At 36.0% G+C, this 57671-nt stretch carries 51 protein-coding genes and 2 other annotated features (1 of these 53 cut by a window edge); of the genes, 7 read left to right on the forward strand and 44 right to left on the reverse strand.

Annotation, left to right across the window (positions count from 1 at the left end):
* Window positions 1-69 carry the 5' portion of a hypothetical protein gene (locus HCJ50_RS03975; RefSeq protein WP_185347937.1) on the reverse strand. It extends 150 nt beyond the left edge of the window, so 69 of the gene's 219 nt are visible here — the first part of the coding sequence; it begins with the start codon at window positions 67-69; the stop codon falls past the left edge of the window.
* Window positions 62-1135 carry a M42 family metallopeptidase gene (locus tag HCJ50_RS03980; RefSeq protein ID WP_185347935.1) on the reverse strand — a complete coding sequence of 358 codons (1074 nt, stop codon included), beginning with the start codon at window positions 1133-1135 and terminating at the stop codon, window positions 62-64. The genes HCJ50_RS03975 and HCJ50_RS03980 overlap by 8 nt, the downstream gene beginning before the upstream one ends.
* A 210-nt stretch (window positions 1136-1345) precedes the next feature.
* On the opposite strand from HCJ50_RS03980, the gene HCJ50_RS03985 reads away from it, so the two are divergent.
* Window positions 1346-1657, forward strand: a complete 312-nt coding sequence (locus tag HCJ50_RS03985) for a PepSY domain-containing protein (RefSeq protein WP_185347934.1) — start codon at window positions 1346-1348, stop codon at window positions 1655-1657.
* Between the two features lie 61 nt (window positions 1658-1718).
* On the opposite strand, the gene HCJ50_RS03990 is transcribed toward HCJ50_RS03985, so the two are convergent.
* The 14 genes from HCJ50_RS03990 to HCJ50_RS04055 all read right to left on the reverse strand — a co-directional run bounded on the left by HCJ50_RS03990 (window position 1719) and on the right by HCJ50_RS04055 (window position 16037).
* The gene (locus HCJ50_RS03990) at window positions 1719-2027 is read right to left on the reverse strand and encodes a PTS lactose/cellobiose transporter subunit IIA (RefSeq protein ID WP_003748006.1); all 309 of its coding nucleotides are present in this window, start codon (window positions 2025-2027) and stop codon (window positions 1719-1721) included.
* A 6-nt stretch (window positions 2028-2033) separates the two neighbouring features.
* Window positions 2034-4304 (reverse strand): glycoside hydrolase family 3 C-terminal domain-containing protein, encoded by a 2271-nt coding sequence (locus HCJ50_RS03995; RefSeq protein ID WP_185347932.1) that lies wholly within the window; start codon window positions 4302-4304, stop codon window positions 2034-2036.
* Window positions 4305-4334: 30 nt separating this feature from the next.
* Window positions 4335-4637 (reverse strand): PTS sugar transporter subunit IIB, encoded by a 303-nt coding sequence (locus HCJ50_RS04000; RefSeq protein WP_185347930.1) that lies wholly within the window; start codon window positions 4635-4637, stop codon window positions 4335-4337.
* A 12-nt stretch (window positions 4638-4649) separates the two neighbouring features.
* A complete protein-coding gene (locus tag HCJ50_RS04005) occupies window positions 4650-5948 on the reverse strand; it encodes a PTS sugar transporter subunit IIC (protein ID WP_185347928.1) in 1299 nt (432 codons plus the stop codon).
* Window positions 5949-6105: 157 nt separating this feature from the next.
* A complete protein-coding gene (locus tag HCJ50_RS04010) occupies window positions 6106-8019 on the reverse strand; it encodes a BglG family transcription antiterminator (RefSeq protein ID WP_185347926.1) in 1914 nt (637 codons plus the stop codon).
* A 50-nt stretch (window positions 8020-8069) separates the two neighbouring features.
* Entirely contained in the window at window positions 8070-8318 is a 249-nt protein-coding gene (locus tag HCJ50_RS04015) for a metal-sensing transcriptional repressor (protein ID WP_185347924.1), read from the reverse strand.
* Window positions 8319-8451: 133 nt separating this feature from the next.
* Window positions 8452-9300 (reverse strand): YtnP family quorum-quenching lactonase, encoded by an 849-nt coding sequence (locus HCJ50_RS04020; protein ID WP_185347922.1) that lies wholly within the window; start codon window positions 9298-9300, stop codon window positions 8452-8454.
* Window positions 9301-9352: 52 nt separating this feature from the next.
* Entirely contained in the window at window positions 9353-10003 is a 651-nt protein-coding gene (trmB, locus tag HCJ50_RS04025) for a tRNA (guanosine(46)-N7)-methyltransferase TrmB (protein ID WP_185347920.1), read from the reverse strand.
* A gap of 6 nt (window positions 10004-10009) precedes the next feature.
* A complete protein-coding gene (locus tag HCJ50_RS04030; protein ID WP_185347918.1) occupies window positions 10010-10792 on the reverse strand; it encodes a phosphotransferase family protein in 783 nt (260 codons plus the stop codon).
* Window positions 10793-11024: 232 nt separating this feature from the next.
* Window positions 11025-12494, reverse strand: a complete 1470-nt coding sequence (gene mdrM, locus HCJ50_RS04035; protein WP_185347916.1) for a multidrug efflux MFS transporter MdrM — start codon at window positions 12492-12494, stop codon at window positions 11025-11027.
* On the reverse strand, window positions 12491-12931 hold the full coding sequence (locus tag HCJ50_RS04040; RefSeq protein ID WP_185347914.1) for a MarR family winged helix-turn-helix transcriptional regulator: 441 nt from the start codon (window positions 12929-12931) through the stop codon (window positions 12491-12493). Before HCJ50_RS04040 ends, mdrM begins: the two co-directional genes overlap by 4 nt.
* Before the next feature lie 226 nt (window positions 12932-13157).
* Window positions 13158-14027: a D-amino-acid transaminase gene (gene dat, locus HCJ50_RS04045; protein ID WP_185347905.1), complete on the reverse strand. Its 870-nt coding sequence runs from the start codon at window positions 14025-14027 to the stop codon at window positions 13158-13160.
* Window positions 14028-14139: 112 nt separating this feature from the next.
* Window positions 14140-15552 (reverse strand): dipeptidase PepV, encoded by a 1413-nt coding sequence (gene pepV, locus HCJ50_RS04050; protein WP_185395572.1) that lies wholly within the window; start codon window positions 15550-15552, stop codon window positions 14140-14142.
* Between the two features lie 71 nt (window positions 15553-15623).
* Window positions 15624-16037, reverse strand: coding sequence for an NUDIX hydrolase (locus tag HCJ50_RS04055; RefSeq protein ID WP_185395571.1), 414 nt, complete (start codon window positions 16035-16037; stop codon window positions 15624-15626).
* A gap of 104 nt (window positions 16038-16141) precedes the next feature.
* Between HCJ50_RS04055 and HCJ50_RS04060 the strand changes: the two genes are divergently transcribed.
* Window positions 16142-16972: an NAD(P)H-hydrate dehydratase gene (locus HCJ50_RS04060; RefSeq protein WP_185395570.1), complete on the forward strand. Its 831-nt coding sequence runs from the start codon at window positions 16142-16144 to the stop codon at window positions 16970-16972.
* Window positions 16973-17014: 42 nt separating this feature from the next.
* Here HCJ50_RS04060 and HCJ50_RS04065 read toward each other — a convergent pair whose 3' ends face one another.
* From HCJ50_RS04065 to trpE, 11 genes are all read right to left on the reverse strand, one after another.
* Window positions 17015-17671, reverse strand: coding sequence for a phosphatase PAP2 family protein (locus tag HCJ50_RS04065; protein WP_185395569.1), 657 nt, complete (start codon window positions 17669-17671; stop codon window positions 17015-17017).
* A gap of 9 nt (window positions 17672-17680) precedes the next feature.
* Window positions 17681-19294 carry a putative polysaccharide biosynthesis protein gene (locus HCJ50_RS04070; protein WP_185395568.1) on the reverse strand — a complete coding sequence of 538 codons (1614 nt, stop codon included), beginning with the start codon at window positions 19292-19294 and terminating at the stop codon, window positions 17681-17683.
* 110 nt (window positions 19295-19404) lie between these two features.
* Window positions 19405-21018: a putative polysaccharide biosynthesis protein gene (locus HCJ50_RS04075; protein WP_185395567.1), complete on the reverse strand. Its 1614-nt coding sequence runs from the start codon at window positions 21016-21018 to the stop codon at window positions 19405-19407.
* Window positions 21019-21096: 78 nt separating this feature from the next.
* A complete protein-coding gene (locus HCJ50_RS04080; protein ID WP_185347886.1) occupies window positions 21097-21534 on the reverse strand; it encodes a hypothetical protein in 438 nt (145 codons plus the stop codon).
* Between the two features lie 73 nt (window positions 21535-21607).
* On the reverse strand, window positions 21608-22381 hold the full coding sequence (gene trpA / locus HCJ50_RS04085) for a tryptophan synthase subunit alpha (RefSeq protein WP_185395566.1): 774 nt from the start codon (window positions 22379-22381) through the stop codon (window positions 21608-21610).
* On the reverse strand, window positions 22374-23576 hold the full coding sequence (gene trpB / locus HCJ50_RS04090; RefSeq protein ID WP_185395579.1) for a tryptophan synthase subunit beta: 1203 nt from the start codon (window positions 23574-23576) through the stop codon (window positions 22374-22376). Before trpB ends, trpA begins: the two co-directional genes overlap by 8 nt.
* Window positions 23576-24187 (reverse strand): phosphoribosylanthranilate isomerase, encoded by a 612-nt coding sequence (locus HCJ50_RS04095; protein WP_185395565.1) that lies wholly within the window; start codon window positions 24185-24187, stop codon window positions 23576-23578. The genes trpB and HCJ50_RS04095 overlap by 1 nt, the downstream gene beginning before the upstream one ends.
* The gene (trpC, locus tag HCJ50_RS04100; RefSeq protein ID WP_185395564.1) at window positions 24181-24942 is read right to left on the reverse strand and encodes an indole-3-glycerol phosphate synthase TrpC; all 762 of its coding nucleotides are present in this window, start codon (window positions 24940-24942) and stop codon (window positions 24181-24183) included. The genes HCJ50_RS04095 and trpC overlap by 7 nt, the downstream gene beginning before the upstream one ends.
* Window positions 24939-25958 carry an anthranilate phosphoribosyltransferase gene (gene trpD / locus HCJ50_RS04105; protein WP_185395563.1) on the reverse strand — a complete coding sequence of 340 codons (1020 nt, stop codon included), beginning with the start codon at window positions 25956-25958 and terminating at the stop codon, window positions 24939-24941. Before trpD ends, trpC begins: the two co-directional genes overlap by 4 nt.
* Window positions 25930-26535, reverse strand: coding sequence for an anthranilate synthase component II (locus HCJ50_RS04110; protein WP_185395562.1), 606 nt, complete (start codon window positions 26533-26535; stop codon window positions 25930-25932). Before HCJ50_RS04110 ends, trpD begins: the two co-directional genes overlap by 29 nt.
* On the reverse strand, window positions 26532-27896 hold the full coding sequence (gene trpE / locus HCJ50_RS04115; RefSeq protein WP_185395561.1) for an anthranilate synthase component I: 1365 nt from the start codon (window positions 27894-27896) through the stop codon (window positions 26532-26534). Before trpE ends, HCJ50_RS04110 begins: the two co-directional genes overlap by 4 nt.
* A gap of 64 nt (window positions 27897-27960) precedes the next feature.
* Window positions 27961-28187 (reverse strand) — a binding site (T-box leader).
* 47 nt (window positions 28188-28234) lie between these two features.
* Window positions 28235-28477 (reverse strand) — a binding site (T-box leader).
* Window positions 28478-28978: 501 nt separating this feature from the next.
* On the opposite strand from trpE, the gene lap reads away from it, so the two are divergent.
* The 4 genes from lap (at window position 28979) to HCJ50_RS04135 (ending at window position 34192) form a co-directional block, all read left to right on the forward strand.
* Window positions 28979-31579 (forward strand): adhesion-mediating acetaldehyde/alcohol dehydrogenase LAP, encoded by a 2601-nt coding sequence (lap, locus tag HCJ50_RS04120; RefSeq protein WP_185380613.1) that lies wholly within the window; start codon window positions 28979-28981, stop codon window positions 31577-31579.
* 124 nt (window positions 31580-31703) lie between these two features.
* The gene (locus tag HCJ50_RS04125; protein WP_038407445.1) at window positions 31704-32132 is read left to right on the forward strand and encodes a VOC family protein; all 429 of its coding nucleotides are present in this window, start codon (window positions 31704-31706) and stop codon (window positions 32130-32132) included.
* A gap of 81 nt (window positions 32133-32213) precedes the next feature.
* Window positions 32214-33134, forward strand: coding sequence for an ABC transporter ATP-binding protein (locus HCJ50_RS04130; protein WP_185395560.1), 921 nt, complete (start codon window positions 32214-32216; stop codon window positions 33132-33134).
* Window positions 33131-34192, forward strand: coding sequence for an ABC transporter permease (locus HCJ50_RS04135; protein WP_185347867.1), 1062 nt, complete (start codon window positions 33131-33133; stop codon window positions 34190-34192). Before HCJ50_RS04130 ends, HCJ50_RS04135 begins: the two co-directional genes overlap by 4 nt.
* Window positions 34193-34295: 103 nt before the next feature.
* On the opposite strand, the gene HCJ50_RS04140 is transcribed toward HCJ50_RS04135, so the two are convergent.
* The 9 genes from HCJ50_RS04140 to HCJ50_RS04180 all read right to left on the reverse strand — a co-directional run bounded on the left by HCJ50_RS04140 (window position 34296) and on the right by HCJ50_RS04180 (window position 47784).
* The gene (locus HCJ50_RS04140) at window positions 34296-35270 is read right to left on the reverse strand and encodes a S66 family peptidase (RefSeq protein WP_185395559.1); all 975 of its coding nucleotides are present in this window, start codon (window positions 35268-35270) and stop codon (window positions 34296-34298) included.
* The gene (locus HCJ50_RS04145) at window positions 35267-35848 is read right to left on the reverse strand and encodes a DNA-3-methyladenine glycosylase I (RefSeq protein WP_185395558.1); all 582 of its coding nucleotides are present in this window, start codon (window positions 35846-35848) and stop codon (window positions 35267-35269) included. The genes HCJ50_RS04140 and HCJ50_RS04145 overlap by 4 nt, the downstream gene beginning before the upstream one ends.
* A gap of 12 nt (window positions 35849-35860) precedes the next feature.
* A complete protein-coding gene (locus HCJ50_RS04150; protein ID WP_185347861.1) occupies window positions 35861-36094 on the reverse strand; it encodes a hypothetical protein in 234 nt (77 codons plus the stop codon).
* 96 nt (window positions 36095-36190) lie between these two features.
* The gene (acnA, locus tag HCJ50_RS04155) at window positions 36191-38893 is read right to left on the reverse strand and encodes an aconitate hydratase AcnA (RefSeq protein WP_185395557.1); all 2703 of its coding nucleotides are present in this window, start codon (window positions 38891-38893) and stop codon (window positions 36191-36193) included.
* Between the two features lie 156 nt (window positions 38894-39049).
* On the reverse strand, window positions 39050-39853 hold the full coding sequence (locus HCJ50_RS04160; protein ID WP_185395556.1) for an STAS domain-containing protein: 804 nt from the start codon (window positions 39851-39853) through the stop codon (window positions 39050-39052).
* 12 nt (window positions 39854-39865) lie between these two features.
* Window positions 39866-40288 (reverse strand): general stress protein, encoded by a 423-nt coding sequence (locus HCJ50_RS04165; protein ID WP_185347855.1) that lies wholly within the window; start codon window positions 40286-40288, stop codon window positions 39866-39868.
* On the reverse strand, window positions 40288-43506 hold the full coding sequence (locus tag HCJ50_RS04170) for a DEAD/DEAH box helicase (RefSeq protein WP_185395555.1): 3219 nt from the start codon (window positions 43504-43506) through the stop codon (window positions 40288-40290). The genes HCJ50_RS04165 and HCJ50_RS04170 overlap by 1 nt, the downstream gene beginning before the upstream one ends.
* Before the next feature lie 85 nt (window positions 43507-43591).
* Complete coding sequence (locus HCJ50_RS04175) at window positions 43592-46663, reverse strand: SbcC/MukB-like Walker B domain-containing protein (RefSeq protein WP_185395554.1); 3072 nt, start codon at window positions 46661-46663, stop codon at window positions 43592-43594.
* The gene (locus HCJ50_RS04180) at window positions 46660-47784 is read right to left on the reverse strand and encodes an exonuclease SbcCD subunit D (RefSeq protein ID WP_185395553.1); all 1125 of its coding nucleotides are present in this window, start codon (window positions 47782-47784) and stop codon (window positions 46660-46662) included. The genes HCJ50_RS04175 and HCJ50_RS04180 overlap by 4 nt, the downstream gene beginning before the upstream one ends.
* A gap of 115 nt (window positions 47785-47899) precedes the next feature.
* Here HCJ50_RS04180 and HCJ50_RS04185 point away from each other — a divergent pair, with 115 nt between their 5' ends.
* Entirely contained in the window at window positions 47900-48508 is a 609-nt protein-coding gene (locus tag HCJ50_RS04185) for a lysophospholipid acyltransferase family protein (RefSeq protein ID WP_185347848.1), read from the forward strand.
* Between the two features lie 48 nt (window positions 48509-48556).
* On the opposite strand, the gene HCJ50_RS04190 is transcribed toward HCJ50_RS04185, so the two are convergent.
* The 8 genes from HCJ50_RS04190 to HCJ50_RS04225 form a co-directional block, all read right to left on the reverse strand.
* A complete protein-coding gene (locus HCJ50_RS04190) occupies window positions 48557-49075 on the reverse strand; it encodes a hypothetical protein (RefSeq protein WP_185349591.1) in 519 nt (172 codons plus the stop codon).
* A gap of 172 nt (window positions 49076-49247) precedes the next feature.
* Window positions 49248-49736, reverse strand: coding sequence for a CcdC family protein (locus HCJ50_RS04195; protein WP_185395552.1), 489 nt, complete (start codon window positions 49734-49736; stop codon window positions 49248-49250).
* An 80-nt stretch (window positions 49737-49816) separates the two neighbouring features.
* Window positions 49817-51622, reverse strand: coding sequence for an ABC transporter ATP-binding protein (locus HCJ50_RS04200; RefSeq protein WP_185395551.1), 1806 nt, complete (start codon window positions 51620-51622; stop codon window positions 49817-49819).
* Window positions 51609-53375, reverse strand: coding sequence for an ABC transporter ATP-binding protein (locus tag HCJ50_RS04205; protein ID WP_185395550.1), 1767 nt, complete (start codon window positions 53373-53375; stop codon window positions 51609-51611). The genes HCJ50_RS04200 and HCJ50_RS04205 overlap by 14 nt, the downstream gene beginning before the upstream one ends.
* 591 nt (window positions 53376-53966) lie before the next feature.
* On the reverse strand, window positions 53967-54587 hold the full coding sequence (locus HCJ50_RS04210) for a cell surface protein (RefSeq protein ID WP_185395549.1): 621 nt from the start codon (window positions 54585-54587) through the stop codon (window positions 53967-53969).
* Window positions 54588-54606: 19 nt separating this feature from the next.
* Window positions 54607-55101, reverse strand: a complete 495-nt coding sequence (locus tag HCJ50_RS04215) for a matrixin family metalloprotease (protein ID WP_185395548.1) — start codon at window positions 55099-55101, stop codon at window positions 54607-54609.
* Window positions 55102-55868: 767 nt separating this feature from the next.
* Window positions 55869-56207 (reverse strand): arsenic metallochaperone ArsD family protein, encoded by a 339-nt coding sequence (locus HCJ50_RS04220; RefSeq protein WP_185395547.1) that lies wholly within the window; start codon window positions 56205-56207, stop codon window positions 55869-55871.
* Window positions 56204-56749, reverse strand: coding sequence for a hypothetical protein (locus tag HCJ50_RS04225; protein ID WP_185395546.1), 546 nt, complete (start codon window positions 56747-56749; stop codon window positions 56204-56206). The genes HCJ50_RS04220 and HCJ50_RS04225 overlap by 4 nt, the downstream gene beginning before the upstream one ends.
* Window positions 56750-57671 lie beyond the last annotated feature (922 nt).

Genomic DNA, 57671 nt, shown 5'->3' on the forward strand with positions numbered 1-57671 from the left:
AAAGACAAGGCTTGCTGTTACAAGGATAGCCCCCACTAAAAGCACTGGATTTTTTACAATTTTATGCATTGTTTTTGATAGTTTCAAAAGTCGTTTTATCTAATCCACGAATAAGGGTTGTAATCATTTCTTTCGCAGCTGCATAATCATCCACATGTAAAATGGAATTAGTAGAATGAATATATCGTGCTGGAACACCAATGACAGCGCTAGGAATACCACTTAACGATGTATGGACTTTCCCTGCATCCGTGCCACCTGGTGAAACAAAATATTGATATGGAATATGGTTTGTTTCTGCTGTATCTAATAAAAACTCACGCATACCGCGATGCATAATCATTGTCCGGTCAAAAATTCGCAATAAGAATCCTTGACCAATCTGGCCAAATTGCGATTTATTTCCAGTTGTATCATTAGCCGGGCTAGCATCCAGCGCAAAGAATAGGTCTGGTTGGATCATGTTAGCACTAACACCCGCACCTCGCAAACCTACTTCTTCTTGAACATTCGCTCCGGAAAATAATGTATTAGGTAATGATTCACCTTTTAGTTCTTTTAAAAGTTCAATGGCAAGACCAACACCATAACGATTATCCCAAGCTTTTGCTAAAATTTTCTTTGGATTAGCAAGTGGCGTAAATTCAGCAACAGGAACAATAAATTGCCCAGGTTTAATCCCGATTTTTTCGGCATCCGCTTTATCATCTGCACCAATATCAATCAATAAATTCTTCGGATCAGTAGGTTTGCTTCGTTCTGCTTCTGACAACAAATGTGGCGGAACAGAGGCTACCACTCCAATGACTGGACCATTCGGCGCCATCACCTGCACTCGTTGCGCTTGGAGAACTTGCGGATTCCAACCACCAATTGTTTGAAAACGAATCATTCCATTTTCTGTAATTTGCGTTACCATAAAACCAACTTCATCCATGTGCCCAGCAACTAGCACTCGCGGACCATCTGCTGCTCCATTACGTACACCAAATATACCGCCTAGTCCGTCTTGGATTATTTCGTCTGAAACAGGTGTAAGTTCTTTTCGCATAAAAGCACGAATTCGATGCTCATCTCCCGAAGTTCCCTGTAATTCCGTTAATTCTTTAAACATCGCCAACGTTTCTTTTTCCATTAATAATCAACTCTTTCCGTCTGAAATCTCTTTTATTATAACAAATATTACGCGTTCATGCTCATAATGCCTTCCATTTTTTCGAAAGCGTGTTCAAAAAAACTTTTATAATCAAAAATTTGTAGTATAATGGTTAAAAGAGATGCGTATAGTTGCTTTTACTATGCCATTTTAAAAAAAAGTATAGGAAAACACTAGGGAGGCAAAACAATGAACTGGAAAGCTTTCATTGCCGGCGTAGGAGCAGGTGCAGCAGCTGGACACCTTGTTTATCATTATTTTCTAAACGATAAGACAATTTCAGGTGATGTTATTTTAGAAAATGTGAAAAACGCATTTAAACAAGAGGGACCAATTGAGGGTTCATGGATTCAACTTAAAAAACAACACTACAAAAAATTTGCGATTGATACTTTTGTTTATCACGGCGGCATCACATGTATTCGTGAAGGGGAGAAAAAACAATACGAATTTATTGCCGATGCTAACACCGGAACAATTATCGATGTGTATTTAGCTTAATGGTTTAAAACAAATTAAAAAAGAGATTCTCTACTATTACAAGTGAAGAACCTCTTTTTTATTATTTCATTTCTTTCCAGATTGCAATCATTTCATAAGCAACGTCCCGCAATGTATAGGTCGTCATAAACTGGTCTTCCGCATGCATAAATAAAATCGAAATTTGAACGTCTCCACCGTCTGCCTCTTTTTGAATTAATTGAACATGATTTTTATGTCCTTCACTCAAAAATTCATTCGCTTCATCTATTTTCTGATACGCTTCATCAAACTTTCTTTCTCTACCAAGCCTCATTGCTTCTATGATACAACTTCTTGCTGCTCCAACCGAGCTAATTATCTGAAATGATGCAAGTTCCATACCTTCCATTTTGTGTTAACCTCCTACGATTGTTACTTGACCGACTAAATTTGTATCAGAACTTCCGCCAACGAAAACCTGTATACCGCCCGTCTCCATTTCATATTTATTATTTATAGACCAAATTTCAAAAGCCGTTTTATCTAATTCAAATGTTACTGCTACTTTTTCATTAGGCTCTATTCGAACTTTTTTAAACGCTTTTAATTCTTTCTTTCGTCTCGTTATACTCGCTTCCATATCGTGAATATAAAGTTGCACGACTTCTTCTCCTGTTATTTCAGAAGTGTTTTCAACGGTAACGGTAATTGCTACAGTTTCTCCAGCTAACAAAGAGGAAATCGTTACAAATTCTTCTGGAATATTTATATCCTGGTAAGCAAACGTACTATAACTTAAACCGTAACCAAACGGATAAAGCGGCTTTCCAGATAAGTCAAAATAGTCTTCCTTATATTCCACTGCTTTTTGATTATAATAAACTGGTATTTGACCAGAAGATGCAGGAATACTAACAGGAAGCTTGCCTGATGGATTATATTTACCAATTAGAACTTCCGCTATTGCTGCTCCTCCCATACTACCTGGATACCAAGCTGTCAGAATCGCATCTGCTTCTTTACTGATCTCTGGAATAGCAATTGGTCGGCCTTGTATCATTACAACAATAACCGGTTTATTGGTACGTTTCATCGCACGGAATAAATCTAACTGCACTTCTGGAAGAGCAATATCAGATACATCCACATTTTCTCCAGCATCCATATTCGGACCCTTCGAACTAACTGCACCGTTATTTAAAAATTCCATATTGAAGTTTCTTGCACTTGAACCACCAAGCACTAGAATAATAGCGTCTGATTTTTCTGCCATTGCTTCTGCCTGCGCAATACCACCGTCGACTTCTTCGCGAATATCCGAACCTTTTTCATAAAATAATTCCCATTCTTGTGGAAGAATATTTTTTAGTCCAGCTAAAACAGTCACACATTCTTCTTCGTTTTGAGGAGCTGTATAATCTCCTAGTTGATTGTAGAGTGCATCTGCATTCGGACCAACAATCGCTATTTTTTTACGCTCACCTTTTAACGGTAATGTATTAGCTTCATTTTTCAAAAGGCAAATTCCTTCTCTAGCAGCTTGTAAATTAAGTTTTTTCCAATTAGAAGATACAGCTGGCATTATTTCATCGACAAAAGGATTTTCAAATAGCCCAAGTTCAAATTTCACTCGTAAAATTCGACGGACCGCTTGATTGACCACTTCTTCCTCCAAGACGCCCTCGGTTACACTCGCCTCTAAAAACGGAAAAACATTATCCCATAAACTTAAATCTACACCAGCTTCTATCGCCATTTTAGCGGCTACTTTAGGATCCGGATTTAATTTTAATAATCGATCTAATGCACAACCGTCTGCCATCACAATTCCTTTAAAGTCCATTTCTTCTCGCAAAATGGTTGTTAATAGTTCTTTATTCGCATGACAAGGTACACCATCAATCTCGTTATACGCAGCCATCACACCTAAAGCACCACTTCTTATTCCAGCACGTAAAGGCTCTAAGAAAATTTCTCTAAGTTCTCTTACACCAATCGAAACTGGACCAGAATTATGACCACCAACAGGTTCTCCCTGTGCTGCAAAATGTTTTAAAATCACAGCAACTTTACTATCTTTTTGAAAACCTGTTGTAATGGCAGCCGTTAATTCTGCGGCAAGATATGGGTCTTCTCCGTAACATTCTTCCGCTCTTCCCCAGCGTGGATCGCGAAGAATATCAAGCGCTGAAGCAAGTGCCAAATGAACTCCTTTTTCAGAGATTTCTTCGGCAATCGCTTCTGCTACTTGTTGTTGTAATTCTGGATGAAATGAAGCTGCTCGCGCAAGGTTTACAGGATACGATTCACTATCTAGCGCCTGATGACCGTGTGGAACTTCTTCCGCTAATAAAACCGGAATTCCTAATCTTGTATTCTCCATCACATAACGCTGAATCATATTAGCGACTTTTGCAGAATGCACTCGTGAAATACCAGTATCCTTATTCATTTTCGACCATGGATCAGCTCGGAATAGACCATATAAAGCACCTATCCCTTCAAAACGAGCTACCTCTTGTTTAAAATCATCTGTAATTTGAAATACGTCTCCATCTCTCGAAAAAGCATCCCAACCATACATGCGCTGATTCAATTGCCCACATTTTTCTGCGAGCGTCATCTGGGAAATCAAGTCTTCTACACGATCTTCCACAGGCTTTGTTTTATCTAAATAAATTGCCATTAGCTTTCCTCCTTGCGAGAGTATTACGTTTTATTTCAGTAAATCCAATGCGACATCTAGTACTTTCTCGCCATTCATCCGTCCATAATCAACGACATCAATGACTGTAACTGGAATATTTCCGCTTACTACTTCCATCACTTTATCTTTCATATAACTAACTTGTGGCCCAAGCAAAATAACATCTGCTTTACGCCAGTTTTTCTCAAAGTCCGTTTCAGAAATAGCCCAAATTGATACTTCTAATTCACGTTCTTCCGCAACTCGTTCCATTTTCCGAACAAGAACGCTTGTAGACATTCCTGCGTTACACATTAACATAATATTTTTCATTAATACATCCTCCTATGCTGCTTTTACACGATCGTTCGCTTTTAAGAATGGTAAATACAGAAGTACACAAACTCCAATTAAAAAGATTTGGAATACAGCTGCTCGCCAGTCTCCACCAGTTGCGAGGAATCCTGATACCACAACCGGAGTCGTCCACGGAACCAAAACAACAACTTCTGAAATCAGTTGGAGTTTTGTCGCTAAATACGCTAGACCTAAGCATAATGGTGTAGAGATAATAAATGGAATCATTAAACTTAAGTTATAAACAATTGGTAGTCCGAAAACAACCGGTTCATTAATATTAAATAGACCTGGAGCAGAGGAAAGTGTTGCAATTTCACGATAATCTTTACGTTTAGACCAGATAAAGATAGCGATTAATAAGGCAATTGTATTTCCGCCTCCACCCATAACACCAAAAATATCACGGAAAGTTGTGTTAATAATATGTGGAATTTCTGCATGATTAGCAAACGCCGTCATATTTTCTTGCATATTAGCGAGAAGTACAGGATCCATAATTGGACCAAGAATACCACTTCCAGCAATACCGATAGAATAAAGCATTTGAGAAATCGTCATTAACGTTAGGAACCCTGGCACGCTAGTTACAAGGAATGTTAATGGTTTTTGAATAAGCGTGCTAATTAATGAATACAAGTTTAGACTGAATAGTGTCGCCACTAAGAAAGAGATAAATGCAAAAATAAGAACTGTTAACATTGTTGGGATAAGCACATTAAATGACTTAATAACTGCTGGCGGAACACTATCTCCTGAAATATGAATCTTCATTTTTTCGCTCTTCGAAAGACGAATAAACACTTCTGTTGAAAGTAATGCCGTAACAATACCAACAAACATCCCTGCAGAACCCATTAATGAAAGTGGTAATACACCAGTCACTTCAACTGTTTTTTCTGCGCCCATTGGAACTACTTCTGTAATAGCAGGTACAAAAATAACAATTAAAGCAATCGTCATAAGTGCTGGAGCAAAAGGATTTTCAAATTTACGATTTTGCGCTAGGAAATAAGAAACGGATGCGCCAATTAAAATAGTGATTATTCCAAGCGTCCCGTTTACAATACTATTACCTAGGTTTTGCCAAGTAGTTAGTGTTTCTGAACTAATAATGGCGGACATAAAACCATCCGGCTTGATAATTACGTTATTAATTAAAACCATAAATCCTGCTAACATAATAAAAGGTAAAATAGTAGCAAATGCATCACGCATGGACTTCAAATGAATTTGATTTCCAAGCTTCTGCGATAACCAACTTAATTTCTCGATGAATTTTTTCAATTTCTTAAACCTCCTTAGATATTACAATAAGTGTAGCGCTTTCTTTCTAGTAAATAAATCCAGTCTTTTTCCCCATTAACTTAGTAGATGCGGAAATAAAGAAAAAAACTCCCATTTTTCTGTTTAAAAAGGAGCTTTTCTTATTGAAGTTATCTTCTTAAATCGTTCGCAGCACACGCATAAAGCTATCAAAATCGGTTACTCGTTTAAGTTCATTCATCGCTTTAGGGTTTTCTACTAAATCGCTAATTAGCGTATAGAGCGTCGCCAATCGCTTTTGTTCTTCATTTTTTACCGCTAACATAAAAACTACTTGCGCTCGCTTTTCCTCGTTCCAATCTACTCCAGCAGGACAAATACATACTGCAATAACTGTTTCTAAAACTTCCGCTTCCACTGGATGAGGGGCAGCAAGTCCATTCCCCAAATAAGTCGGCACAATTTCTTCGCGTTCAATAAGTGATGGCAAGTAATCAGCACCAACTAGCTGCTTTTGTCGTAAAAGTCCCGCTAAATCAGCTAATATTTCTGCTTTATTTGTTTTCGTACTAATTAAAAACAGTCCTTCACGAAAAATTTTTTCGAATTCTAATTGGTTTTCCGCTTCATCTGTTTTCAATAATAAAGAAATGTTTTCAATATCTTCTTTCGTTAAAAATGGCGATACTTGGACTACTGGATGTCGTGTTGTTTGTAATGGAACTGTTGAAATAACAAAGTCACAAGAGGTCCCCTTCGTTTTATAATCCTTAAATGAATATACTCCGACAATATCCAAGCTCCCAGCAAATTGTTTTCTTACTTTAGACTCAAGTAATTGGGATGTTCCTAGGCCAGAAGCACAAACTATTAACACTTTTTGCTTTTGATGTACGAATTCTTTATCAAGTCCATATAAAAAATGAATGGCTAAATAACCTGCCTCCGCCTCATTAACCTCGGTTTTTAGCTCTGTTTCTAATACATCTTTTGCCACTAAACCTAGTTCAAACGCAAATGGATAGTTCTCTTTTAAATTTTCCAAATAAGGATTTTGGATGTTCATTTTAAATTTAATTCGATTAATGGCTGGTTTTAAATGCAGCGCAATATTTGAAACCATCTTACGGTCTTGCTGAAAGTCATAACCATACAGCCGTTTAATTTGCTCCAATATTTTATCCACAATGATATATTCACGGTAATTATTAAATCCACTTTTCCAATTTTTCGCGCTTAAATGTAATAAAATATAGGAAATCTCACTTTCTGGAAAATGAATTTTTTCCGCAAGTTCAATTTCTTTCATGATTGTTTGTGCCGCTCGTAATTCAGACATACTAAATTCAATATCTTCTAAATCGGTTGCCGTAATATAACAGTTTTCTTTGACACGTGAAACGGCAATTGCAATATGGATAATTAAATTTTTAACGGAAATATCTGTCATATGAATATTATATTTCGCTACATTGGAGACAACAATTTCGAGCATTTTTTCTAAACTTACATCATGAAAAAAAGTTCTTTCTGTTTCCGTGATTAGCGGGGTAGCAGATTCTGCAAGTAAATATCTAGAGTAACAAAAACGAATTGCTAATTCTGTCCCAGAAATCCGGATACCGTAACCTGCCCTTCTTTCAACAGATAATGAATAATTTTTCAGCTTTTCCTTTACTTCTAAAATATCGGAATTTATGGTTGACTTACTGACGAAAAGTTCTTCTGCAAGTGTTTCCAGCTTAACGTAATCATTTTTTAATAATAAATAACGAATAATATAATCTGCTCGCTCTTCTGCAAACATGGGAACAATATTCATATTTGATTGTCCGGTGGAATCGTCTAACAGCAATTCTTGAAGTGCCTTTTCATCTTCTATAATTAAACGATAACCTACACCTGGAAGCGATTCAATTTTGTTTCCAGCAACTTGTAGTAAAGGATTAATAGCCTTAATATCATTCCGAATTGTTCTAGGGGTGACCGCTAATGATTCACCAATCTCTCTTCCACTAATATAGGACATTCTTAAATAAAGCATATGGACTATTTTGCGCCATCTTGGCAATAATAATTGGGAACTACTCATCCGGATTATCCTCCTCGCACCAATAACATCACTCTAACCATAATAGACAATTAACGAATATAGCTGTCTATTTTCTTTTTAACGATTACTTCATCTATTTCGCCTTGCTTAATAAGCTCTTTCATCTGTTCAGTGTAAATCACTTTTGCTGCTGCGTCCATTGCTTTTTTTACTGCACCAATTTGCTGCATAATCATTTCGAAGTCGCGTTCTTCTTCAGTCATATTTTTTATTGAGCGCACATGCCCTTCAATTTTAGCAAATCTTGTTATCAATGCTTTTCGATCAACATGTTCCATTTATATACCCCCTTACAGTATTTATGATTAATCCCCCTACCCAGGTTATTAATTTGGCTTCATTGAGCGGTTTATAATTCTATAATACCATATAATATAAATACCCTCAAAAAAAGAAGCGTTTAAACACTTCTTAAGTTCGATTATTAATTTGGTAACTCTGCTGAATTTCTCCATTTGCAGCTATTTTAACAGCCCGGAATCTTGCATCATGATAAGATAAAAACCAATAATTTTCTCCAAATGTTTTTTCAAAAATAGTTTGTTTTGCGGCAATGGATGTCATTGGATAATCATCATATGCGGTAACCCAAAGAACATTTTGGTGAGCAAATGTTGGAAAAATATCCGCCATATGAACAGCTTTTTCTCCGTTTGATTCCAACCAAATAATTGCATGTCCCTCACTATGCCCTCCAGTAAGTTCCATTTTTATCGCTTTATTGATTTGTATTTCCTTTTCAAAAGTATGAATTTGTGACTCAATTTGCTCCCAATTTTCTTTCCAGTATGTCGCTTTGGAACGAATGTTTGGTTGTTGCATTTCATCCCATTCCGTCTTAGAAGTCCAAATTTCAGCGTTTTTAAAAACAGAATAGTAATCTTCTTTAGAAACACCCGTCAAACCAAGCACATGATCAAAATGTAAATGTGTCATTAAGACATAATCAATATCTTCTGGAGAGACACCTAGTTTAGCTAAATCTTCCAGTACGTGTGATTCTTCTGTCACACCATAATTACGTTTTTGTTTTTCTGTTAAACGATTATTCCCTATTCCACTATCAATTAAATAATTTTTTCCTTCAAATCGAAAATACATTGGATCCGTCACAGTCGCAAGCTGATTATTTTTATTTGCTGGATATTTTTTCTCCCAAAGTGGCTTAGGTACAACACCAAACATCGCACCTGCATCAAAATGTGTGTAACCGCCTCTTAACCAATATATCGTAATATCACCAATTTGAATTGTATCCATTATATATTCCTCCCTTAAAATATAAAAACCAGATGCAGTAAATGCACCTGATTCATCCTTCGTCTCTATCAAATTTTGCTTCAAGCCGATAAATCGGAAATCCTTTAGCTGAAAATTTTTCTTCATATTCAGTTTTGATATTTCCTTCATAATCACTATTATGTAAATCAAGCGAAACAAAAGTGAGTAGCATATTATAGGCAGAAAACGCTACTAATGAATATTCAAATAAACTGCGATTATCTGTTTTAAAATGAATTTCTCCTGCTTTCGGTAAAAGTCGTTCATAAATAGCAAGGAAAGTAGGATTGGTTAGACGACGTTTTGTATGGCGTTTTTTTGGCCACGGATCTGAGAAATTAAGATAAATTTGTGCTATCTCCCTCTTCTCAAAACATTCTTCCAATAATTTAGCATCACGAGCCACTAAACGTAAATTGGGTACATCTGCTTCAATTGCCTTATCTAGTGCAGAAACAAGAACACTTTCAATCATTTCAATGCCAATATAGTTAATAGCTGGATTTGCTTTTGCCATTCCGCTTATAAACTGTCCTTTTCCAGAACCAATTTCGATATGAATTGGATGATCATTACCAAATACTTCTTGCCATTTTCCTTTTAGTTCTTCTGGGTTTTCAATATAAATTGCTGGAAATTCTTGCAATCTGTCTTTAGCCCATGGTTTATGTTTTACACGCATCGTTCTTTACACCTCATCATCTTCTATTGCATTTTGAAAAATTTGTTTTGCTCGTTCATTCGCTTCAAACGATTGATTTAAAGTCAACTGCATCACCGTTTGGCAAATTGTATACCATTTTAATTTGCGATGTAAATCCGGCGTTAAGGTTGTCCCATATTCAGAAAGCCACTTTTCCCACTCATTACGTGGAATATATTGGTATAAAATCATTCCAATATCATTTGCAGCATCTGCAAGCATTGCACCGTCCCAATCTACTAGAAACAATTCATTCTCCTCAGAAATAATCCAATTATTATGATTTACATCTCCATGACAAACGACATAATCCGTCTGTCCAATTGATGGAAGGTTTAAATCCAAGTATTGTATTGCTTCTATTATAAAAGGTGTCGTATTACTATAGGCAGCTACTTCTGTTTTTAACCGAGCCAGTAGTTGTTCTGCTGAGAAATAACAATTCTCGATTTTTTCTAGCATATGTTGCAAAGTTTCTGAATGATGAATTTTAGCAAGCAAGGCAGCCACCCTACTTCCATTCATTTCATCCCGCGTTAAAATATGACAGTTTACCCATTTTTGTGCTGTAATTACATCGCCATTTTCCACACGTCTTGTCCAAACAAGTTTTGGTACAATATTTTCTACAGAAAGTGCAGCTAAAAAAGGCGAAGAATTTCTTTTTAAAAAGAATTTTTCGTCTTCATGCGTTGCAACAAATGCTTGACCAGTTTCCCCACCAGCCGGCGCTATGTCATATTCTCTCCCAAAAAAATTATCTTTCATTTACATACACACCTTTTACTAGCTCTTTGCAACTTCCCTATGCCCTTTAAAAATACTTCCGAACAAATTGGTAACTATTCATGATTTTACTTCTCTTCACTCTTCTAGTCAAGTCAACATATGTTCGTTATTGCAATTTTTTATTTAAAAATACTACAAATAGAAGTATAAAAAACCACCTAGGAAAATCCGATTAGACACGGATTCAACAGGTGGTTTTTCTAGATAACAGTTATATTTGTTCTGTTTTTTCAACGATTGGTTCTCTTGTGCTATTATTTTTTTTAATAAAGAGCGCTAAAATGCAAGCAACTACAGAAAGAATTCCTGCTACTAAAAAGGCTGTTTCAATTCCGTGAATAAGTACATGATTAGCAATCTCCGCTTTTGTTTTACCCATTACATCACTTGGTCCCATGTTTTTCGCAAAACTAGCTGCACTTTTTGACATAATCGTAATCAATGCTGCTGTTCCGATAGATCCTGCTACTTGCCTCATTGTATTAAACATTGCTGACCCGTGGGATGCAAGATTAAGTGGTAGTGAGTTAAGTGCAGCAGTTTGGAGTGGCATCATTACCATGGCCATTCCCGCTGAACGAATTGTTTGAATGATGATAATATACGTTAAAGTAGTAGACTCATCTAAACTCGTGAACATAAACGTAGCAACCGCCATAATGACCAAACCGACTAATGATAAATATTTCGCTCCAAATCGGTCAAATAATATCCCAGTCACAGGAGAAAGTATTGCTGTCACAAGCGCTCCTGGTAAAAGGACAAGCCCTGACTCAAGTGGAGAGAATCCACGAACTGTTTGTAAGAAAATTGGTAGTAAGAGCATTCCGCCAAAAAGTCCCATAACAACAAAGAAACTAATCGATGTCGTAAGCGCAAAAGTCGGATATTTAAATACTCTAAAGTTAAGAAGTGGTGCTTTGGAGCTTGTTTGATAACGAATAAATAATCCTAGTACAACTAAACCAAGAATAATAAATCCAGCTACTTTCCAAGTTAACCAAGCATGATCACCTGCATTACTAAATCCTAATAACAAGCTACCAAACCCAACTGTCGACATAATTACGCCAAGAATATCGAGTTTCGGGAAAGTCCGCTTCCCAACATTTTTAAGTAAGAAAATTGCTACTACAATATCTAAAATCGCAAACGGAATAATAATAAAGAATAAATTGCGCCAATCATATTGCTCCACAATCCAACCTGAAAGTGTCGGACCAATTGCCGGTGCAAAGTTCATCGCTAAACCAATAAGCCCCATCGCCCGACCTCTTCGTTCCATCGGGAATAAATTTAATACAACAACGGTTAATAGCGGCATAACAATCCCCGCACCAACTGCTTGGACCATTCTCCCAGCTATTAGCATTGTATAGTCCGTTGCAAATCCGCCAATCGCTGTACCAATGGCAAAAGTAACCATTGCAAATAAATAAAGTTGACGTGTTGTAAATCGTTCAATCAAAAATGCCGTCATTGGAATCATGACACCATTCACTAACATAAATCCTGTGGATAACCATTGTCCTTGACTTGCTGTAATCCCAAAATCTCTCATAATACTTGGTAGCGCGACATTCATCAACGTTTGGTTGAGAATCGTAACAAAGGCGCCCATTAGCATAACAATTAAAATACCATTACGCTTCACTGATGTACTTGCTGCTTTCATATTCAATCTTGTGCACCTTCCCTTTCTAAAATGGTAATTATTTCTTGATGAGTTTCTAACATTGCTTGAAGTTTTTCTTCCCCAACTTTTAAAATTGGTTCTAGACGATTGAAGAAAACATGATACGTTTCTGCTGCTTTGCTAGCACCTTTTTCAGTAAGCGCTAAGCTAAGTGCACGACGGTTACTTTCATTACGAGTACGCTCTAAAAAACCAGCTTTTACTAAGCGATCCACAATTCCAGAAACTGTACTTTTCCCCAATTTCATTCGTTCAGCTAGTTCTCCAAGTGTTAATTCAGATTCTCGCTGCAACTCTCTAATGGCGAGTAATTGCGTTGTTGTAATTTCTCTATTAGCTGCTTCTTCCGCTAATACATGATGTGTTTTTCGTTGTACTTCGCGAAAAGAGAAAATCACTTCTTTCACTAACTTTTCTTCCATTATTTCCCCTCCGTACTGTTCGCAAGCAAATGTTTCGTATGCGAACTATTATCCTTTTGAATTATACACCTTGAAGAATATTTGTCAATCCCTTAAGTTAAGCTGATTTCGAGTGAAAGCGCGGTCATTAAGCTCCCCGTAATAAAATAAAAGTTATATAATTTTTTACATATATAATATCCAATAAAAAAACCTTCCCTTTTTAAAGGAAGGTCGGAAGGTTCATTTATTTAGCTACTGCTAATTCTCCGCAAGAACGAACAATTTCTTCAACAAAATAGCTATGCAATTGTGCGGTAATTGGTCCACGTTTTCCATCGCCTACTTGTACACCATCAATATGTGTAATAGGTGTAATTTCAATTGTTGTACTGGAAATAAAAACTTCATCTGCTTCACGAAGATCTGTCAACGTAAAATCAGCTTCTCGTACAGGAACTCCATTTTTTCTAGCAACATCTAAAATTACTTGGCGCGTAATACCATTTAAAATTAAATTATCTGCCGCATGTGTCCACAGTACGCCATCTTTTATGATAGAAACATTAGATGCGGAACATTCGGTAACTTGTTCTCCGCGGTGTAAGATAGCTTCTAAAGCATTTTGTTGATGCGCTTTATTTTTTGCCATAATATTACCTAGTAAGCTTAAACTTTTAATATCACAACGTAACCAACGAACATCTTCTTCTGTAATGGCTGTTCCACCTTCAATAAATTGCTTTTCATTTCTAGGAACTTCGCGTGCTGCTGCTGTAAGTACTCCTTCCAGTGGAAAATCGTCAGGAATTACATGATTACGAGGATTTTGAACGCCACGAGTAACTTGTAAATAAACATTACCAGTATGAATGTTATTGGCTGCAACCAATGATTCTATTAATTTACGAAGTTCTTCTTTAGTGTAAGGAATAACCAAATCAATTTTTGCTGCACTCGCATATAAACGCTCGATGTGCTCATCATATGTAAAAAATTGGCCATTATACAAACGAACCACTTCATATACACCATCTCCAAATTGATAGCCGCGATCTTCTACATCAACTGAGGCTTCATCTCTTTCCACTAAATGGTTATTTACTAATACTTTCATCTTAAGACACTCCTTGCTAGTTAATTTGTTGGAACTATCTAAAAACTTAATTAAATAGAGAAACTGCTGCAAAACTAAGCTTTGCAGCAGTTAATTTTTTCAATTATAACCCTTACTTTGCTAATTTGTAAAGTGCTTCGGCATAAATTGCTGTAGCTTTTAATAAATCATCAAAATAACTGAATTCATCTTTTTGGTGCATCGTATCTTCACGGCCTGGGAATAGTGCGCCAAACGCCACACCAGTCTCCATATGACGCGCATAAGTTCCGCCACCAATCGCAAGTAAAGTAGCTTCTTCACCTGTTTGTTTCGTATAAACTTCTTGCAAAGTTTGAATTAAAGGATGATCTTTTGGCACGAAAAGTGGTTTAGAATCACTGTAATGCGTATACTGCGCATTATATTCATATACAACTGTTTGCATTTTATTTTTTAGTTTGTCCATATTAGCTGTTACTGGATATCGGAAATTAAGTCCAAATTTTCCACCTTCTGCAACATCATAACGAATTACACCAACATTCATAGTTAATTCGCCACTTTCTTTATCTTCATAACTAATACCAAGTTTTACGGCACGAGAATCACCAAATAAATAATCACGACCAAATGTAACAAAATCATTTGCAGCACCAGTTAGTTTAAATTTACCTAAAAAGGCTACTAAATGAAGACCGGCATTAATTCCATTGTTAGGTTCCATCGCATGCGCGGACTTACCAACAAAATTAATTTTGACAGTTTTGCCATTTTCTTCTAATGTTCCTTCTACTGGGTGGTTAGCAAGGAAATTTTTGAAACTGCTTGAAAGTTCATCAAAGTCTTTCACGTTTTCGATAATTGCACTAGCATGATCTGGTACCATATTGTAGCGTTCGCCTGATTCGAAACTTAGTAAACGAAAGGCTGCTTCCCCACTTGCCTCTCCGTCTTTAAAAGATACATCTAATTCAGAAATACCTTTTTCTGCATGAATTATTGGGAATTCAGCATCTGGAACAAAACCAAGCGTTGGTTGTTCTTCTGTTTCGAAATAACGTTCTACACAGCTCATTCCGCTTTCTTCATCAGAACCAATGATGATTCGTACACGACGAGAAAGTGGCAAGCCTAATTCTTTGATGATTTTTAATGCATAATAACCTGCGATAGTTGGTCCTTTGTCATCTGCCACACCACGAGCATAAAGTTTTCCATCACGCAAAGTTGGTTCAAATGGTCCATTTGTCCAACCATCACCAACTGGGACAACATCCACATGACCTAAAACGCCAACAAGCTCTTCTCCTTGACCGTATTCTAGATGTCCTGCTACATTACCAACTTCTTTTGTTGTAAAGCCATCTTTCTTACCAAGGTCTATCATATAATCGAGTGCTCGTTTCACATCAGGTCCAAACGGCGCATCTTCTGTTTTTTTACTATCATCGCGAACACTAGGAATGCGAAGTAACCCTTTTAAGTCTTCTAGGAAATCATCTTTACGAGATTCCACTTCTTTTTGCCAATTAATTTCTGTCATCAATATTCCCTCCTTCAAACTTATCTTCTCTATTGTAAACTGTTTTTACGCAGCTTGGAAGCCGTAACTCCTTATTTTCTCATAAAACCTTTAATTGCTTCCATATCCCAGCGTTCCATACGAGAGGAGAAAACAATATCCATCCATTGTAAGCTATCCTTTTCAAGTGGTAAAAAGCGATACGCTTCATGTTCTTCTGATAGTTCAATTGCTCCGGTTTCCGGCATTTCAACTAAATAAATAACACCTGTAATTTGGTATTCTTCCTGAAAAAACTCCCATGTATCATATAAAATAAATGGCTGCACTTGTAATTTCGTTTCTTCATAAACTTCTCTAAAAAGTGCTTCCCCGTGTGTTTCACCGTAATTCATCCGTCCACCTGGGAGTTCAAAAACTTCTCCTTCGACACCTTTCTTTTTAAGCGCGAGAAATTTTCCGTCCTTTACGATGACGGCTTTTACGGCAGGATATATAGGTTTCATTTTACAAAAGCCTCCTTATCATTTAAGATAAACATGATTTATCTGTTCTTTATTTTACCCGGTTCGGTAGATAAAAGCCAGTGTCATAAGGAGGTTTCACAAAAGTGAAGAAAATTACACCAAAAGCAATGTGCGCCTGGATTCCAAAACGAGAAGATGAAACGCATAAGGGAGATTATGGTCGTGTATTAATAGTCGCTGGGAATAAGCAATTTGGTGGCGCTGCAATTATGGCTGCTGAAGCATGTGTTAAAAGTGGAGCTGGCTTAACAACGGTTGCTTCTGATAGCGTTAACCGCCCCGCCCTTCAAACACGTATTCCAGAATGTATGTTTATTGATTATGAAAATATCGCCAGTTTAAGTGAACAGATCCAACAGTTTGATACGATTTTAATTGGTCCTGGTCTTGGTTTAGATGCTTATGCAGAAGAAATTTTCCAATTGGTATTACAAAATGCTACCGACAAACAGCAAATTATTATTGATGGGGATGGCATTACAATTTACGCTAAAGGAGAAATTCCTCGTCCTGCTGCAAAATTAACTTTCACACCACATGCAGGAGAATGGGAACGGCTCAAAACGCTTGTCCCAAAAGCAGAGACAACCACAGAGATTGCGATGACTTTAGATGCCACCATCGTGCTAAAAGGTCATCGAACAAAAGTATATGCTGGAGAATCAGCATGGCAAAATATTTATGGAACTCCCGCGATGGCTACTGGCGGAATGGGTGACACGCTTGCAGGAACCATTTGTGGTTTAATGGCTCAAACAGAAAAACCAATAATTGGAACACTTGCTGCTGTTTTTCTGCATAGTTACATCGGTGAAATTCTTGCAAAAAAACGTTATGTCGTGCTTCCAACCGAAATCGCGGAAGAACTTCCAACATATTTGAAAATTTTTAGTGAAACAGATGAACATGCCTAAATAATAAGAAGCTACTCTCTATAAAAAGGAGCAGCTTCTTTTTTAAGCTATTTTTTTAAATTTATTTGCCCATAATGCTAATTTTTTACCCCAAAGGAAGTAGCAGCCAATAGAGCAAAAGACCACTGCATTTCCAATCAAGAAGCCACCAACCACATCACTTGGGAAATGAACACCTAAGTAAACACGAGTACACATAACAAACACTATGACAGAAAGCGCTAAAACAGCAATTGTAATACGTAACCATCTTTTACTCACATAGAGAATTAGGAAAAAAGCAAGCATTCCATAGAAAACTGTTGAACCAGTTGCATGTCCGCTTGGAAAGCTAAAACCGCCTTGTTCAATTAACTTATATGTCGGTCTTGGGCGCTGAACAATATTTTTAATAATAGATGGGATCAACGCACCACCCACCAACACTGTGCCACCAAACCAAATCGCAATATCAACTTTTCGCAAATAAAGCAAAATGACTATTCCAACTACAGTTAACAGACAAATCGTTGCTACCCCACCAATATCAGTTAAATATGAAATCGCCGTAGTTTTAGTATCTGTTATTCCGACTCGAATAATGCTATTCCAGTAATGATCAAATGTTTGTATCCAGTTTGCCTTCGTCATGACTCCTGACATAAAAAGAATAAAGCCAAGAAGACCAACGCCGCTAATAATAAATGGTGTTTTTTTCATATAATCCTCCTAGCGAATCCTTAATTTTTCACGTATTCTCGTTCCACGTGGACCAAATAACTTATCAGATAGGTGTAATTTAAACGCCATATAACCATAAAAAACTGCACCTATTCCACCACAAATTGCCGTTAAAAAGAATGCTGACATTTTATGATTTGGGCTAATAAAGTTTGCGAGACTCATATAAAGCCCAATAACAACCACACCCATTACAGCAGTCATTCCGATAAATAAGACCGTTCGTCGCATAATAATTTTGAAAGAAAAATGCACATATTTTTTTATAATAAGTAACATAAAAACACATGAAACGGCGTAACCCGCTCCTGTTGCCAAAATCGATCCTTTTGCTTCAAATAACATAATAAGCGGCATTTGCAATACAGATTTTGTAAGCAAACCAAGTAATAAACCAAGCACGGTAAAGCGTTGTTCATCAATCCCTTGAAGTACAGCAGCAGCAACACTAAATAAGGAAAATAAAACCGCAATTGGCGCAAATAATTGTAAAAGTTCTGTTCCATCATTACTCGGTGCAAAAAACACTGTAAATAATGGCCGAGCGAGCATTGCAATCCCAAAACAAGCTGGGATAGTTAAAAATAACAAAATTTGAAAAACATCATTCAGTTGCCGTTTCACTTGCGCGTATTCTCTTCTTACATAAGCTCCTGTCACAAGTGGAACTAAAGCCATTGAAAAAGCGATTGCGAGTGTTCCAGGAATCATAATTAGTTTTTGCACATCAAAGTTAATGATTGCTACATAGGAATTAACCATCGCCGGTGTTATTCCAATGTATTCAAGCACACGCCCTAGAGTAAATTGATCAATTAATTGATAGAGCGAGGTTGCTGATCCAACAATAATAAAAGGAATGGCTGAAAGAATAATATCTTTATATAGCCTAGGAATAGAAAGCTGGACTGTTCCACGATCCTCTAAAAGCATTTCATCTAGTCCTGGTTTTCGTTTATAAAAATACCAAAGTAATAAAAGCAAACTGGCAAAAGCGCCAACAAATGCCGAGAATGTCGCTACACTAACCGCAGTAACTACATTTCCATCAAGCACATACATCACAATAAATGTTCCTGAAAGCAAAAACATAATTCGGACTACTTGCTCTAATACTTGAGATACAGCAGAAGGTCCCATCGAATTATAGCCTTGGAAAAATCCACGTAATAAGCTCATTACTGGAATAATAAGTAGAGCAAAACTTACAGCACGTATAACCTGAATCCCATCTTCTAAACTATATCCGCCTTCTAATTGTTGCATCTTAGCAAGGGTCGGTGCGAGTCCATACATTGCTAAGAAACAAACTATTCCTGAGAAAATCATTAAGTAAACACCAGTTCTAAATAAACGTCGACCAACCGCATATTCTTCCATGGCATTATATTTTGCTATATATTTTGCAACAGCAAGTGGTATCCCCGCAGTTGCAACACTTAAGAACAATTGATACGGCACATAACCGAAATTATATAGAAGCGCTGGTTCATCTCCTCCAATAATCGCATAAAACGGAATCACGTACAATATTCCGAGCACTTTAGAGATTAATGTCCCAAGCGTCAGAATAAAAGTTCCTCTGAGCAGTTTTGAACCCATCGTCTAACTTCCTTTACATTAAATTATACATCCTTGTTTACTTTACCATTATCTGTTTTAAAAAAAAAGAACAAACCTAAATAAATATTGGCTTGTTCTTTATAAAACGTTTAATTCAAATGAAGTTTTTGACGAATTTTTTGCATCCGATCGCCTAGAATATAGTCAAGCAAACCAGCCTTCGCAGCAAGAAACGCATAAATATATGCTCCTACACCAGCAGATAAGATAACAATAAACAAAGCAGAAAATCTTACTTCCGGGTTTAAAAATAGTGCTAAGCCATGATAAACAAGCCAAACAACCGCAAGCATTACAAAACTTATTCCTAAAATTAAAACTAAACGACGGATAATATATTTAAATGAATAATTTGCATATTTTTTAATGATGAAAATGGTAAACACCACTGAAACAATATAGCCAAGACCTGTTGCAAGCGCGCCACCCTTTGCACCAAATAATAAAATAAGCGGCATTTGTAATACGGATTTTGTTAATAATCCAAGTAACAAGCTAAGTACTGTATATCGTTGTTCATCAATTCCTTGTAAAATCGCTGCAGTTACACTAAATAAAGAAAAGAATACCGCAAATGGTGCAAAAAAGCGAAGTAACATTGCTCCATCGGCATTATGACCATAAAATATGGTGTAAAGCGGATCAGCAAGTAACGCTATTCCTAAACAAGCTGGTACAACGAGAAATAGTAACACTTGAAAAACAGCTGTTAAATAATGATGTACTTCTCGCATTTTCCCTTTATTAAATGAAGCTGCAACTAAAGGAACTAATGTCATCGAAAATGCTAAAGCTAGCGTCCCGGGAATCATAATAATTTTTTGAACGGAAAAATTAAAGATGGACAACAAATCTTCTGCTGCTTTGCCAGATACTCCGTCATATGTTAGTACACGTGCAAAAGTAAATAAATCAATTTGTTGATATAAAGACATCGCCATACCGACAATAATAAAAGGAACCGCAGATATGGAGATTTCTTTTAGCAAATGGAAAGTTGATACTTGTAAACGATTATCACTTGTCGCTATCATTTTCTGAATTCCCGGTCGTCGTTTTTTATAATACCAAATAAGACATAGCAAACTAAAGAATGCACCAACGAAAGCTGCAAAAGTGGCTAAACTCATTGCGGTTACAAGACTTCCATTAATTAAATGAAGCACAATATAGGTACTAGCAAGCAAAAATACAATTCTCGCTATTTGCTCAATAACCTGTGAGACAGCAGATGGCCCCATAGAGTGAAACCCTTGGAAATAACCACGTAGCAAGCTCATAAACGGAATAATTAGTAAAGCAAAACTCACTGCTCGAATCACACTTGTAATATCTTCTATACTAGTTCCACCACTAACCTCTTGCATTCCGGCTAAAACAGGTGCAAAAATATACATAATTAAAAAACTAGCAATTCCTGTAAAAATCATTAAACGGGCACTTGATTTATACAGCCTTTGACTTAGCGCATACTCATTTAATGAATTATATTTTGAAATGTATTTGGCAACTGCAAGCGGAACACCAGCTGTCGCAATATTTAAGAATATTTGGTAAGGAACATACCCATATTGATAAAGTATAGTCGCATCTTCTCCACCTGCAATCCAGTAAAATGGAATAACATACAGAATTCCTAATATTTTAGATAACAATGTCCCGGCTGTTAGTACTGCCGTTCCTCGCATTAATTTTGAACTCATAATTTCTATTACCTCAATTGATTTTTTATTGAACGTTTTTTGTGTTTAGTATGTAAAAAAATCACGCAATTGCTACTTTTACTGCATTCTCCTAAGATTTAAAATGCAAGAAACGCTTAACGCAAGTAGCACAGCTGGTAAAATAAGCGAAATAAAGTTCATGTTAGTATTAATGAATGATAAAATCACGCCTAATACAGTAAATGCCATATAAAAATAATAAACTATTGGCGAAATAATATTCCCTTTTCTAAGTTTGGCATAGGAAAGAAATAACATAATCGTAAATGCTATACAAATTACCGCCATAATAGTTGTAGTCATAATAGTGTTTTGAATAAGGGCAGTTACACTCGCATTAGCAAGTACCTCTTTTCTTTGCTGAAGTGAAAAAAGACTCACAATCGAAATAGTACTTAATACAGCTTGGATAGTTGATATTATCGCAATTCCTAAAGTTATATTTTTAGTATTATTCAACATTCTAGCATGTGTTGGTTTTACTTCCGCAGTCATTCCTACAACTCCTCTTTATTAATCTATACACCAGACTTTACCATATTTAAAGAGAAATTGTAAGTAGAAATTATCATTTGACTTCAATACTTGCAGCTTGTTTTAAAAAATCCCCAAGTTCCGTTTTACGGTTCTCATGTAACATTTGCACTACTTTGCTACCGATAATAACCCCATCACAAACAGCAGCAAATTTTTCCACATGCTCTACTGTGGAAACCCCAAATCCAGCTAGAACCGGAACAGGACTAATACGCTTTAAATAAGTTAAATGCGCATCAATCTCAGCATCAAAATCATTTCTCACGCCAGTAGTGCCATTGACTGTTACAGCATAAATAAAGCCCTCCGCTTGATTGGCAATTTCTGTAAGACGTTCTTTAGGGCTAGTGAGTGATACAAGCGGAATTAATGCGATGTCTGTTCCTTTGATTTCTGGAGTAATAAGCTGTTGATGTTCATAGGGTAGATCAGGAATAATTATCCCTTTAACAGGCGTTTTCTTAAGTAATTCGACAAATTTAGGAATTCCTAAATGAAAAATTGGATTAATATAGCTCATTATAATTAGCGGTATTTGGACTTTGCTAGAGGCTAATTGTGTTAAAATAGCTTCCAGACTAATTTTTTCTTTTAAAGCACGTAATCCAGCCAGTTGAATAACCGGCCCATCTGCTACAGGATCAGAAAAAGGAATACCAATTTCAATCGCACTTACACCGGATTTTTCAAGAAATAATAATTGCTCTTCCAAGTGATTAAGTCCACCGTCCCCTCCCATAATATAAGTAACAATTGCTGGATGTCCGGACTTATTTATAAGTTTTTCTGTTAAAGTTTTAGTCATTTGTTTCTCCCTCCAAACGTGCTTTTAATTGATTAACATCTTTATCGCCTCGGCCAGATAAACAAACAATCATACTTTCTTCTGGTCGCATTTTTGCAGCAAGTTTTACTGCATAACAAATCGCATGAGAACTTTCTAGTGCTGGAATAATCCCTTCTGTACGGCAAAGTAGTTGAAATGCTTCAACCGCCTCATCATCTGTTACTGAATGGTACTCTGCCCGGCCCATATCCCGAAAAAAACTATGCTCTGGGCCAATTCCTGGATAGTCAAGCCCTGCTGAAATAGAAAACGCCTCGATAATTTGTCCGTTTTCGTCTTGTAAAACATCCATCATCGCCCCGTGCAAAATACCAATTTCCCCTTTAGAAATAGTCGCCGCATGAAATTCTGTTTCAAGTCCATGCCCAGCTGCTTCCACCCCGTACATTTGAACATTTTCATCTTCTACAAAAGGATAAAACAAGCCCATCGCATTGCTTCCACCACCAACACAAGCAACAATCGCTTCAGGCAGCTTTCCTTCTGCTTCTAAATGTTGTTTTCTTGCTTCTGTTCCGATAACACTTTGGTAATCACGAACGATTTCTGGGAATGGATGTGGCCCAAGAACCGATCCCATAATGTAGTGTGTATCTTCCACATTCGCCACCCAAAAGCGCAATGCTTCATTGACAGCATCTTTAAGTGTACGACTTCCCGCTTTTACGCTAACAACTTTCGCACCAAGTAATTCCATTCTAAAAACGTTGAGCGATTGGCGCTTTACGTCTTCTTCTCCCATAAAAATAGTACATTCCATATTAAATAGTGCTGCTACAGTTGCGGTTGCTACACCATGTTGCCCAGCGCCTGTTTCTGCTACTACTTTTTGTTTTCCCATTTGTCTTGCTAGAAGAGCTTGCCCAATTGTATTATTGATTTTATGTGCGCCTGTATGATTTAAATCTTCTCGTTTTAAATAAATTTTTGCTCCGCCAGCATACGCAGTTAATTGTTCAGCAAAATAAAGTGGTGTTTCTCGCCCAACGTATTCTTTTAAATAATAATTTACTTCTTTTTGAAAAGCGGGATCTGTTTTAGAAGCTTGATACGCCTCTTCTAGTTCTTTAACTGCTTTCATCAATGTTTCTGGTACAAATCTCCCACCAAATCTTCCGTAAAAACCATTTTTATCAGGGGCGTTATAGTTCATCATTGCTCGTCTCCTTTTACTATTTTAATAAATTTTTTTATTTTTGTCGGATCTTTTTCGCCTGCCGTTTCAACACCAGAAGAAATATCTACTGCAAATGGAGAAAAACGAGTAATTGCTTCTGTTACATTATCCGCATTTAATCCACCAGCTATAATTAATTTTTCTGTTGTTAATAAGTTACAGTTAATTTTTTCCCAATCAAAGGTTTTCCCACTACCACCCTCATATTCTTCCGCAGGCGCATCAAGTAAAATATACGCATTTGGATAATCCTTTATATTATTCGGAACTATGCCATTTTTCACTTGGAAAGCTTTAATTACTTCTACATCTGTTCGATTAGCTTGTTCTGTAGATTCTTGACCATGAAGTTGAACAATATCTAGCGGAACTTTTTGAATTGCCTCTGTTAGTTCTTCTTCTGTTGGATTAACAAAAACACCTACTTTTTTAATAGCAGCTGGAATATTTTTAGCTAATTGGTGGGCTTCCTCCACTGAAACATTTCGTTTGCTTTTAGCGAATACAAAACCAATCATATCTGCGCCATTTTCGACTGCCGCCTGCACATCTACCGCTTTTTTTAAACCACAAATTTTTACTAGCATCGTTTCACCTTCAACTTTCTTGCTGCTATTTCAGGAGTTTTCTCTCTCATAAGCGCTTCTCCAACGAGTACAGCATGATAAGATTCTTTTACTCTTTCTACATCTGCTGCAACTTTAAATCCTGATTCGCTAATAAAACAAGCATCCGAAGCAAAATCAGAAACAAGTGCTTCACTCACGGCAATATCTACTTCAAAGGTGTGCAAATTACGATTGTTTACCCCAATTAATTTAGCGCCAATTTTCTGGGCAACCGCTAATTCCTCCGCATTATGAACTTCTACTAAAACTTCCAAATCAAGTGATAATGCCTGATGAAAAAGTTGTTTAAGTTTCTTTTCTCCTAGTGCTGAAATAATGAGCAAAACTACTGTTGCACCAGCGTTTCTAGCACGAATCAATTGTTTTTCACTTATAATAAAGTCTTTACATAACACTGGTATTGTCACGTTACTTGCAACTTCTCGTAAATCAGTAATAGAACCTTTGAAAAAAATCGGATCTGTTAAAACAGAAATCATGGAAGCTCCTGATGCTTCATAGGCTTTAGCTTGCGTAACTGGATTGACATTCATATTTATTTCTCCTTTGGACGGGGAGGCTCGCTTTACTTCCGCAATCAATTGCATTTCAGTCGTATGAGCTTTTAAAAAATCATAAAAAGAATACGTTTCTCGCTTTTCTAGCAAATCTTCTTTTGGCATTTTAGCAACTTCAACTGCTTTTTGAGCTAAAATTTCTTCTAAAAATGTCATTTTACGAGCACCTCTTTTTGATAGTTTATTAAATCGGTCAATTTTTGTTTAGCAGCGCCACTTTCCACTAATTCACGAGCTAATTCAACGCCCGCTTTTACTGAATTTACTTTTCCATTTGCAAATAATCCGAAACCTGCATTAAATAGAACAGTATCCAAATAAGCTCCCGGCTCCCCGTCTAGCACGCTTCGAAGTATTTTAGCGTTTTCCTGTGGAGTTCCGCCGTTAATGGCTTCTTGTGGATAACTGGCTAGCCCCACATCAGCCGGCGTAATGGTATGCAAGCTCACTTCACCATCTTCATATAATGCAAAATGATTTTCTCCTGCCAAGGAAGCCTCATCCATAAAGCCAGCTCCATTTAATACTAATGCCCGTTTACGACCGAGTTCTCCTAATACTCGTGCTGTCTGCTCTAATAAATCACGGCGATAAATCCCCATTAATTGTGTCTCCAAATGTATTGGATTAGATAACGGTCCGATTAGATTAAAGATTGTCGGTGTTCCTAGTTCTTTCCTAACATCCATTACATATTTCATATTTGGGTGGACATGCGGGGCATATAAAAAAGCAATCCCTACATGTTCCAGTAAATGAGTGACATCTTCTGGTTGCATATTAATATCAATTCCTAGTTCTTGACATACATCAGCACTTCCAGAACGACTAGAAATACTTCCATTCCCAATTTTAGCGATTGGAATACCAGAAGCTGCGATAACAAAAGCAGAAGTTGTACTTATATTAAAACTATTCGATTTATCTCCACCAGTTCCACAATTATCCATGGCAGTTCCAGCAGGGAATTCAATTGGGGTAGCCACATGTTTCATAACCTCTGCTATACCCACCATCTCTTCCGCTGTTTCACCTTTTGCTTTTAGTGCCATCAAGAAAGCTGCAATTTTTATTTGGGAAAGTTTCCCTTCAAAGATGGCTGTTGCGATACGATTCATTTCTACTTTTGATAAATTTTGTTGGTCATATACTTTTTGTAATAATTGTTCCATTTGGATGCACTCCTTCTACTATAGTAATGAAATTTTTCATCATTCGTTTTCCATCAACTGTTCCAATCGATTCCGGATGAAATTGAAATCCGTATACTGGATAATTTTTTAGCTTCATCGCCATCACTTCTGCATCATCAGTTGCAACAGCTAACACCTCTAAGTCCTCTGGCAAATTATTTTTATCTACTATTAAAGAGTGATAACGCATAACGGGCATTTCTTCTGGCAAATCTGCAAAAATTGCTCCTGCTGTTTGACGCATAATGGATACTTTGCCGTGTCTAATTTTCTTCGCTTGCTTTACTTCCCCGCCAAAAACTTCACCAATTGCCTGGTGCCCTAAACAAATGCCAAGGACTGGTTTTACTTTTGCAAATTTGGCTACAACTTCTTCTAAAAGTCCTGCTTCACTTGGTTTTCCTGGTCCAGGAGAAAGAACTATACCGGATGCTTGATCTGCTACTTTTAACAAATCAGCCGCATCATTTCGCTTCACTACCACGTGCGCATATTCAGCTAAATACTGTTCCAAATTAAAAGTAAAAGAATCATAATTATCTACTAGTAAAATCATTCTCCCACCTCCAAAAGCGCTTTTGCTTTTTGCAATGTTTCTAAATATTCACTTTCCGGATCTGAATCATAAACAATCCCTGCACCAGCCTGAACATATGCTTTTCCATCGTGCAATACCATGGTTCTAATTGAAAGTGCAAAATCCGAATCGCCATTTTTTGTTAAATAACCAACAGCTCCAGCATATGGGCCACGCTTTACATTCTCCCATTCATATATTCGTTGCATCGCTCTAATTTTCGGTGCGCCACTAACAGTTCCAGCTGGCAATGTTGAACGAAGCGCATCCATCGCCGTAAGTCCTGGTTTTAAGGTCCCTTCCACTACTGAAACAAGATGCATTAAAAACCGGTACCTTTCAATCGTTAAGTAAACTGGTACTTCTACAGAACCGATAACAGCAATTTTGCCAATATCGTTTCTTCCTAAATCAACCAACATTCGGTGCTCTGCCAATTCTTTTTCATCTGCTAATAATTCGTTTGCAAGTTTTTCATCTTCTTGCTTTGTTGCACCACGCCTTCTCGTTCCAGCAATTGGATTTGTAATCACTTGCCTGCCCTTAGTTTTAATTAAGCTTTCTGGCGATGAACCGATTAAAACAGTGTCGATAAAATCAATAAAATACAGATAAGGTGATGGATTTAATAAACGTAATTTTCGATAATAATCAAATGGAGAAATAGTAAAATCAGCTTCTAGTCGTTGCGATAATACTACTTGAAAGAAATCCCCCTCTTGAATATAGCTTTTTGCCTGTTCGACTAAGCTCATATATTCTGCTTTTGTATAATTGCTTTTAAAGGTCATTTTAGGAACATTAACTGCTGCATGTTCTTCTTTATTAGGTGTCAATAACTGCCGCTCCATTTGGGCAAGTGCCTCATCCAGTTCCTTCTCAGTTCTTCCGGAGTAACAATTATCTTGCACTAATATTAATTCCTCTGCTTGATGATCCATAATAACAAAAGCTTCATATACATAGAATCGAATGTCTGGCATATCTCGTTTCTCGGTTGGAATTTGTCCTAAGTTTTCATATAAAGCAATAACGTCATAACCAACATATCCAATTGCTCCTGAATCAAGTGGCAATTCGCTTTCATTTTCTTTGGCTTTTTCAATGAATTTTTCAATTTCTTTTAAAGGATCCATCACTTTTTTATGTTTTCCATCTAGATAGTAATTGTTTTGATAAACCTTGATTTCATGGACAGGATTTAAAGCTATAATGGAATACCTGCCAGCATCTGCATCTTTTGCCGCACCTTCAAGTAAACTTTTTCCTTGTCCCTCTAATCTTAGAAATGCTAATATCGCTGTTAATGTATCTGCATCCATTTTTTTAGATTTTCTCATTTAATTCATCCTCTCTTAATGAAAATAAAAAAAGCCCTCAGAAAAAGCGCAAAATAATGCTTTTTCTGAGGGCGAGTTATCGCGGTGCCACCTCAAATTAGGAGAAAACCTCCTATCTCAGTGCTGAATGATTCAGCTGCTCGATAACGGGAGCTACCGTTTACCCCTACTACTTGTTTCAAGGTATCACGCACAAGGCCCATTCCTATCTCACCAATTTATTAGCTCGCACCACACGCTAACTCTCTTTAAAATTGTCGAGAAAGTACTATTCTTGTTTAATGTTTTTACTAAAATAAATAAAAAAGGATCTCTCTCCAAGCCTAGCAAAAATACTAGACAAGGACGAGAGACCCGTGGTACCACCTTGATTAACTGCAAAAACAGTTCACTTAATCCATCCAAATTTCGAATGGTTGCCTTGTGTAACGATAAGGCCTAATCGCTGCAACCTACTAAGGAAAACCCATTCGGCCGAGAGCTCAGAAGTCCATTCACATCATGTCCGCTACTGACTCACACCAACCGCCAGCTCTCTAAAAGCATTCATCATGTTACTTACTCTTCATCATAGCTATCACTTTTTACTTGTATTCATCTTACATAAGAAAAATCTGAAAGTCAAGAAAATAAAATTGTTTTTTATAAAAAATATGTAAATTGTTATAAATAAACAAATAAGCAAAAAGAACTATTAGGTGTTCCCTATAACCCACATTGCAAAACCATGACAATGTTTCTATTAAATCAAATCTTCGTTATGATAATAACCATTGCATTACCAATTAGTTAAAGATGTTATTTCTCTAAAAAAAGCATGATAAAAATTCTCATTCTACCTATATCTAAATAACTAAAACAGCCATTTCCAAAAGGACTATTCACTCATTTTAATCAATTTGTGAATATTTTCACGTGAAATACTGGACAAACTTTTTCTGATGGCTTATACTAACGGTGTAATCAAATAAAACAAAAGAACATAGCACAGCAACAAGCTAAATTTTTTTGGATTATCAGGGACAGAAAAAGTCTGCTATGGACGTTTTAAGTCCCGAACAAATATTAGGAGGTTCTGGAAAATGGCAATTAAAGAAAATGCGGCCCAAGAAGTATTAGAAGTTCAAAAAGTGATTGACAAACTAGCAGACAATGGACAAAAAGCATTGAAGGCATTTGAAAATTACAACCAAGAACAAGTAGACAATATCGTACATGCAATGGCGCTTGCCGGACTTGACCAACATATGCCCCTTGCAAAATTAGCAGTAGAAGAAACTGGACGTGGATTATACGAAGATAAATGTATTAAAAATATCTTCGCAACAGAATATATTTGGAATAGCATCAAAAACAATAAAACAGTAGGTATCATTAATGAGGATGAACAAACTGGTGTGATTGAAATTGCTGAACCAGTTGGTGTGGTTGCCGGCGTTACACCTGTAACAAACCCTACTTCCACTACTCTTTTCAAAGCAATTATCGCTATTAAAACACGTAACCCAATCATTTTCGCCTTCCATCCAAGCGCTCAAGGTTGTTCATCTGCCGCTGCAAAAGTTGTCTATGATGCAGCAATCGCAGCTGGAGCACCTGAACATTGTATCCAATGGGTAGAAAAACCTTCATTAGAAGCAACGAAACAATTAATGAATCATGATAAAGTTGCACTTGTACTTGCAACTGGTGGTGCTGGAATGGTTAAATCAGCATACTCAACTGGTAAACCTGCACTAGGCGTTGGACCAGGTAACGTGCCAGCTTATATTGACAAAACAGCTAAAATCAAACGTTCTGTTAATGATATTATTCTTTCTAAATCTTTTGACCAAGGTATGATTTGTGCTTCTGAACAAGCAGTCATCGTAGACAAAGAAGTAGCCAAAGAAGTAAAAGCTGAAATGGAAGCTAATAAATGCTATTTCGTTAAAGGCGCTGAATTCAAAAAATTAGAAAGCTATGTCATCAATCCTGAAAAAGGAACACTTAATCCAGATGTAGTTGGTAAATCCCCTGCATGGATTGCAAATCAAGCTGGTTTTAAAGTTCCAGAAGACACAAAAATTCTTGTTGCTGAAATTAAAGGTGTGGGCGACAAATACCCACTATCTCATGAAAAACTTAGTCCAGTTCTTGCATTTATCGAAGCAGCTAACCAAGCAGAAGCATTTGACCGTTGTGAAGAAATGTTAGTATACGGAGGACTTGGACATTCTGCAGTTATTCATTCTACAGATAAAGAAGTTCAAAAAGCCTTTGGTATCCGTATGAAAGCTTGTCGTATCATCGTTAACGCACCAAGCGCTCAAGGTGGTATTGGTGACATTTATAACGGCTTCATCCCTTCCCTAACACTTGGTTGTGGATCTTATGGTAAAAACTCTGTATCACAAAATGTAAGTGCGACTAACTTGCTGAACGTTAAACGTATCGCGGATCGGAGAAATAATATGCAATGGTTTAAACTTCCACCAAAAATCTTCTTTGAAAAATATTCCACTCAATACCTTCAAAAAATGGAAGGCGTTGAACGTGTATTTATCGTAACTGACCCAGGTATGGTGCAATTCAAATACGTTGATGTAGTCATTGAACATCTGAAAAAACGTGGCAACGATGTAGCTTATCAAGTTTTTGCTGATGTTGAACCAGATCCATCTGATGTAACAGTTTACAAAGGTGCAGAATTAATGAAAGACTTCAAACCAGATACTATTATCGCTCTTGGTGGTGGTTCTGCAATGGATGCTGCCAAAGGTATGTGGTTATTCTATGAACATCCAGAAGCTTCATTCTTCGGCTTAAAACAAAAATTCATTGATATTCGCAAACGTACTTTCAAATATCCTAAACTAGGTGGAAAAGCAAAATTTGTTGCGATTCCAACAACAAGTGGTACAGGATCTGAAGTGACACCATTTGCCGTTATTACTGATAAAGAAAACAACATTAAATACCCTCTTGCTGACTATGAACTAACACCAGATGTTGCAATTGTCGATGCACAATATGTAACAACTGTTCCAGCACATATTACTGCTGACACTGGTATGGACGTTCTAACTCACGCAATTGAATCTTATGTATCTGTTATGGCAAGTGATTATACACGTGGTCTATCCATCCGTGCAATCGAACTTGTTTTTGAAAACTTACGTGAATCCGTTCTTACTGGAGACCCTGATGCTCGTGAAAAAATGCATAATGCTTCTGCCTTAGCTGGTATGGCGTTTGCTAATGCTTTCCTAGGAATTAACCATAGTTTGGCACACAAAATCGGCCCTGAATTCCATATTCCTCATGGTCGTGCAAATGCTATCCTTATGCCACATGTTATTCGTTATAACGCACTTAAACCTAAAAAACACGCGTTATTCCCAAGATATGAAAGCTTCCGTGCAGATGAAGATTATGCTCGTATCTCTCGTATTATCGGCTTCCCTGCTGCAACTACAGAAGAAGGCGTTAAATCACTAGTAGATGCAATTATTAAACTTGGTAAAGATGTTGGTATCGACATGAGTCTGAAAGGACAAAATGTTGCTAAAAAAGACTTGGATGCGGTAGTTGATACACTTGCAGATCGCGCATTCATGGACCAATGTACTACTGCCAACCCTAAACAACCTTTAGTAAGCGAATTAAAAGAAATCTATCTAGAAGCTTACAAAGGTGTCTAAAACTAGCTAACTTGTCCACTATTAATATAAAAAAGTTAGAAGAAAGCGCAAGTCCATCCCAGGGCTTGCGCTTTCGCTTTAATATAGAAATGAGTATAATAGTTTTTGAATGGAGTTGATAACAATGACACAAACAGTCATCCCCTACCTTACTTTTAATGGAGAAGCGGGTGTTGCCCTTGAATTTTATAAAAAAGTTTTCCAAGCTGAAATTACCAATACACGTTATTTTCATGAAATGGAAGGATTTTCTGGTGACAAATTTTTAGGAGAGCGAATTCTTCATGCAAGACTAACCAAAGATACAAACGATTTATTCTATTTTTCCGACACATTAGATGATGAAACAGATGCAGGTAACCGGCTTTCTGTTGCAGTAATTTTTGACACAGAGGAAAGTTTTGTCCATGCTTTTGCGCTACTATCAAAAACTGGTACAATCGAAATCCCCATCCAAGAAATCTATGGGGGTAGTAAATATTGCCAACTAATTGATCATTATAGCATCCATTGGCATCTTAGCTTCGAAAAGCAGACTACAACTAAAGTCTGATACTTTTCCGTCCTTGAGTCGAATGTAATTAGTACTATAAATAAGTATACTTTATAGTAGATAAATTAAAGGAGTGAGTTCATGAGTGAAACTGTTTTACAATTAGAACATGTCACAAAGAAAGTTGGACAAAAAGCCCTTGTTAAAGATATCAGCTTTGATATTCAAAAGGGTGAAGTATTTGGTTTGTTAGGCCCTAATGGCGCTGGAAAAACCACTATTATTCGTTCGATTGTTGGTCTAATTCGTCGTACGGAAGGAACTGTTTTTATTAATGGAAAAAATGTTGATACCGATTTTAAAGCAGCAATTTCAGAAGTTGGTTCCATTATTGAAAACCCAGAGTTCTATATGTATATGTCTGGATGGAACAATTTAAAACAATTTGCACGGATGAGTCAAAAAACAATTACAGATGAGCATATTCGAGAAATCGTTGAACTTGTCAAATTAACTGGTGCAATTGATCAGAAAGTTAAAACCTATTCTCTTGGTATGCGTCAACGTTTAGGTGTTGCTCAAGCGCTTATTCATAGTCCTGCCCTACTTATCTTAGACGAACCTACCAATGGACTTGACCCTCAAGGAATGGCAGAATTTAGAAATTTAATTCGTGATTTAGCAACAAACGGAACAGCTGTTTTAATCTCTAGTCATCTACTTAGCGAAATTCAGCAGATTACAGATCGATTCGCAATCATCAATAAAGGCGTGCTAACTCACACAGAAAAAATGAGTGACTTACTAGAAAATAATATCGCTGTTTATAAACTTAAAGTCACCAATCCAGTAGCAGCAAAAGCAGTACTACATAATTTACCAGTCAAAATAATCGCCGAAAAAGATAATTTATTTAAAATTGAAGTCAAACAAGAAGATACTTATTTAATTGCTCGTGCTTTAATTCAAGCAGATATCGATTTATTAGAAATGATTCCAATGCAAGCCTCCCTTGAAGATCGATTCCTAGAGTTAACAAAAAACGGAGGTGAAAATGCATGATTGCTTTAGTGAAAAATGAATTTTATAAATTATTCTTACGTAAATCAAGTTGGATTATGCAAATTGTCTTATTTCTTATTGTACTAATGTTGGCTGTCCTAATGCTTTTCGTTAGCCGTATTGACAGCGAGAGCACTGAACCAAGTGGTGGCGCTGGCATTAATGTTTATTACGATACGAGTGGAGCCCCTGTTAGTGAAGATGATTACTGGAACTCTGCTGATAAAGATGGAAACCCCACCTATAAAACAGAAACCCTTTCTCTAACAGATTCCTTAGCCTACTTAAAACAGCAAGAAAAAGCGGCTAGTTCTAAAGCAGAAAAAGAAGCATTACAACAACAAATAGATTTTTATCAACCTTATGTAGATGCAGGTGAAAAACCAGTAAATAACCCCACTGGTATATCAAGCGCTAACTTCTTCGCTACTCTTGGAAATTCTGCTGCTGTAGCAACGATGCTTGTTGTTATTGTTGCAAGTATGATTGTAGCTACAGAATTTTCAGCTGGTACCATAAAATTATTACTGACTCGTCCATATTCAAGAAGTCAGATTTTATTTTCAAAATATCTAGTTTGTATTTTATATAGTATCATTAGTTCAATCACCTTATTTTTATCAGGCTTTATCTTCTCCTTCATTTTACCATCGCAATCTATTTTTATGCCACTTGCTCCTGAAACAGGTGCAATGACGGCTTGGACTTTTGCTTGGACAATGCTTGGAACAAACTTTTTATTAATGATAGTATATGCAACAATCGCCTTCTTCTTCTCCTCGGTGGTTCGCTCACAAGCGCTTGCTGTCGGTGTTGGTGTTGGAATATTATTCTCTGGTGGTATTATCCGCCAACTACTTCCGATTGCCATTGAGAAATACGAATGGATGAAATGGATTCTCTTCAACTTACTTAGTCTGAATGACACAGTTGGTGGTACAGAGATCGCTGGTAATTTGGCAGACTGGCAAGTTATCGCAGGACTCGGTGTTTATACTGCGATTATCCTATTCTTCACATTCTTCATCTTTAAAAAACGTGATGTAGCATTAAGTTAAAAAAATGGACCACCTAATGTATAGATAGGTGGTCCATTTTTGTTGATATTTTTAGTATCTAAAGGTGCTCATTAAAGCTTATATGTTACTTCCATCGTTCATTTTAATGTTTTACGATATAAATTTTATCTGCTTGATTGGTAGCTATTTTGACTGTTCCACCAATTGGAAAAGTAGCATTTGGTTGGGTGTGTCCAAAATCCGCCCCCGTGATAACCGGAATATTATGCAGTGCCGTTTTTGTCTGGATGATATAACTTAGTTGTTCTTCCGTGACAGCAGAGTTATTTTGGAAACGTCCAATGACTAAACCTTTTATTTCGTCTGCACCTGGCTGACTAAGAAGCGATTCTAAGTTGCGATCAAAAAGTTCCGGAGTTGTTTGTTCATCGTCTTCTAAAAATAAAATCGTATCTTTTAGATTAGGCATAAATTCGGTTCCCTGCAATAAATTAAGCGTGCATAAATTACCACCAAGCAGCGTGCCCTCAGCCTCACCGTGATGTACGACGGATAAGCCAGTATTTGGAATAAAATTTCTATTTTGTTGATCAAGATACCACAAATCATCACTCCAAAAATCACTTTCCTTAAAAAGATAGGCTTCTGTTTGTGTTAGGCATGCTTGAAATGATTCTATCGTATAGTCAAGTCCCCGCTCCATCGAAAAAGTAGAGAAATGAGCGCCAGAATAAGTAACTAGTTCTGTTTGCGTATAAATGGCTGTTGCCAGTGCGGTAATGTCCGAAAAACCACAAAGAATTTTTGGATTCTCGGATATTAATTCATAATCTAGATATGGCAATAATTGATTACTATTAAATCCACCAATCACAGTCAAAATCGCCTTTACATTGGTATCATTAAATGCTTCATGTATATCTGATACACGAGAATGAATACTAGAACTCATCATGCAGTCTGTTTCTAATACATGTTCCCCAAAACTCACTACGAAACCTAATTCATTTAACCTTTTCTCTGCTAATTTTATTTGATTATCCACTATAATACTCATCGAACGGCTTGGTGCAATAATACGAATTTCATCCCCTTGTTTTAATTTAGCTGGAATCATCGTCTCTCCTCCCGATGAAGCGTATGGAATGGACAGGTAATTAAATGATCATCTACCATACCAATCGCCTGAAGATAAGAATAAATAATAACAGGACCAACAAATTTAAAGCCGCGTTTTTTTAAATCTTTACTAATTTTTTCGGATAATTCATTACTAGCTGGTACAGAATTTACGCTGTCCCATTTATTGATGATTCGCTTGTTATTTGTAAAGCTCCAAATATAATCTGCAAATGTGCCAAATTCTGCTTGAACCTTTTGGGTAGCTATTGCATTTGTTCGAACAGCCTTGACTTTTAGCCGGTTTTTAACGATTGCAGCTTTTGCAATAATTTCTGCTAATTGTTCATCAGTTAAATTTGCACATTTAGCAATATCAAAACCAAAAAAAGCTTCTTGATAGGCTTTTCTTTTATGTAAAATTAATTTCCAAGAAAGACCAGCTTGTGCTCCTTCTAAATTGAGCATTTCAAATAAATAAGTGTCGTCTTTACTTGGGACACACCATTCTTTATCATGGTATTCTAGTTCATATGGGTCATTAATGGACCATGGACAACGCAGTTCCTCTGACAAATTGACTACCTCCTATATCGATAAAATGTAAAAAACACTAATTGAAACAGCTATAAATAGACCAATACAACTCCATATTAATCGTCTCTCTTTCCACTGACTAACTGCAACAGCTATGCTTAATGCTAAAAATAGAAAAAGTAACCAGTTAGGTACATCTGGCTTATAGTTGCTAGCAAAAATAAGATACCCGACAACTGCTGCAATAACTCCTGTACTTATAAAAATGATTTTCTGATACCTCAAATTCACACACTCCCTATTTACCAATCATAAAACATACGTTCTATTAATGCAAGTGTAATAAAAAAAGAGGCGAGTTACTTTTCGCCTCTTTAGCAATTATTCTAGTTTGCCACGTAAAACCATTGGTAAAATTCCACCATGGCGATAATAATCAATTTCTACCTCTGAATCAAATCTTGCTAGTGCGTTGAAAATTATTTCACTACCATCTTCACGAACAGCTGTTACTTGGATAATATCTCTTGGGGATACGTTTTCTGATATATCTACTGAAAGGCTTTCAGAACCAGTTAATCCAAGTGTTTCTGCATCATCACCTGGTTGGAATTGAAGTGGTAAAACACCCATCATCACTAGATTTGAACGATGAATTCGCTCATAACTTTTTGCGATAACCGTTTTTATTCCAAGTAAATTAGTTCCTTTGGCTGCCCAGTCACGAGAAGATCCCATTCCATAATCATCACCAGCAAGCACCACTAAACCAGTGTTATTTTCAATATACTTACGAGATGCATCATAAATTGACATCACTTCACCAGTTGGCCAGTAAGTTGTATAACCGCCTTCTGTTCCAGGAGCGATTTGATTTTTAATACGAATATTTGCGAAAGTTCCGCGCATCATTACATCATGATGTCCACGACGAGAGCCATAAGAGTTAAAGTCACGAATAGCAACACCTTGATCTTGAAGGAATTTTCCAGCTGGTGTATCTTTTCCGATTGCTCCGGCTGGTGAAATATGATCGGTTGTAACAGAATCCCCAAATTTGCCGATAATCCGAAGACCCGATAAAGCTTCTACTTCTCCTGCTTCTTTTGCTAAATTATCAAAGAAAGGCGGATTGGCGATATAGGTGGAATCCTCATCCCATTTGTAAAGTGCATCTTCTGTTGTTTCGATAGCATTCCAAGCTGCATTTTCATCAAACACATGGGCATATTGCTCACGGAAAAGTTCTGGAGTTACTGTTTCCTGAACAAGTGCTTTTACTTCCTCTGAACTTGGCCAAATATCATCCAAAAAGATATCTTCTCCATTATTTCCACGTCCGATTGGTTCTGTTAACATATCTACATTTGTTGTCCCAGCAAGCGCATAAGCAACAACAAGTGGTGGTGATGCTAAGAAGTTTGCTTTTACAAGCGCGTGAATTCTACCTTCAAAATTACGATTTCCACTTAATACAGCAGATACAAGCAGATCATTATCTTGAATAGCTTCTTCTATTTCATCTTTTAATGGGCCTGAGTTACCAATACAAGTTGTACAACCATAACCAACTAAATCAAAGCCAAGTTTTTCAAGATAAGGTAGTAATCCTGCTTTTTCTAGATAACCAGTGACAACTTTAGAACCCGGAGCTAAAGAAGTTTTCACAAATTTGGGTACTTCTAACCCTTTTTCAACAGCTTTTTTAGCAACTAAACCAGCGCTTAACATAACATACGGATTGGAAGTATTGGTGCAACTTGTAATCGCAGCTATAGCGACAGAACCAGTTTTCATAGTTGATTGATCGCCATTTCCAAAAGTAACTGTCACTTCTTTATCTAAATTTGATTTATCTAATCCGAAACCTTGGTTGCCTGCTTTAGCAGTAAGCGATTTTCGGAAAGTATCTTTCATTTTTGAAAGTGGAATCAAGTCTTGCGGGCGTTTTGGACCTGCTAAATTTGGTTCGATAGTTGATAAATCTATTTCTACTGTTTGCGTATAATTCGGTTCGACTTTTTCAGGGGTGAAGAATAAATCATTCGCTTCTAAATAAGCTTCCACTAACTCGATTTGTTCGACATCACGACCAGTTAATTTTAAATAATTTAAGGCTTCTTTATCCACTGGGAAAAAGCCACATGTTGCACCATATTCTGGCGCCATGTTCGCTACAGTAGCCCTATCAGCAAGCGGCAATGTTGCAACGCCTGGACCATAGAATTCTACAAACTTACCAACTACTTTTTGTTCCCGTAATACTTGTGTTACTTTTAAGGCAAAATCTGTTGCAGTTGCTCCATGTGGCAGTGCACCAATTAATTTGACACCAATAACTTCAGGCACTGGGAAATAAGAGGGTTGTCCGAGCATTCCTGCTTCAGCTTCGATACCACCGACACCCCAGCCTAGAACGCCGATACCATTTATCATTGTAGTGTGACTGTCTGTACCAACAAGAGAATCAGGGAAGGCTACAAATTCACCCTCTGCTACTTCATTGGCAATTACGACATTGGCTAAATATTCTAAGTTTACTTGATGAACAATACCAGTTGCTGGTGGCACTGCACGATAGTTATCAAACGCTTTTTGTGCCCAGTTTAAGAACTGATAGCGTTCCATGTTACGTTTGAACTCAAGATCCATATTGATTTTCAAAGCTTCTGGATTGGCATAACTATCCACTTGTACCGAGTGATCAACTACTAAATCAACTGGAATTTCTGGATTGATTTTTTCAGGATCGCCGCCTAGATCTGCCATTGCTTTTCGTAATGAGGCTAAATCAACAACTGCTGGTACTCCTGTAAAATCTTGCAAAATAACACGCGCGGGTTTAAATGGGACTTCCCCACTATTTCCATCATTAGACCAATGTGCTAAATCTTCAATGTGAGAATCTTTAATGACTCTTCCATCCGCTTGTCGCAATACTGATTCTAACAAAACACGAATCGAGTAAGGTAATTTTTCGATTTTTGTAATATTGTCCTCTTCTAAGGTTTTAAGTTTGTAATAATGATACGTTTTGTTATTTAACTTGAATGATGCTTTTGCTTTATTTTTCCAATTGGTCATCCACGTTTCCTCCTTCAGTTCTTGAAACGATTGATCCTACTTATCTATTGTACTTAAAAACGAGTGATAAGTAAACAAAGAGAAACTGATATATTTTTATAACTTTTTCTTATAACAAAAAAATGAACGGCATATTAATGCCGTTCACCTCGATTACTATATTCCTAAATTTCTTAATGCCTGTTCCAAAGAGCCAAATGAAGGTAATTTAGAAATACTGGATCCTACTTGAATGGTTCGCTGCGCAAAACTTGGCTGCATACCAGAAATAATTGGTGATAAGCCAATTAGTTTAAAGGATTGAATCATATCTTCCATGTGTTTTGTTGCTAAATCATCTTTTAAAATCGCGCTGGAAAAGTCAATAACAATTGTTTCTATATCTAACTTATCCGCAGATTCAATTGCTTTTTCTTTCATAAAGTAACCACGATCATCATCTAAACTGCCGACAATTGGTAATACACTGATTGTTTCGGTAATCGGAATAATTTGCGTTGATAATTGAATGATTTCTTTTTGTTGTTCAGCAACTTTATTTAAGCTTTCTTGCATAAAACCTTCTAAAATACGTTGTTGAATTGAAGCTAAAATATCCTTGTTTTTCATCATAAATTGGACAATATCGGCATCCGAGTATAAACTTCCACCTTGTTCTTTCCACTCAATCAACTTAGTTAAAATGACCTTGTCTATTTCGTTCATATGCTGATGGATTTTTTTAATATCGGTTTTATCATTAAAGCGTCTTTTACCAATAGAATTAAAATTAGGTTTCTGTTCTTTAGTAATAGCATCGATAATCATTCCACAAGAGTTTCTACTTAGCGAACCAATAGATTCCTCTCCTTCTCCTGCATCAAGCCTAAGTTTATATTCATCAGTATTAGTGTAATATTCTTCATAAAAAGAATCTATCAATTCTGTGCGACGGCTAATTAATATCTGACTTATTGGCATAATAACTCCTTCTCATCTAGCAAAAATCAAAATATTATCATCATGTAGATTTTCAATCATTTTATTGATTTGTTCATCTGTTAGATCAAAATCTTCTAATAATCTTTTGATTGATTTATCATCTGTTTTAGAGAACCATTTTGCGAATGGACCAGCTGCATATAAAGCGCCATACTTTGGATTGTAAGCTTGCGGAATAACAATAGCTCCACTAAGCGATTGAAGTATGCCAGAAATAATACCAAATGCTTCTTCATTTACTGGACGTTCAATTTCGATGTTTTCTTTTTCAGCTAATGTTTCTAAGTTTTTATTATGTTTGGATTTAGCTAAAACTGAAATATCTTCTTTTTCATAGCCTTCACTTACCAACTTTTCGATAATTTCTTCTGCTGCTCCTACATTTTGAACTGCGAATACTTCCCATTTTTTCATTATTTTTCATCCCTTCCATTATCCAATTGTAAAATTTGTTTAATTTCTTCTGTGCTAAGTTTTCCTAGCATTTGTTCGCCTGGTTGGATAAGTTCATCCACTAATGCTTGTTTTTTCTTCTGTAAATCAAAAATTCGTTCTTCAATAGTACCTTTTGTAATCATCCGAAAAACTTGGACGACACGTTTTTGGCCAATTCGGTGCGCTCGACCAGTCGCTTGTTCTTCCACAGCAGGATTCCACCATAAATCATATAAAATCACTGTATCCGCACCAACAAGATTTAGCCCTGTTCCACCAGCTTTTAAAGAAATTAAGAAAATGTCATTCTCCCCTTCATTAAAGGAATTTACCATATCTAATCTTGATTTCGCTGGCGTTTTCCCGTCCATATAAAAGAATGTTTGACCATCTTCTTCTAGTTTACGACGAATAATCGCAAGCATTCCTGTAAACTGGGAAAAAATCAAGATTCGCTTACCATTTTCTCTTGCTGTCTGTATTGTATCAAATAACTGTAGTAATTTACCAGATTCACCTTGATAATTTTCTACAAAAAGACTCGGATCACAACAAATTTGACGTAATCGGGTTAAACCGGCCAGTAATTTAATGCGTTCTTCTCCTGCATTACCATTACTTTCTTCTAAGTCAGCTTGAATTTTTTCTAAATAAGCTAAATAGATGGTTTTTTGTTCATCGGTCAGTTCGGAATATAGATTTGTTTCGATTTTATCAGGTAATTCTTTTACTACATCTTGTTTAAGGCGGCGCAGTAAAAACGGACGAATCATTTTTGCAATATTTTCATATGGAATTTCTTTAAACTTTCGTAATGATGGGAAAAAACCGGGCATTAAAGTTTGATAAATTGCCCAAAGTTCATCAATACTGTTTTCAAGCGGCGTTCCACTTAAAGCAAAAACATGATTACGCTTTAATGCTCGAACAGCTTGTGAGGCTTTTGTATGATAGTTTTTAATTGCCTGTGATTCATCAATTATAACACTAGAAAAAGCGACATTTGCTAGGTTTAAAATATCTTGGCGCAACGATGGATACGAAATCAAATAAACATGACCAGACTTCATCTCTTTCATTTCTGCCAAGCGCGATTCTTTTGTTCCATGTAAAACAGTGACAGGAATAGTTGGTGCAAATTTTTCGAGCTCACTTTGCCAATTGTATAGTAGCGATGCTGGTGTAACGATTAATACTGGCTTTAAGTTTGGATTTTCTTCTAGTTCTGATGCCAAAAAGCTAATGGTTTGAACCGTTTTTCCAAGTCCCATATCATCAGCCAAAATCCCACCCAGATTGTATTTAGCCAGTGATTTCATCCATTCAAAACCGGTTAATTGATAATCGCGCAACTCCGCTTTCAACCCTTTTGGCAAAGGAAAACTATCCTCTGATTGTGTCGTTATATCTGTTAATAATTCACGAAACGAGCGACTAAATTTATGATGTTCATCTTGTGTCCCTGCTCCTAAAATATCATAGATTTGCATACCGCGATAAAGTGGAACTTGCATATTGCTTTGGACATCCTTTTTACGAACCTCTAACATTTGCAAAACGTCTTCCATTTGTTTATAATTTTCCGATTCAAGTGATAAGAAACGCCCATTTTTCAATCGATGATAGCTTCGTTTTTCACGTAAAGATTCTAGGACATTTTGGACTTCCGCTTCTGGTATACCTTTAAAATCAAAGGTCACAGAAAGATAATCGTTATCGCCAGAAACATCCAGTGTTGTTACTGGGCGAACATTATCCTCTACCATTTCCTCTAGTCCGTCTTCCATATAAATTTCTGCGAATGCAGCTAGCTTTGGAATCGTCCGGTAATAAAATTGATATAGATCTTTTTCTTGCTTATTAACAATCATTTTTGTTCCAGAAAAATGAACAGGAGCGCTTTCTAAAATATTCATCACACGTGCTTCTTTCTCAACATCGCGAATCATAATTTTCTCATTTTCTTCTTCTGTTGTAACAAAAGGGTCAAATTGTTGATTACCATAATGATACTCTAATCGTAAAGTATGCTCGCCGTATTCTAAAGCGATAAATAGTTTGCAATCAAGTGGTTGTTGCGTAATACGTCCTTCAATCGAATCATCTAATTTTAATTTCCCACTTTTCTGTAAAGCAGGTAACACGTAGGAAACTACTTCACTTAATTGCGACTCAGAAAACTGTACGACTTCATTTTTTGTTACTTTATGAAACTCCACTAATGGTTTTAAAGACTCCCAAACTTCCGGTGTTGGAATAAAAAAGGTACCATCAAAAAAGAGTAATTGGTATGCTTCAAAAAAGATCGCTTGTTGTAAATCTTCCAGTTCCAGCTGATATTTATCATCGGCATTTTTTTTAAGCTCAAAAATAAAATCCAATTTATCATGTCGAACGGTTAGACCGCGGTATTTAATATCTTCTACACGCTCTTTCATAATAATACATATCGTATCCCGACCAGACAAAAGTTCTAATAAACTACTTGCCATACTGGGCGGAATGGTCAAGTTTTTTTCTTCCGCGTAAGATTTATTCCAATAAAACGTATCCGTATCATACATTTTCGCAATTTCACTAATTTGTAGTAGTTTTCCTAGGATTTTTTTGTCCTCTTCCGCAAAAAAATGTTCGTTTGGATCATAAGCAAAATTTTTCGTAAACACGAGCCATTGCCGGTCACGTACTGCTGCAAGAAAGGTATTCATATTTTTTACAACATAGGTCCGTTCAGTCCCAACTTTCACTTCAATGGTCATTATATAGCTTGATTCATCTGGCTTTAGACGAACAATATATTGCGTTAAAAGTGGTGTTTTATTCGTATTATCTTCTTCTACATCGAGCTGTTGCGCCATATTTTGCTGAAAAAGGGATAGAAGTGTATTGGATTCTTGTGTTAAAATTCGATTTTTAAAATCTTGCTTTGCTTTTTTTTGCTTTTCTTTTTCCATTTTTAAGTGTGTCGCATAAATATGCTTACAAATTGCGTTTAGCTGAAACTCTGCACAACTGCAAGCATAATTTTCATTTCCAGCATCTTCTACCACATTTTGATCAATAAAATATGTTAGCAAATGATCTGATGCATCCTTTTCAGCAAACTGAATAATTTCTCCGTCTTCCATCAGTTTTTTTCCGGCTTGCTTGACACTATATGGAATCATTTTATTTTGAATTGCGGTAAAGTGCTCCATTAACTTTATTCCTCCCAAAAACCGTCCATTACTCTAAACTACTATTATATAGGAAAAGACGAGTGTCGGCAATGCAGGCAGACTTTTAGTTATTAGCTGTAATAAATTTAGTCGTACTACCATGATTGGTCGCTGTTACTTCCAATCTTGCAGAAATTCGCTCTTTTAGTTCAGGAACATGTGAGATAATTCCAACAAGGCGCCCATTTTCCTGTGTTTCTAGTAAACATTCAACTGCTACTTCCAGTGATTCTGGATCTAATGTTCCAAAACCTTCATCAATAAACATCGTCTCTAGTGAGATTCCCCCAGCCATTTCCTGCACCACTTCTGCTAGAGACAAAGCAAGTGCCAGAGAAGTTTTAAAGCTTTCTCCGCCTGAAAGTGTCTTCACATGACGGGTTAGTCCTGTATATTCATCAAAAACTTCTAATTCTAGACCGCTTTGGACATTTCCTTTAGCTTTTTCAACTTTACGACGTAGCTCAAAACGTCCACTTGTCATTTTCGATAAACGATGATTCGCCCGGTGAATAATCGTATCTAAAAACATCGCTAGTATATAACGTTCAAACGTGAGTCTACGTGGATTTTTACCACGTGCTACATCCGCTAACAAACCAATATCTGCATAATTGGCTTCTGCTTGTTCGACTGCTTGAATGCTTTTTTGGTAATTTTCCACGAGTTCTTTGCGTTTTGCTAATAATTCACGCTGCTTTATTGTGTCTTCTTCTAATTGCATTAATATTTGTTGTTTTTCTTTCATAAACAGTTCAAGTTGTTCGATATTTGGTTTTTGTTTATCTTTTAATTTTGCAGTTAAATCTGCTTGACGTGAAATGGCCAAATGACGTTTTTTCTGAAACTCAGAAATTTGTGTTTCTAAACTTGCAAGCTCTTCCTCTGCCATTAAGGCTTGTTTATAAGCTTCATAATTTGAAAAATGATTTTCTTTCATCGCCTCTTTAAAAATTTCCCGCTGTACTTGTAAAGCCATTTTCGCATCTGCGGTTGTTTTGATAGCAATAGTTAAAGTGGATTCTAACCTAGTTGTTTCTTTTTCTGCCTGCTTGTACATTGTTTCCACATGTTCTTTTTGTGTTTCGTAGTCTTGAATATTTGTTTGCAGCTTATTTTTTTGCTTATCAAAAACAGCTTTATCTCGCATATCAACTGGGATAGATTGCTCTAGATAACTTAATTTCCCATTCGCTAATTGCACTTGTTGATGTAAGCTTTCTACTTGCTCTCCGATACTGTTTTTTTCTAATTCAGTTTCTTTTTGTTTGTTTTTCAATGTGTTTATTTTAGTTTGGATATTTTCTTTTTGAGCTATTTTTAATTGCAATGCCTCGATTTGTTTTGTTAGTTCAATGGTTAATTGCTGTTGTTCCGCCAAGCTTTTACTTACTTCCTCTAAAGGGACATCTTGAATTTCCGCCCACTCATTTAATTGCCAATCCAATTGACTAATTGTTTTTTCTGTAGTGGAAAGGGTTAATTGTTTGGCTTGTAAATTCGCTTTTGCCTGTTCTAATTGTTCTAGGTTAGCAGCTTCCTCCCAAGTTGCAAGTTCTGGATGTGTTAGTGAACCGCAAACTGGACAAGCTTCTCCGTCGTGCAAATGTTCTGCAAGCGTAGCGGCTTGTTCTTTTGCAAATTTTGTTTCTTCTTGTTTTATCATCGTTTCTATAGTATTTTTTTCTAATACAAGACGTGTAAGTGTTTGTTCTTCTGTTTGTTTTTGTTTCTCCCAAGCAATCATTTTTGTTCGTTTATTTATTAATTCTTGATTTTTTTCGATTTGTGTTTCCATTGTTGTTCGCTTTTGGATAGTTTCTAAATTAGCTACTTCCGCTTCGTTTATTTCATTTAAGCTTGCTTCTGCTGCTTCCACTTCTGCTAATAATGCCTGCTGTTTATCCATTACTTTTTGTAAAAAATCTACTTGTTCTTTCCACTCTAATTCCGTACGACGTTTTTGTACGGTAACTGTTTCTAATTCAATTATTTTTGGTTCCATTTCTTCTAATTGGAAAAGTTGACGTTTGTTAGCCTCAAGTTCTGCTTCGTGTTTTGCAAGTGTTTCTTTTTGTTTTTTTGCGTTTGCAAACTGTTCGGTTACTTTTTCAACATCTAGTGTAACTTGTTTTTCTCTCACTTCTGCTGTTTGTAGTTGTTCTTTCAAACGTAAACAAAGAGCATCTTGTGAACGTAAATTATTTGCTCTTTTCGCTTTTTCTAGCTGTTTTTCCATCGCTTGATAATAATCCAACGCTTGTTCTAGTGTTGCAACTTCCTCCGTATACAAATCCAAATGATGCCAATCAAGTAGCTGCTCTTTTGCTAGTGTTACTTTTTCCACTGCTTGACTAGTTTCTTCCCGAATAACAACTAATTTGTTTTCTAAATCAACTAAATGAGTCTCTTCTTGAGCAATGGCGCTTGTTTGAAGCGTGCTAATTTCGGCAGTAGTTTTTCCAGCGACTTCTATACCAGGTACGCTAAGTTCCGCTAGTTCGGTTACTTTCTTTCTAGCGTCAGTGACGAAAATTTCGGCTTCTTTTTGTTTTTTCCATAAAATATTTTCTACTTTTTCATAATAAAGCGTATGCGCCAACCGTTGTAAAATCACTTCTTTCTCCTTACTATCTGAAACAAGTAATTCACGAAACTCTCCTTGTGGAATCATCAAAATTTGCCTAAATTGATCAACATTTAATTGGATTAATTCTTCCATTTTCGTATTAACATCTCGCACTGAGCTTGCTAGTAGCTTCATTTCATCCCCAATCAACTCATATAATTCTGCTTTTTGAGGAGAAATGGTTGTTCCGTTACCCCGCTGTTTGGCAATTTCCTGTTGTGGAATACGGCTAATTTGATAAATATGCTCCTTGAGTCTAAAAACTAGTGTCACTTCTGTAATCTCTTTATCTGTTGCAAAATGACTACGCATCGAGAAACCCTCTCTATCAAACGTATTCGCCTTACCAAAAATGGCAAAGCTAATCGCATCAAAAATTGTTGACTTCCCTGCACCGGTTTTTCCAGAAATTACAAAAATTTGCTCATTACCAAGTTTCTCAAAATCAATTACTTCCTTTTTAGCATACGCTCCGAAAGCTTGCATAGTTAGTTTAATTGGTCTCATTCTACCTCTTCCTTTCTTGCAAGCTCGAAAATATTAGTTAATTTTTCCTTTTGTTCCTTTGTTAATTCTGTCCCATTAGTGTATTCAAAAAATTGATCAAACAGTTCTAAATCATCTTTTTTCATCACTTCTTCAAAACTAGCTTGTGATTCTTTTAGTTGCTGTTTTTTTCGTTCTAAATGTAAAATATTCGGATAAAATTGGCGCAATTTCCCCATTGGATCAATTAGCGCACCTTCATCCATTAGATTTACTTGAAAGAAATCATCTGGAGTTTCAACCAAATTCTCTGTAAGTTCTGCCAAAGTTCCAGAAATTATCCGCATATCATGTTTTGGTGTAAGCAAACGTTCTTCCACACATACAAGCGAATTCCCTTCGATTTCAACAATCCGCACACTTTTCTTATCACTCACTTCCGAGAAAGAATACTTAAGCGGAGAACCACTATAAAAAATCGACGGGTGATTTATCGCATGCGGATGATGCAAATGCCCAAGTGCTGTATAGGTAAAACCATCAAAGCAATTAGTCGACACACGGTCCACGTTTCCAATTGCCAGTTGTCGCTCTGAGTCACTCGGTAATCCTCCAGAAACAAAAGCATGTCCTACTAAAATTTGCGCCTTCTCTGGATTCCATTTAGTACGAATTTGTTTCGTTATCGCTTGCATGGCATCTTCAAAGCTTCGGATGGATGTATCATTAAACGCCTCTCTAATAACGGCTGGTTCATGATAAGGCACCAACCAAACTTCTGCATCCATAAAAGGAATTGCTTCAAATTCAGCGCTACATTTCCCCTTCATATAAAGTTTACTGCTTTCATACCACTGTGTACCAAATGACAGTCGTTCTGCGCTGTCATGATTCCCACTAATCGCGAAAATCGGAATACCAAGCTCGACATTCCATTTTACTAATATATCGTTTAAAACGTTCACTGCATCCGCTGGTGGTATGGACCGGTCATATAAGTCCCCAGCCACAATTAAGGCATCAATCTTTTCCTCCTGAGCAATCTTCGTTATTTGTGCTAAAATATATTCCTGTTCCGCAAGCATTGATACTCCCGAAACAATTTTCCCTAAATGTAAATCAGCTGTATGTAAAAATTTCATCATTATCCTCTTTTCTTTTTCCCGTAGATTATTTATTTTTAATGCAAAAGTTGTTATTTTTAAGTATACTAGATATAGTCTAAAAAAATAACTAGCAATATTGGGAGTGAAGAAGTTGTTTTATCATTTCGCAAAAAACCTCGTTCATTTTATTTTAATTATTCTTGGTGGGCGATTTCAAGTACAAAATAAAGACAAAATTATTGAAGCACCTTATGTAGTTGTTTCCACCCATACGTCTTGGATTGAAATCTTATACCTAGGTTTCGCATTATCACCAACGCCAGTTCATTATATGGCTAAACAAGAGCTATTCAAAGGAAAGATGCTCAACTGGCTAATGACTCACTTAAATGCCTTCCCAGTGAATCGTGACAATCCAGGGCCAAGTGCAATTAAAGCACCTATTCGGATGTTGAAATCAGGTAAAGTTGTTGGTATTTTCCCTAGTGGTACAAGAAAGACAACTAACCTTCATCTAAAACGAGGCGCCGTGACGATTGCTCATAAAGCGAAAGTACCAATGCTTCCGGCTGTCTATGATGGTCCAAAAACATTTGGTGAAATCTTAAAACGCAAAAAAATTATTATTCGCTTTGGTGACCCTGTCTTATTCAATGATACCGAACTTGACCAAAAAGAGCTACTAGAAGTTAAATCTCAAGAATTAATGGCAACTTTTGAACAATTACAAAATGAAATCAATCAAACGAAAAAGAAATAATAAAAAAAGACCGCTTCCTTCCAAAAAGGAAAACGGTCTTTTTTCTTATCAAGAAGCTGTATCAGTTGTGATACTTGAAGGGTTTAGCCCTGCTTCTTTTAATACGTTAGCCAATGCTTCGTCCGCTTTAGCCATCGCTTCATCTGCTTTTGTTGTATCACGTCCACTAGCTTTAAGTGCATCTGATTCTTGTTTATAAGCAATGCTTAAATCTTCTACAGCTGTTTTAAAATCATCTGTATATTTACCAAGGTCAGGTGTTTTTTGACTAGCTAATTCAACAGAAACTTTTAATGCAGATTCACTTGCTGGTTTTGCAAGTGCTGCTAGTTCTGCTTCACCAGGTTTTGGATCTGCACCAACTGCTGCTACATAAGCATTATAGTCTGCGTTATTTGTGTCAATTACGTCTACCAAAGTCATATAATAATTTAGCACATCATCTTTCACATTGGTTGACTCAGATTTTTTTGTATCTTCTTTCTTGTCAGAACTACTAGAACCAGAACAAGCCGCAAGCGACAGACCTAGTGCTAAAGTTAAGACTACTAATAACCATTTTTTCACGCTGTTGTCCTCCTTTTTTCAAGCCAAACTCGGAAGCCCTTTTTTAACTGGCCGCGTCAGTCTCGGATTTGCTTCACCCATCCGGCAAGTAACATTACTCACGATGTAACATTATTCATTATAAGCTATTCATACTGCATAATTCAAGCAGTTTTAGAAAATGCTTTCACTATTATTCATAGTCTGCATTTACTTCTACTTTATTAAGTTCTTTTTCGGTATTTTTATATTGGAAATACATGACAATTCGCCACGGTACAATCATCGCAAAAGCCATAATCCAGAACATTCCTGATAATTCCCCAACTTCTAAACTACCACTAATCCAGTATTTAATAAAAATTCGAATAAGTAATAAACCCATCAAAATTACCGGAAAAGCTTTTGTTCGCTTAATAAAAACGTATTGATGGCGAACTTCAAATTTTGTTGTCCAAATTAAAATAATGGAAAATACAAGCCCCATCGCAACCGCTTCTAAAATATCTAGCCATGATACACGGAAAAAAGGAATGACAAACATGAGCGCGCCTGTCGACATCATTATTGGTGGTATGATAATCCCTTTTACACTTGCTGGTCGTTTGGATGCCTTCATTCTAATCATAATAATTCCAGCACCAAAAACAAGTGTAATAATAATTGAAATAACTAATGACACAACTAACTCCTCCTATTAATCTGCTCTAACACTTCGCTCCTCATTATATTCCTTTTACCGTGTGAAATAAACTTCTCTGCTTAAAGCGCATCTCTATAATCCATGCCACTATTTTGTAATTTGTACATTGCATGATAAACACCTTGTTCAGTAATTAATGTTTCATGTGTCCCTCGTTCAATAATTCGTCCCTTAGATAAAACTAATATCAAGTCGGCATCTTTAATTGTCGAAAGTCGATGCGCAATCGCAATCGTCGTCCGCCCTTCTCGCATTCGTTTTAATCCAGTTTGAATTAAGCTTTCGGTTTCTGTATCAATGTTTGCAGTCGCCTCATCTAGCACAAGTATTTGCGGATTAGTGACTACCGTTCGCGCAAATGAAATCAACTGTCTTTGCCCGCTAGAAAAGGAAGAACCTCTTTCAATTACCTTATGATTATATTGATCTGTTAATGTTTGAATAAATCCATCTGCTTGAACAAATTTTGCTGCATCTATAATTTGTTCATCTGTAATAGTTTTATTATATAAACGAATATTATTTTTAATATCACCATAAAACATAAAGCTATCTTGTAAAACTAAACCTGTTTTCTTTCGTAATTCTGCCATTTGATGCGATTTAATTGATTTTCCATCAATTAAAATATCGCCACGTTCAAATTCATAAAACCGCATCATCAAATTAATAATCGAACTTTTCCCGCTTCCAGTGTGTCCGACTAATGCTACCGTCTGCCCAGGTTCTGCAGTAAAGCTAATATTTTTAAGTACATCACGCCCACCCTCATAGGCAAAGGAAACATCTTTAAATTCGATTTTTGCTTGGGTGATTTTTGCATCAGGGTCATTTAATTGAGCCGGAACTTCTTCTGTTTCATCCATTATCCGAAATACTCGTGACGCTGCAGTGATTGCTTCTTGATACATCGCCAGTCGTTCCATCACATTATATATCGCTTCAAGAAAACGATCAAAATAGCTAATAAAAGCATAAATCGTTCCAATTGCCACAGGACCAATTAGTGATTCTGCACCAAAGAAACTAAGAATAATCACAACAGCAAGCGCATAGATTAAATCAATTGCCGGACCTAGAAGTAACGCATTAAATTTAATGTTCTTCATACCAACATCATAATAATCTTTGTTAATTTTCTCAAATTCTTTCACTAAACGACGCTCTTGATTGAACTGTTGTACGATAGACATGCCCGAAATAGACTCGGCAATTTTTGCATTTAATTGACTTAATTTTTCTCGTCTCGCACGATAAAATTTGGAACTATATTTCCGGTAAACAAAAATGATGAAGACGATTAATGGAAATAATAACAAACTATAAAGTGCTAGCTGAACATTAAGAGCAAACATCGCTGCATAGATTCCAATGAGCATAAATAAACTTTGAATGGCGGTTGATAAAACATTAATAAACATATCTTTTACAGCTTCCGTATCATTAGTTACCCGCGAAACAATACTTCCAGCTGGCGTTTTATCAAAATAACGCATACCGAGCGAATGTAGTTTAGTAAAAATATCAATTCGCATTTGTTGCACGATTTCTAAAGCGATTTTTTGAAAGAAAAGTAGTTGGAAATACCACACAATAGATTTTCCAATTGTAATCCCTAAATACCCCGCTCCAAGAATCAGTAAAGCCTGCATCTCCAAATTCATTGGTGTTAAATAATCATCTAAAAATATTTTAATCAAAATCGGAGTAAATACATCTGCAAGTGTAACAAGAAGAACTAAAACTCCCGTCCAAATCAAACTGGGAATATGATATTTTGTATAACGAAGCATTCGTTTTAAAACTTCGCGATGTTCTTTTCCCGACATCACTAACATTTCATCTTGCTCATTAATCGTTTCCATCTGCCGCACCCCCTTTTTCTAAGGCTTCTTCCAGTTGTTGCTCCTGAAACATTTCTGCATACCAACCATCTAATTTCATTAAATCATTATGTGTTCCACGTTCTACAATCTTTCCTTTGTCAATGACGATAATCAAATTAGCATGCTCCACAGAACTAAGACGATGCGCGCTAATAATCGTTGTTTTATCAGATCGATTTTCTTTTAAATTGGATAGAATTTGCTCTTCCGTTTTAGCATCAACTGCTGAAAGTGCATCATCTAATACAAGTAATTCCGGATTCATAATTAACGCACGAGCAATTGCAAGTCGTTGTTTTTGTCCTCCTGATAGCGATACTCCTCGTTCCCCAACAATAGTGTCATATCCTTGTTCAAAACCTAGAATATCCTCATCTACTGATACAAGTTGTGCTATTTTAGTCACTTCTTCTTGAGATGCTTCTGGTTTCCCAAAACGAATATTATCCCGAACCGTCGTTGAAAACAAAAATTGATCTTGCGGTATATAACCAATCGATTCTCGTAATGCTCGAACTGTGTAATCTTGAATTTTTATATTAGCAAAGGAAATTTCTCCATTATAAGTATCGTATTCACGCATCAGTAATTTTAATAGAGAAGTTTTACCCGCCCCTGTTCGTCCGACAATTCCAAGTGTTTCACCCGCTTTTAATTCAAAGTGAATATCTGCAAGGACTGGTTCTGATTCGTCTGGATACGTAAATTCATTTATAACCACTTGCAAATCACCATTCGGAACCGTATCTAGCGCTCCGTCATGATCTAATATATCTTCTTTCTCTGTTAATAAATGCTGCACACGGTCATAAGAAGCATTTCCGCGTTGAATGATATTGTATAAAAATCCAAATGCTAGCATAGGCCAAATTAGTAAGAATAAATAGTTCGAAAATGCGATTACTTGTCCAATAGTTAGTTCGCCATCCACAACAAACTTCGCACCAAACCCAAGAGCTAAAACAAAAGAAATCCCTACAATTATGGAAATCATCGGATCAAACATTGCATCCACTTTTGCTACAGCAATATTTTTTTTGACTACATCTTTGGCTTGTTTCGCAAAATCTTGAATATCTTCTTTCTCTTGTCCGAATGTACGTGTTACTTTAATTCCTGAAATACTTTCTTGTGTTTTATCATTTAATGTTGAAAATGCTGCTTGGGCGCCGTGGAACCGGTCATGTAGCTTTTTCCCAAGAATAGAACTCCCAAGAACCATAAACGGCATCGGTAATAATGCAATCAGTGTTAATCGCCAATCTATCGTTATCGCCATGGTAGCAATAACTGTTCCCCCTGTTAAAACCGAATCAGAAAGCGTTAAAACCCCAATACCAGCCACTTGCTGAATCGCCGTAATATCATTTGTCGCATGTGCCATTAAATCTCCTGTACGATACCTTTGAAAGAAAAATGGTGACATCTTCGTAAAATGTTCAAATAATCGTAAACGAAGCGTTCGCTGCAATTTATTATCTGAACCAAAAATGAGCATTCTCCATACATAACGTCCGCCATAAGCAAGAACCGCTGCTACAACAAGAATAAGCATCCACTTTATCAATTTCTCTTTTGTTAGCGAATCATTTGTTATGGCATCCACCGTATAACCAATTATTTGCGGCGGAACTAATTGCAAAAGTGCAATCATAAATAGGATGGTTACTCCAAATACATAAGATTTCCAATTTTCTTTAAAAAACCAACTCAAAGCTTTAAATATCTTCAAACGCCTTTTCCCTCCCTTTTTTCCTTAAAAATGGACAAATAAAAATAATGGACCAATTTTTGCCCATTATTACCCGAAAAAATATATTTATTTGCCACCACTTTGTATAAATAAAACCAAATTAAAGGAGAGTTTCCTTGCCCGTGAAATGGTCCGGTGAAATAAATGCTATTTTAACGCGCAATAATGCCTTGTTGGAAATCATATTATAATTATTCATCGTCCATTCCTCCTTTGTTTTTATTATGCAACGATATTAGTTTAACCGATTTTTTTTGAAAGCGCAACAAATAATTGCTAATTGTTCAAAAATTATTTTAATTGAACAATTTATTATTTAATGCTTTTTCTCCTATTTTTTAAAATTTTCAACCTAAAAAATAAAAAAACATGATAAGGTCCCAATTTTATAACGACGTAACGTCCTTCATAAAACTGCTATAATGACCTTAAAATGTATTTATCATAATTTCGATTACACAAGAATCTATCCATGCTAGGTAGTCATCAAGCTATTGAGACTACCTGCACGGATATTATTGAAATATACTTACAAAGCTTTATTATATTGATTTACTTAGGCTTTGCAAATCACTCTTCTATTGTCACAACTTGATTTTCAACCGCCTCTTCATAAAGCTCCACTTCTTCTGTTTGTCTCACTTCTTTATTTGTATCTAGTTCTTTTGTTTTTTCGTCAAATGAGATGGTTGAATTTGCCCCTGATACTAGCAAACTACCATCATCTTGTTCATAGGCAGTAAAAATATAGATTTGTCCTACTTTTGGAAGTTGATCATCTTCGAAAACATCATATGCCGAACCGTCTTCACGTAATCCCCCTTGTTTTTCAATGGAAATACTTTCTGCTGTAGGCAACTCATTTTTTAAATTGGTAATCACATCTAGTTCATATTGGGTATATGCCTCACCGATATATTCTATTTCACCATTGGCTTGTTCTATTGGAGTCTTATTTTTATAATTTGTGCCGATTTCCTTTGTCACTTCACCTACAAAAACGTAATCCGCATCACCAACTACTTCTTCGGGTTTATCCACATCTAAGGTATAATCGGAATAAATCTCATATATTGGAACTTCTTTTTTGGGAGTTGCAGCTTTATTTGTATATGTATTTACAACTAGAAAACAACTCATGACTAAAAGACACGTTGTAAAAACAATAATTGCGATTGTTTTCTTCTTCATTTTTACTTCCCCCTTTTAATTAATATTTTTTATATGCAGCATTATAAGATTGTTTATCATTTACAGATAAAGTTGTTTTGGAAGTACCATATTGATACATTACATCACTTGATGCATTATGGCCTAATCGTAAACCATGTCCCAGTTCATGTGTTGCAACATTTTGTTTCCCAGCATTATTTTGCTTATCCATATTTTTTTTATTAAAAGTGATTTTACCATTACTATAGGTGGTAGCGTTGACATTATTATTAACATAAACATCACTACAATAAACATCTGATTTATTGGTAGCAGATGCTGGTCTAATTACCCCTTTTTTATAAGCATTCCAAGTAGCTGCTCCTTTTTTTATATACGCCATATACTTGGAATTACCTGAATAATCTAGGTGCTTAGTAGAATCTACCAAATCCCAACTATTAATTTTAGCTGCAGCCTGTGCTTCTTTACCAGGTATGAAAACGGTACATAGGCAAACAAAAGCTAGCATTAAGATATACATTTTTTTCATGTTGTAACACTCCTTTTTGTTTTTTTAATTATATTTTGATAATTTCATGTATACCGATACAATAACCTCAGCCCCTTCTTACTTTCCGCATTTAATGTTTAAATACTAACACACTAAATTTATGTATAACCAAAAATGTAATGAAATGTCCGATTCTTGTCATGAACGACTAAATTTAAGCTTTTTTTAGAATTATTCTTACACATTATGAACTAAAGCTTATCCATTTATAGTATAATCAACACATTTTGAGTAACTATTAGTTATTTATTCATTTCAAAACCTCTTTGTCACAAAAACTCCTTATTTATAGCCTTATTCCCAAAATATTATTGGTTTTTTTCACATAAACTTAAAAACCCATTGAATAACTATGTATAGTTTATACGTTTTAAATTTAGAAATATGTCTACTAAGGGTTATATTGTTTTTTTTAAAAATAAAAAAAACCGCCTCTCACTAGGAGAGACAGTTTTTTATGCTTCATATTAAAATGAAATTATTTTTTCACTTGGGACATAAGTAGTTTTCAAATGGTTTATACAACAGATCTTCTGTAGCTTCACTGGCTTTTATCCCACAATCATTTCTATAAATAAGGAATAGCAGACCTTTTTCGAACAAAATTTATAAGGTATCAATCGATAAAATTTGTATCTTCTATTCAAGATATACATTCTAAAAAGATCATCGCTTGGTCATTGGGAAACTGGAACAGCATCAAAAGGAGAAGACAAATTTTCAGCTCTCCTTTTGATGCTTTATTGTTAATAATTATCGTCTGATTCCTGCGTACTTATACCTATATCCAATATATTTCCTATTTCTTTAGTGGATAAAAATTGACCTTTTTTAATTAATTTCCCATTCAGTATGACAATTGGAAGTTTTGTTAGTCCTTCTTTTTCTAGAATTTTTCTTACAAGGTCGTTATCTATAAAAGGCTGTATGTCTTCCTCATAGAAAAATAAATTAATATCAGCAGTTTTTTCCTTTAAAAAATAATAATTATCTTTGAATTGCTGCGTAGATATACTTTTAAATATTTCAATTTCTACTTCATCTTCTTTAATATCACTCAGACAATAATAGTTTAATTCTATCATCTACCTAAAGTTACACCCCCAGCTTTTGCAGAAACAGTTCCCATTCCCATTCTTGTATAATATTGAGTACTTACACTACATGGTAAGTATTTTTTCTTTCCTGTATAATCAAAGTAAATTCCTCCACCATAGGATTTTGGAGCTTTATATGGAAGCACTGCAGAACGCGTTCTTTTTGTTCCATAAGTTAATTGTGAGTTTAATTTCAAAAAACCTGATTTTGAAGCCGTAATAACATAAATTGTATAACCTTTTGTCGCGCCCACCTTCTTTGTTGATGCAGTCAAAGTGATTGCATTAATTGACATAAGTCCTGCTTTTAAAGGTGTTTTAATAATTGTTGTTTGTTGGTACTCCTCTTCCTCAGAGAATCCTTTACTACTTAAATAAGACTTTTCTGTACCAGATAAAGAGCTAAATTCTACTTCCTCACTAGCCTTATCTATTTTCACAGTAGATTCTTCAGCTTTTACTCCTTGTGGAAAACTAATACCTATGCTAATCAATATTAAGCTTATAAAGAGTTTTGATAGTAATTTCATTATGTTATCTCCTTTTTTATGTATTTACTTTTCTTCAACATACGTAGACTGATAGTATTCATTCTCTTCTGAAAACACCATAGACTTAATAATAGTTTGCGTTTTTTTATCCAAATTTTGAAATTTAGTAGGCTCACTAGAAGTACCCATCATTGTAACAAAAAGCAATCCAACAATTAATAATCCTCCCCATTTAAGCTTTTTTATTTTCCCACCGCCATTGAAAAAATTATAGCACATAAACAAAATGTATAACAAAAAAAGTAATGAAATGCCCGATTCTTGTCATGAACGACTAAAAATAGACCTTATTTAGAATAATTACTATACAATTTGTGTCGAATCAGGATTTTATACATCCAAAGCATCACAACAAGAGTCGTTATTCACAGATTATTCATTATAAAATTAAGACCTCACAAAACGTTCACTAATTGGCATGTTTTTATGTATTTTTTCAAGTCATTCATCACTAATTAGTGAAATAATTAACATTTTAAAATAATCCCGAATGAATAATTGTGTATATTTATTAGTTTGGAGTGAAAATCTCTGCTAACTATTGATTCATAATATAAGAATATGTAATACTGGTCTTGTGAATTTATTTCAAATTTCATTCAACTATTAGCTGTTCAAATTAACTGCGACACTGCGCTAAAAAGTTCGGTGTATTTTTTTTGCATAAAAGAAGCCCTAACGGTGAGGTTAGGCTAAAGATGAAAATTATATAGGTCTTTCAGTTTACACTTCAATTTATGGGATGAAAATGAACCTACTTTATATCATGATTCTGTAAAAAAAGAAATTAGCTTTTAAAAAGAAGTGCCCTTCCTGGGTTTTTCTTTAGAAATAAAAGCAGAACATAGGTACTAACAATAACTTTGAAAAGACGAATAATAATGCCCTGGACTAAATGGGA

Origin of the sequence: Listeria immobilis (assembly GCF_014322765.1) — a bacterium.
GTDB classification, from domain to species: domain Bacteria; phylum Bacillota; class Bacilli; order Lactobacillales; family Listeriaceae; genus Listeria; species Listeria immobilis.

Coding starts and splice junctions, on each gene's coding strand:
- HCJ50_RS03980 (WP_185347935.1), bottom strand. CDS start 1,135: ATGGAAAAAGAAACGTTGGCGATGTTTAAAGAATTAACGGAATTACAG.
- HCJ50_RS03985 (WP_185347934.1), top strand. CDS start 1,346: ATGAACTGGAAAGCTTTCATTGCCGGCGTAGGAGCAGGTGCAGCAGCT.
- HCJ50_RS03990 (WP_003748006.1), bottom strand. CDS start 2,027: ATGGAAGGTATGGAACTTGCATCATTTCAGATAATTAGCTCGGTTGGA.
- HCJ50_RS03995 (WP_185347932.1), bottom strand. CDS start 4,304: ATGGCAATTTATTTAGATAAAACAAAGCCTGTGGAAGATCGTGTAGAA.
- HCJ50_RS04000 (WP_185347930.1), bottom strand. CDS start 4,637: ATGAAAAATATTATGTTAATGTGTAACGCAGGAATGTCTACAAGCGTT.
- HCJ50_RS04010 (WP_185347926.1), bottom strand. CDS start 8,019: ATGAGTAGTTCCCAATTATTATTGCCAAGATGGCGCAAAATAGTCCAT.
- HCJ50_RS04015 (WP_185347924.1), bottom strand. CDS start 8,318: ATGGAACATGTTGATCGAAAAGCATTGATAACAAGATTTGCTAAAATT.
- HCJ50_RS04020 (WP_185347922.1), bottom strand. CDS start 9,300: ATGGATACAATTCAAATTGGTGATATTACGATATATTGGTTAAGAGGC.
- trmB (WP_185347920.1), bottom strand. CDS start 10,003: ATGCGTGTAAAACATAAACCATGGGCTAAAGACAGATTGCAAGAATTT.
- HCJ50_RS04030 (WP_185347918.1), bottom strand. CDS start 10,792: ATGAAAGATAATTTTTTTGGGAGAGAATATGACATAGCGCCGGCTGGT.
- HCJ50_RS04040 (WP_185347914.1), bottom strand. CDS start 12,931: ATGGAAGAAAAGTTAGTGAAAGAAGTGATTTTCTCTTTTCGCGAAGTA.
- dat (WP_185347905.1), bottom strand. CDS start 14,027: ATGAAAGTATTAGTAAATAACCATTTAGTGGAAAGAGATGAAGCCTCA.
- pepV (WP_185395572.1), bottom strand. CDS start 15,552: ATGACAGAAATTAATTGGCAAAAAGAAGTGGAATCTCGTAAAGATGAT.
- HCJ50_RS04055 (WP_185395571.1), bottom strand. CDS start 16,037: ATGAAACCTATATATCCTGCCGTAAAAGCCGTCATCGTAAAGGACGGA.
- HCJ50_RS04065 (WP_185395569.1), bottom strand. CDS start 17,671: ATGAAAAAAACACCATTTATTATTAGCGGCGTTGGTCTTCTTGGCTTT.
- HCJ50_RS04070 (WP_185395568.1), bottom strand. CDS start 19,294: ATGGGTTCAAAACTGCTCAGAGGAACTTTTATTCTGACGCTTGGGACA.
- HCJ50_RS04075 (WP_185395567.1), bottom strand. CDS start 21,018: ATGAGTTCAAAATTAATGCGAGGAACGGCAGTACTAACAGCCGGGACA.
- HCJ50_RS04080 (WP_185347886.1), bottom strand. CDS start 21,534: ATGACTGCGGAAGTAAAACCAACACATGCTAGAATGTTGAATAATACT.
- trpA (WP_185395566.1), bottom strand. CDS start 22,381: ATGACTAAAACTTTAACAGAAAAACTTATAAATAAGTCCGGACATCCA.
- trpB (WP_185395579.1), bottom strand. CDS start 23,576: ATGAACTATAACGCCCCTGATAAAAATGGTTTTTACGGAAGATTTGGT.
- HCJ50_RS04095 (WP_185395565.1), bottom strand. CDS start 24,187: ATGCTAGTAAAAATTTGTGGTTTAAAAAAAGCGGTAGATGTGCAGGCG.
- trpC (WP_185395564.1), bottom strand. CDS start 24,942: ATGACATTTTTAGAAGAAATTTTAGCTCAAAAAGCAGTTGAAGTTGCT.
- trpD (WP_185395563.1), bottom strand. CDS start 25,958: ATGGAACAATTATTACAAAAAGTATATGACCAACAAAATTTATCAAAA.
- HCJ50_RS04110 (WP_185395562.1), bottom strand. CDS start 26,535: ATGATTTTACTAGTAGATAATTATGATTCTTTTACTTTTAATTTGGAA.
- trpE (WP_185395561.1), bottom strand. CDS start 27,896: ATGAGAAAATCTAAAAAAATGGATGCAGATACATTAACAGCGATATTA.
- lap (WP_185380613.1), top strand. CDS start 28,979: ATGGCAATTAAAGAAAATGCGGCCCAAGAAGTATTAGAAGTTCAAAAA.
- HCJ50_RS04125 (WP_038407445.1), top strand. CDS start 31,704: ATGACACAAACAGTCATCCCCTACCTTACTTTTAATGGAGAAGCGGGT.
- HCJ50_RS04130 (WP_185395560.1), top strand. CDS start 32,214: ATGAGTGAAACTGTTTTACAATTAGAACATGTCACAAAGAAAGTTGGA.
- HCJ50_RS04135 (WP_185347867.1), top strand. CDS start 33,131: ATGATTGCTTTAGTGAAAAATGAATTTTATAAATTATTCTTACGTAAA.
- HCJ50_RS04140 (WP_185395559.1), bottom strand. CDS start 35,270: ATGATTCCAGCTAAATTAAAACAAGGGGATGAAATTCGTATTATTGCA.
- acnA (WP_185395557.1), bottom strand. CDS start 38,893: ATGACCAATTGGAAAAATAAAGCAAAAGCATCATTCAAGTTAAATAAC.
- HCJ50_RS04160 (WP_185395556.1), bottom strand. CDS start 39,853: ATGCCAATAAGTCAGATATTAATTAGCCGTCGCACAGAATTGATAGAT.
- HCJ50_RS04165 (WP_185347855.1), bottom strand. CDS start 40,288: ATGAAAAAATGGGAAGTATTCGCAGTTCAAAATGTAGGAGCAGCAGAA.
- HCJ50_RS04170 (WP_185395555.1), bottom strand. CDS start 43,506: ATGGAGCACTTTACCGCAATTCAAAATAAAATGATTCCATATAGTGTC.
- HCJ50_RS04175 (WP_185395554.1), bottom strand. CDS start 46,663: ATGAGACCAATTAAACTAACTATGCAAGCTTTCGGAGCGTATGCTAAA.
- HCJ50_RS04180 (WP_185395553.1), bottom strand. CDS start 47,784: ATGAAATTTTTACATACAGCTGATTTACATTTAGGGAAAATTGTTTCG.
- HCJ50_RS04200 (WP_185395551.1), bottom strand. CDS start 51,622: ATGGAAACGATTAATGAGCAAGATGAAATGTTAGTGATGTCGGGAAAA.
- HCJ50_RS04210 (WP_185395549.1), bottom strand. CDS start 54,587: ATGAAGAAGAAAACAATCGCAATTATTGTTTTTACAACGTGTCTTTTA.
- HCJ50_RS04215 (WP_185395548.1), bottom strand. CDS start 55,101: ATGAAAAAAATGTATATCTTAATGCTAGCTTTTGTTTGCCTATGTACC.
- HCJ50_RS04220 (WP_185395547.1), bottom strand. CDS start 56,207: ATGATAGAATTAAACTATTATTGTCTGAGTGATATTAAAGAAGATGAA.
- HCJ50_RS04225 (WP_185395546.1), bottom strand. CDS start 56,749: ATGAAATTACTATCAAAACTCTTTATAAGCTTAATATTGATTAGCATA.